Source organism: Candidatus Nitrospira nitrificans (assembly GCF_001458775.1).
In the GTDB taxonomy this organism is placed as follows: domain Bacteria; phylum Nitrospirota; class Nitrospiria; order Nitrospirales; family Nitrospiraceae; genus Nitrospira_D; species Nitrospira_D nitrificans.
On the sequence record NZ_CZPZ01000005.1, the window covers coordinates 57,672 to 112,610 of the forward strand.

64 protein-coding genes, 2 tRNA genes and 1 pseudogene (1 of these 67 cut by a window edge) are annotated in these 54,939 nt (G+C 55.8%); 31 read left to right on the forward strand and 36 right to left on the reverse strand.

Features of this window, described 5'->3' with window-relative positions:
• On the forward strand, positions 1-303 hold the 3' portion of the coding sequence (locus COMA2_RS04535; protein ID WP_175304390.1) for a tetratricopeptide repeat protein. It extends 234 nt beyond the left edge of the window; 303 of the gene's 537 nt are visible here — the last part of the coding sequence; its start codon lies off the left edge, out of view; it ends in the stop codon at positions 301-303.
• 48 nt (positions 304-351) lie between these two features.
• On the opposite strand, the gene COMA2_RS04540 is transcribed toward COMA2_RS04535, so the two are convergent.
• The 8 genes from COMA2_RS04540 to ald all read right to left on the reverse strand — a co-directional run bounded on the left by COMA2_RS04540 (position 352) and on the right by ald (position 5,575).
• A complete protein-coding gene (locus COMA2_RS04540) occupies positions 352-747 on the reverse strand; it encodes a c-type cytochrome (protein ID WP_175304391.1) in 396 nt (131 codons plus the stop codon).
• 35 nt (positions 748-782) lie between these two features.
• Positions 783-1,481: a 7-cyano-7-deazaguanine synthase QueC gene (gene queC / locus COMA2_RS04545; protein WP_090895072.1), complete on the reverse strand. Its 699-nt coding sequence runs from the start codon at positions 1,479-1,481 to the stop codon at positions 783-785.
• Positions 1,482-1,528: 47 nt separating this feature from the next.
• Positions 1,529-2,086 (reverse strand): TraR/DksA family transcriptional regulator, encoded by a 558-nt coding sequence (locus tag COMA2_RS04550; protein WP_090895074.1) that lies wholly within the window; start codon positions 2,084-2,086, stop codon positions 1,529-1,531.
• 111 nt (positions 2,087-2,197) lie between these two features.
• Positions 2,198-2,722: an adenine phosphoribosyltransferase gene (locus COMA2_RS04555; protein ID WP_090895076.1), complete on the reverse strand. Its 525-nt coding sequence runs from the start codon at positions 2,720-2,722 to the stop codon at positions 2,198-2,200.
• 4 nt (positions 2,723-2,726) lie between these two features.
• On the reverse strand, positions 2,727-3,680 hold the full coding sequence (locus COMA2_RS04560) for a sigma-70 family RNA polymerase sigma factor (RefSeq protein ID WP_175304392.1): 954 nt from the start codon (positions 3,678-3,680) through the stop codon (positions 2,727-2,729).
• Between the two features lie 13 nt (positions 3,681-3,693).
• Complete coding sequence (locus COMA2_RS04565) at positions 3,694-3,990, reverse strand: acylphosphatase (protein WP_090895080.1); 297 nt, start codon at positions 3,988-3,990, stop codon at positions 3,694-3,696.
• Positions 3,991-4,358: 368 nt separating this feature from the next.
• Positions 4,359-4,435 (reverse strand) — tRNA-Pro (locus tag COMA2_RS04570).
• Positions 4,436-4,471: 36 nt separating this feature from the next.
• Positions 4,472-5,575 carry an alanine dehydrogenase gene (gene ald / locus COMA2_RS04575; RefSeq protein ID WP_090895082.1) on the reverse strand — a complete coding sequence of 368 codons (1,104 nt, stop codon included), beginning with the start codon at positions 5,573-5,575 and terminating at the stop codon, positions 4,472-4,474.
• A gap of 77 nt (positions 5,576-5,652) precedes the next feature.
• Here ald and COMA2_RS04580 point away from each other — a divergent pair, with 77 nt between their 5' ends.
• The 4 genes from COMA2_RS04580 (at position 5,653) to COMA2_RS04595 (ending at position 7,236) form a co-directional block, all read left to right on the forward strand.
• Positions 5,653-6,129, forward strand: a complete 477-nt coding sequence (locus tag COMA2_RS04580; RefSeq protein ID WP_090895084.1) for a hypothetical protein — start codon at positions 5,653-5,655, stop codon at positions 6,127-6,129.
• A gap of 12 nt (positions 6,130-6,141) precedes the next feature.
• Complete coding sequence (locus COMA2_RS04585) at positions 6,142-6,495, forward strand: (2Fe-2S) ferredoxin domain-containing protein (protein WP_090895086.1); 354 nt, start codon at positions 6,142-6,144, stop codon at positions 6,493-6,495.
• A gap of 28 nt (positions 6,496-6,523) precedes the next feature.
• A complete protein-coding gene (locus COMA2_RS04590; protein ID WP_090895088.1) occupies positions 6,524-6,937 on the forward strand; it encodes a hypothetical protein in 414 nt (137 codons plus the stop codon).
• Positions 6,938-7,002: 65 nt separating this feature from the next.
• A complete protein-coding gene (locus tag COMA2_RS04595) occupies positions 7,003-7,236 on the forward strand; it encodes a hypothetical protein (protein ID WP_175304394.1) in 234 nt (77 codons plus the stop codon).
• Positions 7,237-7,255: 19 nt separating this feature from the next.
• Here COMA2_RS04595 and COMA2_RS04600 read toward each other — a convergent pair whose 3' ends face one another.
• Complete coding sequence (locus COMA2_RS04600) at positions 7,256-8,308, reverse strand: phytoene/squalene synthase family protein (protein ID WP_090895092.1); 1,053 nt, start codon at positions 8,306-8,308, stop codon at positions 7,256-7,258.
• A complete protein-coding gene (locus COMA2_RS04605; RefSeq protein WP_090895094.1) occupies positions 8,308-8,727 on the reverse strand; it encodes a cupredoxin domain-containing protein in 420 nt (139 codons plus the stop codon). Before COMA2_RS04605 ends, COMA2_RS04600 begins: the two co-directional genes overlap by 1 nt.
• A gap of 231 nt (positions 8,728-8,958) precedes the next feature.
• On the opposite strand from COMA2_RS04605, the gene htpX reads away from it, so the two are divergent.
• Positions 8,959-9,849 carry a protease HtpX gene (gene htpX / locus COMA2_RS04610; protein ID WP_245630875.1) on the forward strand — a complete coding sequence of 297 codons (891 nt, stop codon included), beginning with the start codon at positions 8,959-8,961 and terminating at the stop codon, positions 9,847-9,849.
• On the opposite strand, the gene COMA2_RS04615 is transcribed toward htpX, so the two are convergent.
• Together COMA2_RS04615 and COMA2_RS04620 are read right to left on the reverse strand one after the other, a co-directional pair.
• The gene (locus COMA2_RS04615; RefSeq protein WP_139077074.1) at positions 9,846-10,121 is read right to left on the reverse strand and encodes a hypothetical protein; all 276 of its coding nucleotides are present in this window, start codon (positions 10,119-10,121) and stop codon (positions 9,846-9,848) included. The two genes, htpX and COMA2_RS04615, sit on opposite strands and share 4 nt — an antisense overlap.
• A 34-nt stretch (positions 10,122-10,155) precedes the next feature.
• On the reverse strand, positions 10,156-10,830 hold the full coding sequence (locus COMA2_RS04620; protein ID WP_175304395.1) for a hypothetical protein: 675 nt from the start codon (positions 10,828-10,830) through the stop codon (positions 10,156-10,158).
• Between the two features lie 39 nt (positions 10,831-10,869).
• Between COMA2_RS04620 and COMA2_RS04625 the strand changes: the two genes are divergently transcribed.
• Positions 10,870-12,321, forward strand: coding sequence for an MFS transporter (locus COMA2_RS04625; RefSeq protein WP_090895100.1), 1,452 nt, complete (start codon positions 10,870-10,872; stop codon positions 12,319-12,321).
• Here the strand turns inward: COMA2_RS04625 and COMA2_RS04630 are convergent.
• Complete coding sequence (locus COMA2_RS04630; protein WP_090895102.1) at positions 12,315-12,536, reverse strand: hypothetical protein; 222 nt, start codon at positions 12,534-12,536, stop codon at positions 12,315-12,317. The two genes, COMA2_RS04625 and COMA2_RS04630, sit on opposite strands and share 7 nt — an antisense overlap.
• Before the next feature lie 157 nt (positions 12,537-12,693).
• Between COMA2_RS04630 and COMA2_RS04635 the strand changes: the two genes are divergently transcribed.
• The 8 genes from COMA2_RS04635 (at position 12,694) to COMA2_RS04670 (ending at position 19,411) form a co-directional block, all read left to right on the forward strand.
• Positions 12,694-13,140 (forward strand): GatB/YqeY domain-containing protein, encoded by a 447-nt coding sequence (locus tag COMA2_RS04635; RefSeq protein WP_090895104.1) that lies wholly within the window; start codon positions 12,694-12,696, stop codon positions 13,138-13,140.
• Between the two features lie 86 nt (positions 13,141-13,226).
• A complete protein-coding gene (locus tag COMA2_RS04640; protein ID WP_090895106.1) occupies positions 13,227-13,865 on the forward strand; it encodes a response regulator in 639 nt (212 codons plus the stop codon).
• 45 nt (positions 13,866-13,910) lie between these two features.
• Entirely contained in the window at positions 13,911-14,915 is a 1,005-nt protein-coding gene (locus COMA2_RS04645) for a GGDEF domain-containing response regulator (RefSeq protein WP_090895108.1), read from the forward strand.
• 84 nt (positions 14,916-14,999) lie between these two features.
• Positions 15,000-17,228 (forward strand): response regulator, encoded by a 2,229-nt coding sequence (locus tag COMA2_RS04650; protein WP_281176429.1) that lies wholly within the window; start codon positions 15,000-15,002, stop codon positions 17,226-17,228.
• Positions 17,229-17,230: 2 nt separating this feature from the next.
• Complete coding sequence (locus COMA2_RS04655) at positions 17,231-17,554, forward strand: Hpt domain-containing protein (RefSeq protein ID WP_090895112.1); 324 nt, start codon at positions 17,231-17,233, stop codon at positions 17,552-17,554.
• Positions 17,555-17,836: 282 nt separating this feature from the next.
• Positions 17,837-17,912: transfer RNA gene (locus COMA2_RS04660), tRNA-Ala, on the forward strand.
• 118 nt (positions 17,913-18,030) lie between these two features.
• The gene (smbP, locus tag COMA2_RS04665; RefSeq protein WP_090895114.1) at positions 18,031-18,369 is read left to right on the forward strand and encodes a small metal-binding protein SmbP; all 339 of its coding nucleotides are present in this window, start codon (positions 18,031-18,033) and stop codon (positions 18,367-18,369) included.
• A gap of 154 nt (positions 18,370-18,523) precedes the next feature.
• On the forward strand, positions 18,524-19,411 hold the full coding sequence (locus COMA2_RS04670; RefSeq protein WP_090895117.1) for a DUF72 domain-containing protein: 888 nt from the start codon (positions 18,524-18,526) through the stop codon (positions 19,409-19,411).
• Positions 19,412-19,755: 344 nt separating this feature from the next.
• On the opposite strand, the gene purN is transcribed toward COMA2_RS04670, so the two are convergent.
• A complete protein-coding gene (purN, locus tag COMA2_RS04680; protein WP_090895121.1) occupies positions 19,756-20,430 on the reverse strand; it encodes a phosphoribosylglycinamide formyltransferase in 675 nt (224 codons plus the stop codon).
• Positions 20,420-21,457 (reverse strand): phosphoribosylformylglycinamidine cyclo-ligase, encoded by a 1,038-nt coding sequence (gene purM / locus COMA2_RS04685; RefSeq protein WP_090895123.1) that lies wholly within the window; start codon positions 21,455-21,457, stop codon positions 20,420-20,422. The genes purN and purM overlap by 11 nt, the downstream gene beginning before the upstream one ends.
• A 240-nt stretch (positions 21,458-21,697) precedes the next feature.
• On the opposite strand from purM, the gene COMA2_RS04690 reads away from it, so the two are divergent.
• Positions 21,698-22,315 (forward strand): response regulator, encoded by a 618-nt coding sequence (locus COMA2_RS04690; protein WP_175304397.1) that lies wholly within the window; start codon positions 21,698-21,700, stop codon positions 22,313-22,315.
• 17 nt (positions 22,316-22,332) lie between these two features.
• Here the strand turns inward: COMA2_RS04690 and COMA2_RS04695 are convergent, their stop codons facing one another.
• The 3 genes from COMA2_RS04695 to COMA2_RS04705 form a co-directional block, all read right to left on the reverse strand.
• Entirely contained in the window at positions 22,333-23,724 is a 1,392-nt protein-coding gene (locus COMA2_RS04695; RefSeq protein WP_090895127.1) for a sigma-54-dependent transcriptional regulator, read from the reverse strand.
• Positions 23,725-23,763: 39 nt separating this feature from the next.
• Positions 23,764-26,094, reverse strand: a complete 2,331-nt coding sequence (locus COMA2_RS04700; RefSeq protein ID WP_090895129.1) for a sensor histidine kinase — start codon at positions 26,092-26,094, stop codon at positions 23,764-23,766.
• Between the two features lie 133 nt (positions 26,095-26,227).
• Positions 26,228-26,617, reverse strand: coding sequence for a DUF1844 domain-containing protein (locus tag COMA2_RS04705; protein ID WP_090895130.1), 390 nt, complete (start codon positions 26,615-26,617; stop codon positions 26,228-26,230).
• A gap of 146 nt (positions 26,618-26,763) precedes the next feature.
• Between COMA2_RS04705 and COMA2_RS04710 the strand changes: the two genes are divergently transcribed.
• Complete coding sequence (locus COMA2_RS04710) at positions 26,764-27,018, forward strand: hypothetical protein (protein WP_090895132.1); 255 nt, start codon at positions 26,764-26,766, stop codon at positions 27,016-27,018.
• A gap of 81 nt (positions 27,019-27,099) precedes the next feature.
• Here COMA2_RS04710 and COMA2_RS04715 read toward each other — a convergent pair whose 3' ends face one another.
• On the reverse strand, positions 27,100-27,351 hold the full coding sequence (locus tag COMA2_RS04715; RefSeq protein WP_139077075.1) for a hypothetical protein: 252 nt from the start codon (positions 27,349-27,351) through the stop codon (positions 27,100-27,102).
• Between the two features lie 148 nt (positions 27,352-27,499).
• Between COMA2_RS04715 and COMA2_RS04720 the strand changes: the two genes are divergently transcribed.
• The 4 genes from COMA2_RS04720 (at position 27,500) to COMA2_RS21245 (ending at position 29,916) form a co-directional block, all read left to right on the forward strand.
• A complete protein-coding gene (locus COMA2_RS04720) occupies positions 27,500-28,090 on the forward strand; it encodes a helix-turn-helix transcriptional regulator (RefSeq protein ID WP_139077077.1) in 591 nt (196 codons plus the stop codon).
• A 2-nt stretch (positions 28,091-28,092) separates the two neighbouring features.
• Entirely contained in the window at positions 28,093-28,362 is a 270-nt protein-coding gene (locus COMA2_RS04725; RefSeq protein ID WP_090895137.1) for a hypothetical protein, read from the forward strand.
• 81 nt (positions 28,363-28,443) lie between these two features.
• On the forward strand, positions 28,444-29,271 hold the full coding sequence (locus COMA2_RS04730; protein ID WP_090895139.1) for an IS1 family transposase: 828 nt from the start codon (positions 28,444-28,446) through the stop codon (positions 29,269-29,271).
• A gap of 405 nt (positions 29,272-29,676) precedes the next feature.
• Positions 29,677-29,916, forward strand: a complete 240-nt coding sequence (locus COMA2_RS21245; protein WP_175304398.1) for a type II toxin-antitoxin system HicA family toxin — start codon at positions 29,677-29,679, stop codon at positions 29,914-29,916.
• Positions 29,917-30,007: 91 nt separating this feature from the next.
• Here the strand turns inward: COMA2_RS21245 and COMA2_RS04745 are convergent, their stop codons facing one another.
• The gene (locus COMA2_RS04745; RefSeq protein WP_090895145.1) at positions 30,008-30,595 is read right to left on the reverse strand and encodes a hypothetical protein; all 588 of its coding nucleotides are present in this window, start codon (positions 30,593-30,595) and stop codon (positions 30,008-30,010) included.
• Positions 30,596-30,691: 96 nt separating this feature from the next.
• Here COMA2_RS04745 and mazG point away from each other — a divergent pair, with 96 nt between their 5' ends.
• Both mazG and COMA2_RS04755 read left to right on the forward strand, forming a co-directional pair.
• Positions 30,692-31,579, forward strand: coding sequence for a nucleoside triphosphate pyrophosphohydrolase (gene mazG, locus COMA2_RS04750; protein WP_090895217.1), 888 nt, complete (start codon positions 30,692-30,694; stop codon positions 31,577-31,579).
• Positions 31,576-32,193 (forward strand): hypothetical protein, encoded by a 618-nt coding sequence (locus COMA2_RS04755; protein WP_090895148.1) that lies wholly within the window; start codon positions 31,576-31,578, stop codon positions 32,191-32,193. The genes mazG and COMA2_RS04755 overlap by 4 nt, the downstream gene beginning before the upstream one ends.
• Before the next feature lie 21 nt (positions 32,194-32,214).
• Here the strand turns inward: COMA2_RS04755 and COMA2_RS04760 are convergent, their stop codons facing one another.
• Positions 32,215-32,631 (reverse strand): hypothetical protein, encoded by a 417-nt coding sequence (locus COMA2_RS04760; RefSeq protein WP_090895149.1) that lies wholly within the window; start codon positions 32,629-32,631, stop codon positions 32,215-32,217.
• A 414-nt stretch (positions 32,632-33,045) separates the two neighbouring features.
• Here COMA2_RS04760 and COMA2_RS04765 point away from each other — a divergent pair, with 414 nt between their 5' ends.
• Positions 33,046-33,885, forward strand: coding sequence for a tetratricopeptide repeat protein (locus COMA2_RS04765; protein ID WP_090895151.1), 840 nt, complete (start codon positions 33,046-33,048; stop codon positions 33,883-33,885).
• Positions 33,886-34,480: 595 nt separating this feature from the next.
• Here COMA2_RS04765 and COMA2_RS04770 read toward each other — a convergent pair.
• The 3 genes and pseudogenes from COMA2_RS04770 to COMA2_RS04785 all read right to left on the reverse strand — a co-directional run bounded on the left by COMA2_RS04770 (position 34,481) and on the right by COMA2_RS04785 (position 38,369).
• Positions 34,481-35,539 carry a PD40 domain-containing protein gene (locus COMA2_RS04770; RefSeq protein ID WP_090895218.1) on the reverse strand — a complete coding sequence of 353 codons (1,059 nt, stop codon included), beginning with the start codon at positions 35,537-35,539 and terminating at the stop codon, positions 34,481-34,483.
• Positions 35,540-35,593: 54 nt separating this feature from the next.
• A pseudogene (locus COMA2_RS04775) lies at positions 35,594-36,210 on the reverse strand (class I SAM-dependent methyltransferase).
• Between the two features lie 212 nt (positions 36,211-36,422).
• Positions 36,423-38,369, reverse strand: coding sequence for a sigma-54-dependent Fis family transcriptional regulator (locus COMA2_RS04785; protein ID WP_090895156.1), 1,947 nt, complete (start codon positions 38,367-38,369; stop codon positions 36,423-36,425).
• 107 nt (positions 38,370-38,476) lie between these two features.
• Between COMA2_RS04785 and COMA2_RS04790 the strand changes: the two genes are divergently transcribed.
• Together COMA2_RS04790 and COMA2_RS04795 are read left to right on the forward strand one after the other, a co-directional pair.
• Positions 38,477-39,205, forward strand: a complete 729-nt coding sequence (locus COMA2_RS04790) for a cytochrome b5 reductase family protein (RefSeq protein WP_175304399.1) — start codon at positions 38,477-38,479, stop codon at positions 39,203-39,205.
• Between the two features lie 324 nt (positions 39,206-39,529).
• On the forward strand, positions 39,530-40,681 hold the full coding sequence (locus COMA2_RS04795; protein ID WP_407919006.1) for a class I SAM-dependent methyltransferase: 1,152 nt from the start codon (positions 39,530-39,532) through the stop codon (positions 40,679-40,681).
• A 43-nt stretch (positions 40,682-40,724) separates the two neighbouring features.
• On the opposite strand, the gene hemG is transcribed toward COMA2_RS04795, so the two are convergent.
• From hemG to hemE, 3 genes are all read right to left on the reverse strand, one after another.
• Positions 40,725-42,236 (reverse strand): protoporphyrinogen oxidase, encoded by a 1,512-nt coding sequence (gene hemG / locus COMA2_RS04800; RefSeq protein ID WP_175304400.1) that lies wholly within the window; start codon positions 42,234-42,236, stop codon positions 40,725-40,727.
• Positions 42,233-43,183, reverse strand: a complete 951-nt coding sequence (hemH, locus tag COMA2_RS04805; RefSeq protein ID WP_090895163.1) for a ferrochelatase — start codon at positions 43,181-43,183, stop codon at positions 42,233-42,235. Before hemH ends, hemG begins: the two co-directional genes overlap by 4 nt.
• Positions 43,184-43,283: 100 nt before the next feature.
• Positions 43,284-44,309, reverse strand: coding sequence for a uroporphyrinogen decarboxylase (gene hemE, locus COMA2_RS04810; RefSeq protein ID WP_090895165.1), 1,026 nt, complete (start codon positions 44,307-44,309; stop codon positions 43,284-43,286).
• A 282-nt stretch (positions 44,310-44,591) separates the two neighbouring features.
• On the opposite strand from hemE, the gene COMA2_RS04815 reads away from it, so the two are divergent.
• Positions 44,592-45,647, forward strand: a complete 1,056-nt coding sequence (locus tag COMA2_RS04815) for an acyl-CoA desaturase (protein ID WP_090895167.1) — start codon at positions 44,592-44,594, stop codon at positions 45,645-45,647.
• Positions 45,648-45,839: 192 nt separating this feature from the next.
• On the opposite strand, the gene COMA2_RS04820 is transcribed toward COMA2_RS04815, so the two are convergent.
• The 4 genes from COMA2_RS04820 to COMA2_RS20065 form a co-directional block, all read right to left on the reverse strand.
• Positions 45,840-46,271, reverse strand: a complete 432-nt coding sequence (locus COMA2_RS04820; RefSeq protein ID WP_090895168.1) for a hypothetical protein — start codon at positions 46,269-46,271, stop codon at positions 45,840-45,842.
• A gap of 23 nt (positions 46,272-46,294) precedes the next feature.
• Complete coding sequence (locus COMA2_RS04825; RefSeq protein ID WP_090895170.1) at positions 46,295-47,119, reverse strand: DMT family transporter; 825 nt, start codon at positions 47,117-47,119, stop codon at positions 46,295-46,297.
• Between the two features lie 94 nt (positions 47,120-47,213).
• Positions 47,214-47,417 (reverse strand): hypothetical protein, encoded by a 204-nt coding sequence (locus COMA2_RS04830; RefSeq protein WP_090895172.1) that lies wholly within the window; start codon positions 47,415-47,417, stop codon positions 47,214-47,216.
• A gap of 81 nt (positions 47,418-47,498) precedes the next feature.
• Positions 47,499-47,675, reverse strand: coding sequence for a hypothetical protein (locus tag COMA2_RS20065; protein WP_175304401.1), 177 nt, complete (start codon positions 47,673-47,675; stop codon positions 47,499-47,501).
• A gap of 146 nt (positions 47,676-47,821) precedes the next feature.
• Here COMA2_RS20065 and COMA2_RS04835 point away from each other — a divergent pair, with 146 nt between their 5' ends.
• The 4 genes from COMA2_RS04835 (at position 47,822) to COMA2_RS04850 (ending at position 49,931) form a co-directional block, all read left to right on the forward strand.
• A complete protein-coding gene (locus COMA2_RS04835; protein ID WP_175304402.1) occupies positions 47,822-48,136 on the forward strand; it encodes an FmdB family zinc ribbon protein in 315 nt (104 codons plus the stop codon).
• 55 nt (positions 48,137-48,191) lie between these two features.
• Positions 48,192-49,010, forward strand: a complete 819-nt coding sequence (locus tag COMA2_RS04840; RefSeq protein ID WP_090895175.1) for a substrate-binding domain-containing protein — start codon at positions 48,192-48,194, stop codon at positions 49,008-49,010.
• A gap of 22 nt (positions 49,011-49,032) precedes the next feature.
• Positions 49,033-49,485, forward strand: coding sequence for an IPT/TIG domain-containing protein (locus tag COMA2_RS04845; RefSeq protein ID WP_175304403.1), 453 nt, complete (start codon positions 49,033-49,035; stop codon positions 49,483-49,485).
• 71 nt (positions 49,486-49,556) lie between these two features.
• Positions 49,557-49,931 carry a hypothetical protein gene (locus tag COMA2_RS04850; protein WP_090895179.1) on the forward strand — a complete coding sequence of 125 codons (375 nt, stop codon included), beginning with the start codon at positions 49,557-49,559 and terminating at the stop codon, positions 49,929-49,931.
• Between the two features lie 155 nt (positions 49,932-50,086).
• Here COMA2_RS04850 and COMA2_RS04855 read toward each other — a convergent pair whose 3' ends face one another.
• The 5 genes from COMA2_RS04855 to COMA2_RS04875 all read right to left on the reverse strand — a co-directional run bounded on the left by COMA2_RS04855 (position 50,087) and on the right by COMA2_RS04875 (position 54,902).
• Complete coding sequence (locus COMA2_RS04855) at positions 50,087-51,154, reverse strand: sulfate/molybdate ABC transporter ATP-binding protein (RefSeq protein WP_090895180.1); 1,068 nt, start codon at positions 51,152-51,154, stop codon at positions 50,087-50,089.
• Complete coding sequence (gene cysW / locus COMA2_RS04860; protein ID WP_090895182.1) at positions 51,151-52,059, reverse strand: sulfate ABC transporter permease subunit CysW; 909 nt, start codon at positions 52,057-52,059, stop codon at positions 51,151-51,153. The genes COMA2_RS04855 and cysW overlap by 4 nt, the downstream gene beginning before the upstream one ends.
• Before the next feature lie 6 nt (positions 52,060-52,065).
• Positions 52,066-52,902, reverse strand: a complete 837-nt coding sequence (cysT, locus tag COMA2_RS04865; RefSeq protein ID WP_090895220.1) for a sulfate ABC transporter permease subunit CysT — start codon at positions 52,900-52,902, stop codon at positions 52,066-52,068.
• A gap of 83 nt (positions 52,903-52,985) precedes the next feature.
• Entirely contained in the window at positions 52,986-53,789 is an 804-nt protein-coding gene (locus COMA2_RS04870) for an aspartate/glutamate racemase family protein (RefSeq protein WP_217490624.1), read from the reverse strand.
• Positions 53,790-53,888: 99 nt separating this feature from the next.
• The gene (locus COMA2_RS04875; RefSeq protein ID WP_090895184.1) at positions 53,889-54,902 is read right to left on the reverse strand and encodes a sulfate ABC transporter substrate-binding protein; all 1,014 of its coding nucleotides are present in this window, start codon (positions 54,900-54,902) and stop codon (positions 53,889-53,891) included.
• Positions 54,903-54,939 lie beyond the last annotated feature (37 nt).

A 54,939-nucleotide genomic window follows, 5' to 3' on the forward strand; every position in this document is an offset into this window, starting at 1 on the left:
CTTGGAACGCTGTATTCGCTCGGGCAAGGCGCACCGTACAGTGACCACATGGCGTTGTTCTGGTTTCAGAAAGCAGCTGAACAACGGAATGCGCTCGCATTTGCCAAACTCGGCATGATGTACGAACGAGGGCGTGGCGTGCCACAGAGCCTCGTTGATGCGCACATGTGGTATAGCCTTTCAACCGCCTATGGTGAGAAACGAGCCGCTGAATCACGCGACACTGTCGCCACGAAGATGACTCGCAGCCAGATTGCCGAATCCGAAGAACGGGCCAAGAAATGGACACCCAAACGACAATGACTAAGCCGGATCGTTCTGGATGATGATGAGGAGGACGAGGTCAAATCGTCAAAAAATACCGGCTTGTTTCTGAAGCCAGCGGATGTACTTCACGATGTGGTCCACATCGGCAGGTTTGACCGCATCGATCTTCGGCATGTCGCCGAACTGCCAATGATGAGCCTTGACTCCGTTGGCCGCCGCTCGCCGAAAGGCTTCATCGCCGTGATGATTCGGCTCATAGACCTTGTGAAGAAAGGGTGGGCCTTGAGTCGTTCCGATTCCCCCGATCCCGTGGCAGAGTGAGCAGTTGGCGTTGAATTTCTGCTCTCCTTCCCGTAATTCCACCGGCGCAGATGCTGCGGTGGCCGTTCCCTTTGGCTCCTCCTGGTGTTGGCTGCACGCCGGTGCGGCGCCAAGAATCAGGACAGTAAGACTCGCCCACAGTATCGGTGATGTTTTCATAGATCGTGACCGCTTATCCAAGTCGGACCATCGGCTCAACATACCGCATACTGAATCGGATCCACAACTCCCGCCTCCGCAAATCCTCGTTTCCGAATCAGACAGCTGTCGCATTGCCCGCAGGCCATCAATCCGATCGGGTCATAACAACTATGCGTAAGATGAAAGGGAACGTTCAGCGTGAGGCCAAGCCTGATGATTTCCGCCTTCGACATCCGAAGCAACGGCGTGCGAATCTCAATGCCCTTACCCTGCATCCCTGCCTTTGTCCCCGCTTGAATCGCCGCCTCCACCGTTTTGATGAATTCCGGTCGGCAGTCGGGATAGCCGGAGTAATCGATCACATTGGCGCCGAAGTAGATAATCGATGCCCCCAGCACTTCCGCGTGAGCCGCCGCCAAGGACAGAAAAATCAGGTTTCGGCCCGGCACGTAGGTCACAGGCACATCCCGGTTCCGTTCCGATACGGTCCGACGCTTTGGTACCGACTGATTGCCTGTTAGGGCCGATCCACCGATCGCCCGTAAATCGACGTCGATCACCACATGCTGGTGAGCTTCCAGAGCCGTCGCCACCTGTCTCGATCGCTCAATCTCGACCGCGTGACGTTGTTGATAGGCAATGGTCAGCAAGTACAGCGCGTATCCCTCGCGCCGTGCGAGAGCTGCCGTTACAGTGGAGTCCAGCCCGCCACTGGCGAGAACGACCGCTCGTTCTGAAATCTGCCCATTCATGAGTAGGGAGGGAACGACGCAGAGTGAAAGGAGAGGAAACTTATGAGCTAGTCGCGATCCTCTTCGCGTTCGATTTTCTCCAGCAATTCCGCTCGAGATTGGCACTCCACGCACAGTTTGGCAAAAGGGACCGCCTGGAGACGCTTCTCGCTGATCTCCACCCCACATTCGGCACAAATCCCGTACGTCCCTTCGTGCAGCCGGGTGATGGCTTCATCGATCGACTGCCGCCGCCGGTTACGCATCTCCATCAAGGAAATACCAAGTTCACGCTCAAGATCCATTAAGGCTTGATCGCCGACATCACGCGCTGACTCGAGACGCCGCTGCTGATCTTCAGTCAAAGACTGCCCCAGACTCTCTTCGATCTCCCTGATGATCTCTTGGCGTTTACTGAGGAGCATTTTATGAAGCACGTCTTGCCGTTGCTCCCGCATCTCTCGCTCTTTTGCCGTCTCCTTGGGCCGTACCGGCGCCGCGATCTCGACCTCGGACGTCGCTTTGGGCGCCGCCCCTGTGGTCGGCGGCTGAGATTTCTTGATCACCGCGTCGGCAGATTTCGTCTTGACCTCGCCCTTTTTCTTTGCCTGTATTTTTGTTGCCATAAGAGAGTACGCTCCAGAAGTAAGTTACGTAGTCAGAGAGCCCGAAAAATCGGGCTTCTATATCACGCCCTGTGCCCCTAGAACAAGAGGTCTTGACGGATGCGCGGACTTCTAGGGATAGGTAATGGTCGAATGGACATCGTGCCCAGCGAGTTTGTCGCGTCCCCTCAAGCTCTTCAGTTCAACCAGAAAGTCGAGCCCGACAATCGTGCCACCAAGCTGACGAACAAGATGGATCGTTGCCTCTGCCGTCCCTCCTGTCGCCAATAGGTCGTCGACGATCAGCACAGGCTCTCCGATTTCGATCGCGTCACGGTGCACGGCTAGGCTGTTCTGCCCATACTCAAGGCTGTATTTCACTTCGTAACAATCAGCCGGAAGTTTTCCAGGCTTTCGAACCGGGACAAATCCGGCCCCGAGACGGGCAGCAAGAATCCCGCCGAAAATAAATCCGCGAGACTCAATTCCGACCACCTTGGTAATCCCTCGATCCTGATACCGAGTCGTCAATTGGTCGGCAAGACTCTGAATCGCGGCAGGATTCTTCAGGAGCGTGGTGATGTCATAAAAGAGAATGCCGGGCTTCGGAAAGTCCGGCACTTCTCGAATGAGAGCCTGATAGTTGACGGTCGTCACGGGATTAGAGCAAGTCTGCCTGTGTCATGGCTTTTCTGCCGATGGTGTTGCGAAGCCGAACCAACGCCGTCATCTCGATCTGTCGGACACGCTCACGAGTCAGTCCCATGGTACGGCCGATTTCTTCGAGCGTCTTCGCCTCCTCTCCGTCGAGCCCGAACCGTGACACAATAACAGTTTGCTCTTTCTCAGGCAACTCCCTTACCCATGCCATCAGTTCCGCCCTCCGCCGAACCCCGTCGGCGGTCTCATCGGGCAAGAGCCCGACCGGATCCTCGATCACATCGCGCAGAAAGGTGTCGGAGCTGTCATTGAGCGGGCTATCGAGCGAGCAGGTCGTGCGCACCAGCTGCTTGAGATCCAACACATCCTCTTCCGATGTCTTCATCTTCGCCGCCACTTCAGCCGCCCTTGGCTCCCGTCCAAGCTCCTGCACCAACTGTTCGACCCGATTCAGATACCGATTGAGGCGCTCCACCACGTGCACAGGAAGGCGCACCAGTTTTCCTTGATTGATGATCGCCCGTTCGATGTACTGCCGAATCCACCAGGATGCATAGGTGCTGAATCGGAATCCCCGTTTGTAATTGAATTTCTCGACTGCTTTGATCAGGCCTAAATTGCCTTCTTCTACGATGTCGGAAAACGGAAACCCCCGGTGCATGTAACGCTTCCCGATACTGATGACCAGCCGCAGATTCGATTCAATCATCAGTTGTCGAGCTTGCTCATCGCCGGCCATGACCCGTTTACCAAGCTGCTGCTCTTGCTTGAAGGTCAGCAGGGTGGATCGGCGGACCTCCCGCAAATAGCTCTTGAGCGTGTCCAGTCCTTCCGATCGACCCGTTTCTCGTTCGCCCCGATCAGCTGCGTTCGCAGGTTCTGAGGCGTCCATGTCATCGGCAGTGTGCCGTCGAGCTTCGCTCAATCCGGACTCCTCGTCATCCTGTCGACTCATGGTTCCTCGTTCTCTAATACCAAATATCGAAGCGTGAATATCGACCGGTCGCGACGCTCCACTCCACATCAATCCTTCCGACATGCGAAGCCGGAGAACCGATTTTCAATTCCCGCAGGAGTGCTTCTATCACCGTTCTTCCACCCTCAACCTCCAGCTCAACCCGACCATCGTCGAGATTGCGAACACCCCCCGACAGACCAAGTTGGACGGCGCTCCGTGCCGCGAACGCGCGAAATCCTACTCCCTGCACACGACCGACCACGAGAATGTGCGCTCGAACCGGCGCTTCATCGGCCGATTGAGTCATGTGGCTCTACCCAATCAGTATGCATCAGTTACATGCACGGCTTTACTCAGCGGATACTCTCACACCTCTTTAGGGGCGTCACGTATTTTACATTTCTCCGCTAGAAAACCAAGCCCGTGATAGAGAGTTCGTAATTTATCGATAGAAGCAATCTATTGGCATACCTGAATGGACGGCCGGTTCAGCGAACGATGCGGCTGGGCGTGGAAGAAACATACCGGTAGGTTCTATCATCCAGCGCCGACCACGATGACGAATTAGCCGTCGAACCGAGCCTGCGCGGCAAGAACGGATTGGGACGATAGGAAGCTTTTATTCCGTCGCTCTCGATTTGGAAAGAGTAGGCATCGAGTGGAGGAAGCTTGGTTTGGTCGGGGCGAGAGGATTTGAACCTCCGACCCCTGCGTCCCGAACGCAGTGCGCTACCGGGCTGCGCTACGCCCCGACAAGACCGAGCAGTGAAACTCAATGCGTGATTGTCTTACAAGAGAGGGGTAAAAGGCAACCCATGGGTAGCAGCCACACCCTGGTGAACAACTTTTCCATCTTTGAGATTGACACCCTTGGCCAACCCAGGATCAGCGCGAATCGCTCGGTCCACCCCGTCGGACGCGAGTCGAAGCAGATACGGCAGCGTCGCATTGGTCAGAGCGTAGGTGGATGTGCGAGGAACAATGCCCGGCATGTTGGCGACGCAATAATGCACGACGCCATCAACGATATAGACAGGCTCCGAGTGCGTCGTCGGTCTCGTCGTCTCGACACAGCCCCCCTGATCGACAGAAACATCCACGATCACCGACCCGGATTTCATCCGCGAGACCAGTGATCGCGACACCAGTTTCGGCGCCAAGGCGCCGGGAACCAACACGGCGCCGATGACAAGATCGGCTGAGCACACAGCCTCCTCGATGGAAGCGGAGCTCACGGCGCGCGTGACGATTCGGCCTTGATACTGATCGTCGAGATACCTCAGCCGTTCAACATCCAAATTGATCACCGTAACCTGGGCTCCCATCCCGACCGCAATGCGAGTCGCCGAGCTCCCCACGACCCCAGCGCCTAGCACCACGACCTTGCCCGGTTCGGTCCCCGGAACCCCTCCCAACAATACACCCCGTCCCCCGTGGATTTTTTCCAGATATTGGGCTCCGATCTGCACCGACATCCGCCCGGCGATTTCACTCATGGGCTTGAGCATCGGAAGACTACCGTCCTTCAACTCAGTCGTTTCATACGCAACCGCCGTGACCTTCCTACGCAGGAGCTCTTTGGTCACATCCACCAGTGAGGCGAGATGCAAATAGGTGAACAGGACCTGGCCCGGACGGAACAGATGGCACTCGGAAAGCAACGGCTCTTTAACCTTCACAATCAAATCCGCTCTCTTGAATACCTCATCTTTCGAGCCGGCAACCGAGGCGCCGGCCTTACGGTACTCGTCATCGCTAAATCCACTGCCCTGCCCGGCGAATGGTTCGAGCCAGACCTCATGCCCGCTCTGCCGGAGGATGGCTGCACCCTCCGGCGTCAGACTGACACGATACTCATGATCTTTGATTTCCCTCGGGACACCGACCACCATAAAAGATTCCCCCCTTCCGACGATGGGTGCTGTATGCCTACTCCTGCATTATACCTCGATAGACCATGATACCCAGAATGATCGGGTTGATCGCCACACCATCTGCCCGTGGACAGTCTGGAAAAGCCTGTTGTAAGATGAGCCGTTCTGTATCGACGATTGAGGTGATGATGGAGTCCTGGAACGAATCCTGTCAGGCCTGCGGAGCCGGCAACGGCCCGCTGACGAAGCTTTCACTGGGAAAAGATTTTTTCGGCCGCCCCTATGATCGTCTGTCGCCGTCGTCGGATCAAAGTCCGAAATGGTATTGCGCTCCCTGTTCGATGCACAAAAACTTACAACGGGATTTTCGGGATATCTGCGCTGAGTTCGATAAGTTACGCGCTGGCCACATATCGGAACTCGCGAAGGGCGGTGAGTTTCGACGCGCGTCGTTGCGGCTCCAGGAAATCCTGACCCTGTTGAGCGCGACCCAGCGACAATCTCCGTTCTTAAGCGGTTATGACGTGACGCTATTGATGGAACGGCTCAATACCCTGACGATGCCGGTATAGCTGCCTAACCCCATGCCACCATTTCAACGACACATCTTTGTCTGTACGAATCAGCGCCCGAAAGACGATCCTCGCGGCTGTTGTGCGAACTTGGGTTCGGAAAAACTTCATGCGCACTTCAAGAATGAAACGAAGCGGTTGAATCTCAAAGGTCTTGTTCGCGCCAATAAAGCCGGCTGCCTCGACCATTGCGAGCTGGGCCCCAGTGTGGTGGTCTATCCTGAAGGAGTGTGGTACTGGGTCGGAACCGAGGCCGACGTGACGGAGATTATGGAGCGGCACATCCTGCAAGGAGAGGTTGTCACCCGATTGCTCATGCCCGACCAGCCGGTTCCCGAACAGCTGATGCCGCTCAAGAGACCGTAAGGCTTCCCTTCGATACCGCGATACATCCATGCCAACCGAAGACAAATGGAAGGCCAACATGGAAAAGGTGGCCTTCACCAAACAATTTCCTGGGCTCACACTCGACTGGAAATCCTGCGAACATAAAACGATTGAAGCCGTGGTCCCCGTGACCGGCAAGCCTGGTGCCTCGGTGATCGTGTTTACCGATGGTTCGTTTACGGTTGCTCCCCTCCCGGCACCGGAGCCGTGGGAGTTGGGCCAAGCCCTGCTCGATGCCCGGAAACATCTGGAGGCCAAACACCACGCAGCGTATGAAGAGTATGACCGCCTGGCGAAGAAGGATAAGGAAACGCTTCGCTCGGCTCGACTGGAAAAAATCATCGGCGCGATTCAGAACAATCTCGAACAGATTCCCGAGCTCAAAAGTCGGCTCAAAGAACTCGTGAAGGAATGGAAGTGAGCAGCCTACCGAAGAAAAATATGTTCGAGATCTTCTCTCAAGGCCTCTTTGAAGGAGTCAAACCTATGTTGGTCATTCGTGATCACCTCGTCCGCCACCCTGACCGCTGTACGCATCAGGCCGTCTGTGTGCCGATTTGTCCCACCAGCGCCTGGCTCTCCACGCCTCCCTATAAGTTCGACCCATCGCGCTGCCTTGAAAGCTGCCGGCTCTGTCTGGATGCCTGCCCGTCACAGGCGATTTACGCGGTCTTCAAGAAAGGTGACAAGCTCTTGGAGCCGCAGAAGAAAACAGGGTAGGAGAAAGACCTGCTGATCGTCATACGATCTGCTTGCGTAAATGCCCCCAATAGGCAGTTCCCGCATATCCGCACGCAGCGGTGCCCGTCGTCATTCCCACGATCTGATACACCTTGCTGCGCGGGATTTTGACTTTCACGGCGGGGTTCAACAGATCGGGGGAATTCAGGACGAGCTTGAGTGATTCTCCGGCAGAGAGAATCGGCCACATACACGCCAGCCGTAACCGAGTTTCGTAACGCGGGATTGCCATCGTATAGAGCCAGCCCTGATCCAGGTGCTCGACCGCCGAACGAACGAGCGTGCGGAGCACCGGTTTGAAGCGAGGAAGATTGGTCGGCTGCAACAAATCCTGCGGCTTCAGCCCGGCTTCATCAAGCATCATTTCCGGAATATAACAACGCCCCTTCCGCAGATCGTGGGCAATGTCCTTGACAATATTCGTCAGTTGTAGCCCCTTGCCGAATCGCACTCCGACTTCCGACATCCGCTGAATATCCCAGTCGGCCAGCGCCTTGCGATGCGCACACATCAGACCGGTCCAGAACTCACCGACACATCCAGCCACATAGTAGGTGTAACGGTCCAGCTCATCAAAGGTCTTGAGCGCGGTGAGATCCGCCACGGAGGTCCCGGGAAACGTGCTCAGGTCCATCTCCATTCCTTGCGTCAAGGTCGTCATCACCCGCTGAATCCTACGTCGATCATCCGGCGAACAGGTGAGCGAAAGTCGGAAACACTCGTCCAACCGTTCGAGCAGGGTTCGTTCAGCCGACACTTGTTGGAGCGGTCCCACCGCCTGCTGAATCGTACGGATCTGAGCCCAGTCTGGCTGCTCACCAAGAAATTGCGCTCTGAAGCGGTTAAGAAAACCTAGACGACACGATCGGTCAATCAGTTCCGTATCGGCGATCGTATCGGCGGCCCGGGCAAAGAGATAGGCCAATCCTACCTGATCACGAACATTCGCCGGCACGACGACCAACGTGGTGTAAAACAGGCGGGAAACTTGCTTGAGCAGGTCACCAAGCAGCTCGTGCTTGGAGGATACGGTTGTCGTAGAGAGATCCATTACCTGACTTCCAATCGCCCTTCCATTCCCTTATCTCGATGACCGGCCATGGGCCACAGCCGCTTGTCACAATAGAAGGGAAAGAGCCCAGGCTGAGTCGGAAGGAGTTTCGCTATGACAGTTTTCCCTGCGCCAACGTCCTGTTCGATCGAAAGGTCGGCCGACAACTCTTGCATGACGAAATTATGGGGTATGATTGTCGTACGACTCGTCAAGGTCAACTCAACCGGCTTCCCGCTCTCCACGACCAGATGGTTCGGTGAGTAGGAATACCTGTCGAGAATGATGGTAGCCCGTTGGACTCCATCAGGGGAAATGGAGACCACGATCGGCGGGCCTGGCACGAATGTCTCCGCAGCTAGTCCACCCAACGGAAGTACGAGGGTCAACCAACTCACGATCACTAGTGTCCGGAGCATCTTGCACACACGCTCATGATAGTGGCTTTCTAACAGGAACGTCGGGAGACGGTCAACGTTCTCCTCGCGCTTCCAGAGACTTCACACACCTTGACTTTGAACAATGAGGTCTTACTCATAGCCCTATGCCCCATATGACGGGCACTGTGTCGCCGGCAATGGATTTGTGTATAATCATGCAATTCAGCTCGTTGCCTTACATGAGGCAACCGTTTGTTTCCAAGGAGGCTCATGATGAAGTGGCTTAAAGGCATAGGTCTGCTGCTGATCGCAAATATTCTCATCATGGTGACGCTGTCGATCACCGTCCCCATCGTCATCAACGTGATCTTACCGATGTTCGGAATCGATGTCCGCGGTTCCGTCGATCTGACATCGTTGGTATGGGCTGCCATGTTTGGGTTCGGCGGGGCATTCATCAGTTTGGCATTCTCCAAGCAAATGGCGCGCGCCATGCTCGACTGCCAGCAGATCACCCAACCTCGCTCTCATGCCGAACAGGTCGTGTATGGTTCCGTGCGGGAAATCGCTCAACGTTTGAATATCACCATGCCCGAGGTATGGGTCTATGATTCTCCCGATCCCAATGCCTTCGCGACGGGACCCAGCAAGAACAATTCAATGGTGGCGGTATCAACCGGATTACTGGAGAACCTCAAGGAAGATGAGGTGAAGGCTGTGTTGGCTCATGAAATGGGCCACGTCTACAACGGCGACATGTTCGCTACGACCGTCCTAGCCGGGCTGATGAATACCTTTGTGTATTACATCGCCATGTGGGTACGGCGTTTCTTCGCGGAGCGGGACCAGGCAGCTTTAGGTTTTGGCCTGTCATTGGTCCTCCAGATCGTCGTCAGCATCCTGGCCTCCGTCGTCATCAGTTGGTTTTCGCGTCGGCGAGAATTCGGAGCCGATGCCTTTGCCGCCAAGGTGTACGGGAAAGACTCAATGATCGGCGCGCTCCGATCGATTGATCGATGGGTGAATCGTGCTCAATTCCAATACTCCACGCAAGACGCCCTCGCAACGATGAAGATCTCAGGCAACAGCGGTGGATTCATGAGCTTATTCTCGACGCACCCGCCGCTTGAGGTACGGATCGCGGCGCTGGAGCGGCTTTAATCCTGTTTCTTAAAAAACACAATGTGGGCGCGGTACTCCTCAATGGCCGCGCCCAACATCGCACTCCCCCGACTGATGTTGGCCTCAATGGCACGTTCAATGTCGGGATCGTTAATCTCGACGTCATACCGAACCTGAATGTTCGTTCTGACCGGCCCCCCGGTCACCTCCCGTGGCATGAAGATTTCTTTCCACACTTCTTTTTCAACCAAACAAACATCACGAAACCGTTCATAGAGCAAGGCTAGTTTTTCCGGATCTGTGATCTTCACACGCTCTCCCATGAGTATCCTTTCTCTAAAAACTCTACTTGATCGACTTCTGTTCAGGAGACCGGGCAGGAACACTGTCTGCAATGGTAAAACGCATCACGCCGACGTGGTTTCCAGCGTGAAACGGTTGTTGGCCCAACGGCGTAATATAGATCTTCGCCACATAATTGCCCACAATCCATCGCGCGCCTGGTCGTTTCAACTCAAGATACCCATATCGTTCATGCCCTGGCACCTCCAATACGTCTTTCCCTAACGGTTTCTCACTCAATCGGCCGCCCGGTTCCTCCAAATACCATTGCACCGCAAATTGTGCCGGATCCTCCAAGGGCGCTACTTCAAAAACAATATAGATCGCTGGAATCTCCGGCGCGAATATCGAATCCCATCCTGTCGGTTTCAGCCGCGGATCCTGTGTATACCACCCTTTCCGTCCGAACGTATCCCATTCTACTTCAAACCCTTTCGTCATCTTGATCCAAGTAAAAAGCGACTGCGGAACGCCTTTTTCTTGATCGTCGAAGGAGGGGCTTTGGATAGATTCAATCTCCGTGGATTCTTGCGCTTTCGGAGGCAGCAGGTCCTTGGCGGTCCCTGCCTGCTCTTGAAACAGGGCGACGCATACCACACCAACGGCGAACCAACCTCGAGACCATTTTGTGACCGGCGCGTCCTGCACCATGAAATTTATCGTACTGAGGCACGCCATGGGGGTCAATGACTGCCGGCCATCATCCGATGAATCCTTGTGCCGGATCGGTTCTATGGTAGAGTGCTCTTGCTTCCTATTATTATGACCGCTCAACCAGCGTCATCACATTCGGCAGGACACACCTCTCACAACGATCCCGCTCCAAGAGGACCGCACGAATCCGGTCGGCGTTTCGGTATTCGAGATGGACTCTTCCAGGCCATCGCCCAAGGCGGAGGAGAGCAGTATCTCTCGGCCTTTGCCCTCCTGCTCCACGCGACACCGTTTCAGTTGAGCATTCTTTCGGCCATTCCTCAACTCTTAGGCACATGGGCTCAGTTGGTTTCCGTCAAAGTCGCCCACTGGTTCCCCAGCCTGGCCTCTCAAGTCGTGTGGGGCATCATCGGACAATCCCTCTCTTGGATCCCTATTCTTGCGCTACCCTTGCTCTGGCCCGACCAGGGGCCATGGCTGCTCATCGCAGCCGTCGCCGTGTATTTCACCTTCACGCATTTCACCGCCCCCGCATGGAACAGCCTCATCATCGATTTGCTTGAGCCCAACGAACGGGGTGCCTACTTCGCCAGACGATCACGGACAATTGCACTGACCAGTTTTCTCGCACTCTGTCTGGCCGGAGCCCTGTTGAGCTTCTTCGAACAACGGCAACTCCTTTGGGTCGGCTTTGCTGTCATGTTTCTCATAGCCGGGCTCTGCCGTAGCGCGTCGGCGCGCCTCCTGATGAAGGTGAGCGATTTACCTGCTCATGAGCCGAGCGGCAATCCGACGGGCTTTCTGGTCTTTCTCCGTACCGGCACGTCTGAAAACTTTCGCCACTTCCTCCTGTTTTCTGGCCTCATGCATTCGGCTGTGCTGGTTGCCGGTCCCTTCTTCGTCATTTATTTGCTTCAGGACCTGCATCTCGCGCACTGGCAATATGGAACCTGGCTGGCCGCCGGCATCATCGGCCAGTTTCTGACCTTGCCGGCCTGGGGGCAATTCGGCGATCGCTTCGGGAATAAGGCGTTGCTCACCTTCACGGGGCTACTCGTGGCATTCCTGCCGATGTTGTACCTGTTCGGGACTGCGTGGCCGTTTCTTGTCATCGTCAATTTCTTCGGCGGCGTGGTCTGGGCGGGACTTGGGCTTGGACTGAATAACTACGTCTTCGACGCGGTGCAGCCTACGGATCGCGGGAAGGCTGTCGCCGTTGCGAGCATCGTGAACGGCATTGGGTGGGCCATGGGAACCGTGGTCGGAAGCGTATTAATCGACACGTTGCCAAACAGGCTGCAGGCTGGGACCTTGACGCTGGAGCCCGTCTCCAATCTCCCGTTTATCTTCTTTCTCTCCGGTGTCTTGCGCTTGATCGTCTCGACGATGCTTCTTCGCACGTTTCACGAGCCTCGTCATGTGGAGCGCCAAGCCCACCACCGTTTACTCTGGGAATTGCCGCTGTTGAAACCTCTGCGACGACTCTCACGCCGAGCGACCAACGCCCATCAATAAGGCTCCTCTTCAAAACCTCCTGTGCGATGCTTCTGCTCCTGTCTCAGATTTTTAAATGCTTTATCGGCATTGCTTCGAACCTGGTCCGGCGTCACCGTGGGCGTAGGCTTTGGCGCTTCGCCGGCGCAACCTCCCATCGCGAACAGCAGGACCCCTATGCCCGCAACACTCACCCCCTTCTTAAGCCCCGTCATCCATATCGCCTTTTCCGGCATACATACCCCCGCCCCTTCGTTATGATCGTCATACGATTCAGATCCATATCATACCATCCCTTCGTCCGACCACCATTCCCGGCCATCTCGTTGACTCACTGAAACCAAGAGGGTATGCTTCGCAATCCAGCTCAATCACCCATCCATGAGGCCGCCCATGTCGCTGTCGGATCGCTTAACTGAAGACCTCAAACTTGCGATGAAATCACGCGATCAACTTCGCATGGATGTCATCCGTATGATCAAAGCCGCCGTCCTGAACAAAGAAGTGGAGCTGAAGCGGGACCTGGATGATGCTGAAATGAGCCGCGTGATGACGACGCTCGTCAAACAACGTCGGGAATCCGTCGAACAATTTGAAAAAGCTCAACGGATTGAACTGGCGGCCAAAGAACGGAAGGAAATCGAAATCATCGAGGCCTACCTCCCCAAACCGCTTTCACCCCAAGAGCTCGAAGCCATTGTCGCATCAGCTGTCGCGGAGACCGGATCACACACCCTCAAAGATATGGGAACAGTCATGAAGGCTGTGATGGCCCGCCTCGCCGGGCAGTCCGTCGACGGCAAACAAGTCAGTGATCTGGTGAAAAGCAAGCTCTCCTGATCACTTCTATTGGTAGTGGTTTGCCGTACCGAATCCTATTCCAGGGGTGCTTTAGTTTCGTCTACTCTTAGCCGTTAAGGAGTGGTATGGCGATCCTCATCGTCGATGACTCTCCCGACCAGCATCTCTTACTGCGGTCTATTCTGACAAAGGCCGGTCATGATGAGATCGTCACGGTTGATTCGGCCCGAGCGGCGTTTACGGCTTTAAACCTTGACGGTCCACCGACATCAGTCAAGATCGACTTGATTCTGATGGATGTCCTCATGCCCGACATCGATGGCGTGGGCGCGTGCCGACATATCAAACAGCAGCAGCATCTTCGAGACATTCCGATCATCATGGTGACCGCGAAGAATGACCTCAATAGCCTCAAGGAAGCCTTCACTGCCGGCGCGATGGATTACATCAATAAACCCGTGAGCGGGGTGGAGTTGCTTGCCCGCGTGTCCTCGGCGCTCACATTGAAGCACGAGATGGATTGCCGCAAGGAACGGGAAATGGAGCTTCGCCGCGCCAACGAGGAACTCCAACGCGCGCTCAGCGAAGTCAAGGTGCTTCGCGGATTGATTCCGATCTGCGCCTCCTGCAAGAAAATCCGCAATGACGGTGGATTCTGGCAACAACTCGAAGAGTATCTCGGCGAACATTCCGAAGCAGAGTTTAGCCACGGCCTCTGCCAACCCTGCCTCAAAAAGCTTTATCCTAGTGTTTATCAAGACTAGCTGTTACGATTTCAAAAGTTTCCATCCTGAAGACCGTGTGAATTTATGAGCATTCTCATCGTTGATGATTCCGCAGACGATCGGCTCCTGTTGCAGGCCATTCTGTCGGCGGCCGGTTATGAAAACATCCTGACGGCGGATTCCGCCGCCGCCGCATTTAAACATCTCGGCTTGGACGGAGGGAAGCAAAGCGGTGGGCGAGTCGATCTGATCCTCATGGACATATTGATGCCGCAGATGAACGGCATCGAAGCCTGTCGCCAGATCAAAGCCGCCGACCGGTTCCGCGATACCCCGATTATCATGGTGACCGTCAAGACCGATCCGGTGGATCTTCAGCTCGCGTTTGCCGCCGGAGCCATGGATTACGTCGCCAAACCAGTCAACAAGGTTGAGCTCCTCACCAGAGTACGGTCGGTGCTCAGGTTGGTCCACGAAATCGACCGCCGCCGCGCGCGTGAGCAGGAACTCCTCGAAGTCATGCGTCAACTCCAAGAAGCCAATCAGATGTTGCTCCGTCTCTCCTGCTTGGACGGATTGACGGGTATCACCAATCGACGCCAGTTCGATGACTTTCTGGATCAGGAATGGAGGAGAGCGGTGCGCGAATCGACGCCGGTGTCGCTGATCATGTTCGATATAGACCGATTTAAGACGTATAACGACGCCAAGGGCCACACCGCCGGCGATGAATGTCTCAAACAGGTCGCTTCGGCGATTTCCAGCTCCGTGAATCGGCCCGGCGATTTGGTTGCGCGCTATGGCGGGGATGAATTTGTCACGGTCCTGCCCGGCACCGGCATCGACGGCACGGCACAGGTCGCGGAAAGCCTGCGTCGCCGGATTGAATCCCTCGGCATGAAACACACAGACGGGGAACTCGTGACGATCAGCGTCGGGTATGCCTGCATGGTCCCGAGCAGAAACTCGTCTCCTACCGATCTCATCAGGGCCGCAGATCAGGCCCTCTATCAAGCGAAACAAGAGGGGCGCAATCGGACCAAGTCGGCCAGTATTCTGTCGCTGGTCCAAGACTCACAGGATGACTAGAGACCGCCCGACTATTCGCTGGACGTTCACACCCCCATGCCACGCCACACAGGTGGAGAATATCAAGAACCAGTCGCGGCAGCCATGAACTCCGCTCGGCGTCCTCCTTCCACAATCAAACGAACCTCCAGTTCCCGTGAACGGAAACCCTCCACACGAATACCCCCCTCACGCGAGCGGCGTGCGACCACACTGGTCAAACAGTACCATGATGCACTCCGCAAGCTAGCACAGAGTGACGCGTTGAACAGCGGCGACAGTTCCCGTGTCTTTCACGCCATTTCAGAGGCGTGCTGCAGGTTGTTGCACGTGAAACGCGCCAGCGTCTGGCTGCTTACCAAAGAACGCGCTGCCATTGAACTGATCGACGTGTGCGCATCCGGACGGCACCATTCCGGCCCAACCCTCCCGCTTCAATTCTCACACTGTCCTGCCTATCTCCGGTCGCTGGCGCGCTCACATCGCGCCATTGCGGTTCGCGATGTGTCCCACGATCCACGGTTCAAGAAACCGGCGCCGGTGTACCTGTCCCGCTTCCGTGTCGAGGCCATGCTGAGCGCACCGATCAGACACAATGGGAAACTCGTAGGCGCACTCTGCGCCGAGTCCATCGGCGCACCTCGGCGGTGGAGTCGACATGAGGAACATCTCGTCACCCTCCTCTCAACCATGGCGTCTCTTGCGTTGGAAGCAGCTGAACGGCGGGAAGTCGAACAAGCCCTCCGGGTCGCCAAGGAAGCCGCCGAAGTGGCCAATCGCGCCAAGAGTGACTTCCTCGCCGGCATGAGTCATGAGATCCGCACTCCCATGAATGCCATCGTCGGCATGGCTGATCTCCTCTGGGATACCCCGCTCACACCGGACCAACGGAAGTACCTACGGATCTTCCGACGCGCCGGTGGCACACTCTTGAATCTGATCAACGATATTTTAGATCTCTCGAAAGTCGAAGCCGGCCGTCTGGAGTTGGAGTCCATTCGATTCGACCTACACGACGTGATCGACAAGGCCATCGATATATTGGCGATGCGAGCCAACGAGAAGGGGTTGGAGCTTGCCTGTCATGTGGATCGGAATGTGCCGTGTCATTTAGTCGGTGACCCGACGCGGCTGACGCAGATATTGATCAATCTTATCGGTAACGCCCTTAAATTTACCGAGAGCGGCTCCGTTGTCGTTCATGTCACCAACGATTCCGCTCGGAACACGACGGGTGCTGTTCGGTTTTCCATAACCGACACCGGAATCGGAATCCCATCCGACAAACTTGTCTCGATCTTCGACAATTTCACGCAAGCCCATGCGTCAACGACCAGGCAGTACGGAGGGACGGGCCTCGGCCTCGCAATCACCAAACGCCTTGCCGAACATATGAACGGACGGATCTGGGCCGACAGTATTGTGGGAGCGGGAAGCACCTTCCACTGTTCCGTCCTCTTTCAGACTCAGACAGAACCACCCCATCAGCAATCGGCACCGCCGATTCATCTTGCGGGAATCAGAGTTCTGGTCGCGGACGACCATCCCACCAACCGGCTCATCCTCCGTGAACTCCTGAATGGCTGGGGAGCTCAGGTTACGGAAGCGAGCGACGGGATGACCGCGTTGGACGAGATCCGCAGTGCATTCGAACGAGGACAGGCATACGAGCTCTTGCTCCTCGACTGCCGCATGCCTGAGATGAGCGGCTTTCATGTTGTGGAACAGCTGAAGTCCCAACCCAACGGACCTTGCCCGACCGTCATCATGCTGACTTCTCATCATTGGGCGGACGATATCGCACGGACGTATGATCTCGGGCTCGGTGGGTATCTGATTAAACCCATCCGACGGTCCGACCTCTCCCAAACAATCGGGATCGCCCTCGGCCGAACAAAAGGAATGCCGCCGACGGGTGAAGTCACAGCGCCACCGTCGACGGCTTCGACACGGCCCTTGCGCGTATTGTTGGTTGAAGATTCCCCGGACAACCAACTGCTCGTCCGAGCATACTTAACGCCGACCGACTATTTCCTCGACGTGGCTGAACATGGCGCCATCGCGCTGGATAAATTCAAATCCGCTCATTACGACGTCATCCTGATGGATGTGCAAATGCCCGTGATGGATGGCTATGCCGCGACAAAGGCCATCCGCTCATGGGAACGGGATCATGACCTCCCTCCCACGCCGATCATCGCCCTCACCGCATTGGCTCTCAAGGAAGAAGGGGCCCGCATCTTTGACGCAGGCTGCAACGCGCATCTCACAAAGCCTGTAAAGAAATCCACGTTACTGGAAGTGCTTCGAGCCTACAAGGAGCACATCGTCTAGCGATGCACGGCTCACAGCCCGAACCAACAGGCCAACTCGCGGTGGAAATTAGTCGTGACTTGGAAAATATTGTCCCGACCTTCTTGGAAAACCGGATGAAGGATGTCCGGACCCTTCGAAACGCGCTGAGCACGCAAGACTTCAGGACCGTTCAGACTCTAGGCCATCGGATGAAAGGCGATGGAGGCGGATTCGGGTTCGATCGAATTACTGAAATCGGAGACGCGATGGAACGCGCGGCAAAACTAGAGGATGGCTCAACGATCGAACAGCAGATCGCACAGCTGGAACACTTCCTCAAACGTGTGGTCGTTATCTATCGCTGAAGAATAGCGCAAGCGACCTCAGCAACCAACCCAGATCCCATATCTCCATAACCATGTTCAAGAAATCGGAGGCGTACCGAAATGCCCCTCTATGGGGATGTCATTATTCGTTCTTGCGCGATCAAGTACTGGTGGAGACTCAGTAACGGGTTGTGTATAATGCACCACGGGAAACGCGACTCTATATTCCTCCCCGTTCTTCGACCGCAGCAACAGGACTGCACGCTCATGTGCAGCAAACCCTGCGGGATTCAGAGGTCGCGGTCCCGATGTTCCACGGGTGGGGGGCTAGCTCAGTTGGGAGAGCACTACGTTCGCAACGTAGGGGTCGGGGGTTCAACTCCCCTGCCCTCCACCAAACACCATCCTCACTCACAGTCTCGCTCCAGTGACCACAAAGAAGTGAACCACGACGAGGCGCGTTTAATTAGTGTGTTTCTGTCAGACAGTCAATTCTAACCACAAGGGAGGCAAAGATGACCAGTACACTCTACCGCGGTATCGTTATAGTTGCGCTCGCAACGTTCGCTGGTGTGCCTATGTTGAACGCTCAGCCATCCCCAGCCGGTAACGTGAAGGACGCCGTCGCGCACGCGAAGGAAGCAGTGGATCATGGCAAGCAGGGTCATGCCGATGCGCTTGTGACCCATGCGGAAAAGTCGCGGAACTATGCCGAGAGGGGAGGCAAAAACCCCCATTTGAACGAAGCGATTACGCACCTGAACGAAGCCATTGAACATGGCAAGGCGGGCCACGCCGACGTCGCCACGCAGCATGCCGAAACTGCCCTCACCCACCTGACTGAAGTCAAATAGGGTACACATATCTACGTTCATGGACTGTACGACGGGCAAGGAATGATCACCCTGCCCGTTTACGTTCAAAGAGTGGTGAGAGCATAGGTTCAGTTGGACCTCAGATAGGAGAACGCTGGTTTCATCAGGTCCTTCTCCAGTACAATCGCGACCCATGCCTCTCTCGCCCTTGATTCGATTCGGCACATCCACATGGACCTATGAGGGCTGGCAAGGTCAGATTTATCAGCGGCAGTACGCCAAGACGACTTTTGCGAGGGAATGTCTAGGAGAGTATTGTCAATATCTCTACAACGGCGAACCGCTCTTTCGCACGGTCGGCAACGATTCCGCCTTCTACCGCCCTCCCACGACGAACCAACTGAGCCACTATCTCAAGCAGATTCCCGAAGACTTCGAGATGTGTTTCAAGGTCTGGGAGGAAATCACCATTCCTGGTTTTGCGAGTCACGTTCGCTACGGCATCAAGGCCGGACAGCCAAATCTCCGTTTTCTCGACGCCAAGCTATTCACCGATCTGGTTCTGGCACCATACCGTGAAGCCAAATTCGAGCCGCACCTGGGGCCGTTCATCTTTGAGTTTCAAAGGCACAGCCTGACCACCGACGAGTTCTGCTCACGGTTGGATCGGTTCTTCGGTCAGCTGCCGAATGATTTTCGATATGCGGTCGAAATCCGCCATGCAGGCTTGCTCGGGCCGGGCTACCGGAAGGTCTTAGAGAGTCACGGCGTGGGACATGTCTACAATCACTGGTCCTACATGCCACCGTTGCAGCAACAGCACATGCGGATGGAAGAACGTTTCACAGCACCGTTCACCGTAATCCGTCTACTCACGCCGCTCAACATAAGTCACGAAGCAGCAGTAAAACGAGCGGCACCCTACAATAAGATCGTGGAAGTATTGCCTCGGATGCGGAATGAGACTGTGCATCTCATCAAGCAGGCAGTTCGTGAGAATCGACGAATCTATGTGTTGGTGAACAATCGAACAGAGGGCAATGCGCCATTGACGGTGCAGGCCATCGCTGCTCAGTGTTGAAGGAGTATACAATGCCGGGCTTTCTTCCTATTTCTGATCCCTCCTCGCTCCTTCCTCTTATTATCTCTGCGGACAAAGCCTTAGCCGAAGGGGCAGACCAGATTCCTGTTCCCCAGTTGATCCTGACTCAATCTTTTTGTTGCACCATGCAGGGGTACGGCAGGCCGTATATCAAGGCACCCTTTTGCTGGATCGCCTCTGTGATAAGCTCATTCACCCAAGCTGAGCACTTCCCTACCACACTGCTTTACCAGCAAAAGATATATTCGAACATAGATTTTTAGAGGCCTTGGGGAAGTCTTGAAACCAAACGAGAGCGCCACCCTATAAAAAACAGCGTTGTTCTATGTTGCGCTGATGATCGCCTCGCCGTCCGGCTTTGCAGCGTCAATCAACACACGACGGCCGTCGACACGAAGTCGTCGTTCCGCAAACAGTTGTACAGCGCGGGGATAGATTTTGTGTTCTTGCATAAGGATTCTGGCGGCGAGTGTTTCGGGTGTGTCATCGTCCAGAACCGGCACAGCTGCTTGGATGATGATCGGCCCTTCATCCACGCCTTCTGTCACAAAATGCACCGTACATCCGGCCAACTTGCAGCCCCAATCAATGGCCTTCTTCTGCACGTCCAATCCAGGAAAGGACGGCAGCAGGGAGGGATGAATGTTCATCATGCGGTTGGCATAGGCATTGACCAGCACTGCCGTGACGATTTTCATGTAACCGGCGAGCAAGACGAGTTCGACATCATGTTGTTGAAGTATTTCCAATAGTGACCGATCGTACGCTTCACGACTATCCGGTCGTCCGGCAAAGGGTTTCGGATCGACGAAAATATCGGCCAGCCTGTGCTTCCGCGCCCGTTCCAATGCAACCGCGTCTTTCTTATTGCTGATGACGGCGACAATCCGCGCTTGCACCTGCCCTGCTTCGATCGCATCGATGACGGACTGTAGATTTGAGCCTCGTCCGGACGCCAATACCGCCACCCGCAACGGAGTCGTTCGGCTAGTCGACATACTCGACCTCCGGCTCCTCCCCCGTGGAGGAAACGATTTCGCCGATCGGCCAGCCTCGGTCTCCCAGCGCCGCGGCGCGAGCCAATACTCCTGAGACTGCATCGGGCGGGACCACGAGAATCAACCCAACGCCCATGTTGAACACCCGATACATCTCTTCACGCTCGATCCGTCCTAACCGGCTCATGACGTCGAAGATCGGCGGTGCCGACCAGGCCGTCCGAGCGATCTTCGCCCGCACGCCCTTTGGAAACACGCGCGGTAAATTTTCCGTAATCCCCCCTCCGGTAATGTGGGCGATGCCTTTGATCGGAAATTGTTCGACGAGCGCCAAAATCTGCTTCGCATAAATTCTGGTGGGTGTCAGGAGAACCTCGCCGACGGACCCCTCAAGCTCAGAAAGACGGCTGGCAACCGTCAGCTTGGCTTGCTCGAACAGCACCCGCCTGGCCAGTGAGTAGCCGTTGCTATGAAGCCCCGATGCAGCCATGCCGATGACTACATCCCCCGGCACGATGTGCCGACCATCGATCATCTTTGGGCGATCGACCGCGCCGACGGCGAAACCAGCCAGATCGTACTCCCCCTCAGGATAGAATGACGGCATTTCAGCGGTTTCACCCCCGATCAGCGCGCAGCCGGCTTGACGGCAGCCTTCGGCAATACCGGCCACCACTTCTTGAGCCTTCGAGACGGATAACTTTCCGGTGGCGAAATAGTCGAGGAAAAACAGCGGTTCCGCCCCGCTCACGGCGATATCATTCACACACATCGCCACCAGATCGATCCCGACGGTGTCGTGTTTGTCCATCATGAACGCGATCTTTAATTTGGTCCCCACCCCGTCGGTTCCGGATACGAGCACCGGTTCCTTATATTTGCCGGCGTGAAAACCAAAGAGGCCGCCAAAGCCTCCTAAGTCGGTCAGAACCTCGGGGCGAAAGGTCGATCGAACAAGCGGCTTGATGCGATCGACGAACTCATCGCCTGCATCGATATCCACACCGGCATCACGATAGGTCGTCATGAATGGATGTCCAGAAAGGCTACGGTTGAGGTTAGACTGAAACTCAGCCTTGCATAGGCTCGGGCGCATCTTAGCGGAGGGTCCGACAGAGGTCAACGCGGCAGGCTGAGGCCACTCGACAAGACTCCCATTGCCCCCCCGACCTTCTGCTTTTTCCTTGCCGCGCTGGTAATACACCCTATACTAGACTTGTCACATCTCCGCAATCTTCCGGCAACCGAACCGACTAAGGAGTGGTTGGTGGCGATCTTAATAGTCGATGACTCTCCCGATGAACGGCTGTTGCTCTTTCACATGTTGAAGACTGCGGGGTATCGGGACTTGATCACCGTCTCCTCCGCTCGCGATGTCTTCACCCATTTGGACCTTGATCATGCAGGCAAAACCGGCGTCAAGACGGATCTCGTTTTAATGGATATCAAGATGCCGGACATGGACGGGGTCGAAGCCTGTCGTCGCATCAAAGCCATCGATGCATTTGCGGGGATTCCGATCATCATCGTGACGGCGAAGGACCAAAGGGACTTCTTGCAAGCCGCCTTCGACGCCGGGGCAACCGACTATATTAGAAAACCGGTGGAACGGGTGGAACTCCTGGCGAGAGTCAAGGCGACGCTCAAGCTCAAACGGGAAACGGAGGAACGCAATCACTGGGAACAAGAACTGACACAAGTCATCAGCGAACTCGATCGTACTTTGCGCGACATGGCGACGCTACAGCAATTGATCCCTGTCTGCCCGTCGTGCAAGAAATCCCATCCCGCGCATATGTCCGACGCCGCGCTCGACGAGTATGTACGGAGCCATCCCCGGACGAAGTTTCAGGATTTCGTCTGCCCCACATGCGCCGCGCGTTGATCCTGTCGCTGCGATCCTCAACTTTCTGGACGCATCTCCACATCAAGCAATTTAATCTTCCGGTGGAGGTGACTTCGTTCGATTTTGAGATCTTCCGCAGTCCGTGAAATATTCCAATGATGCTCCCGAAGTTTACGACTGATGTATTCCTTCTCGAAAGCGTTCCGGGCATCTCGAAGCGAGTCGTAGGGTTTTGTGAGCAATGGGTTGGCCGCCTGATTACCGGCCGGCACCGCGCCGACGGTTCGGCCCTGCAGCGACATGGCGGCCTGCGAGGCGTCGATCACAAATCCCGGCACCATGATCATGAGCCGCTCGATCAAGTTCCTCAACTCCCGGATGTTCCCCGGCCATTCGTATTGCTGAAATACGGCCATCGCCTCCGGCGAGACCTCCTTCATCCGCAACCCTTGCTCCTCGACATGCGTCTTCATGAAATGCCGCACAAGCGCCGGAATATCTTCTCTCCGCTCCCGCAAGGGAGGCACAACAATCGGGACCACATTGAGACGGTAGTACAGATCTTCTCGAAAATGTCCCTTGCCGATTTCCGTTTCCAGATCTTTGTTGGAGGCCGCCAGCACCCGCACATCGACCTTCATCAATTTAGTCCCGCCGACCCGCGTGAACTGCTGTTCTTGTAACGCCCGCAACACTTTCGCCTGCGTACTGAGGCTCATGTCGCCGATTTCGTCCAGAAACAGCGTGCCTCCGTCGGCCTGCTCGAACTGACCGCGCTTCATGGATGTGGCTCCGGTGAAGGAACCTTTTTCGTGACCGAACAATTCGCTCTCGATCAATGTCTCAGGGATGGCGGCGCAATTGACGGCCACGAACGGATGGTCCGATCTGGTGCTGTGCATATGAATGGCCCGAGCGACCAACTCCTTCCCCGTTCCGTTCTCGCCCCCGATCAACACCCGACTGTTCGTAGGGCCGGCCGTTTCGATGAGCTCCCGTAGCCGCTGCATGGCCGGAGACTGCCCGACCAATTCGAACTTTTGCTGAACCTTGGTCCGCAACGACCGGTTCTCTTGCGCCAACCGGAACTGCTCCAACGCCTGCTTGACACGGAACGTGACGTTCTCCAGCGACAACGGCTTCTCGATGTAGTCATACGCGCCCAGCTTGATGGCTTTCACGGCCGTTTCGATGGACCCATGCCCGGAGATCATCATGACCTGTGTCGTAGGCACAAATTCTTTCACCCGGCGCAGCGTCTCCAGTCCGTCCATTTCCGGCATCCAAATGTCCAGAATCATGAGATCCGGCGGATCGGTCCCATAGATTTTCAACGCCTCCACTCCATTGGCGGCTACCGACACCTCATACCCTTCGTCTTCCAGGATGCTTCGCAGGGACGTGCGAATCGCCTCTTCGTCGTCCACCACCAGAATCGATGCCGACATACCCCCCCTCTCTTACCGCATGCTCCTCACCGGTCTACGCTACACCGGCAAATCGAACGTAAATACGGCGCCCTTCGGATGATTGTTTCCGACTTGGATCTGCCCCTCATGGTCCGTGATGATCCGGCGAACGATGGCCAATCCCAATCCGGTGCCCGTCTTCTTACGGGTAAAATACGGCACAAACAGTCGCTCCTGATCCTCCGGCGTAATGCCGGGCCCCTCATCCGCCACGGCGACGACCGCGCGACGGCGTTTCGTATCATACTTCGTTCCGACCCACAGTCGACCTTTTTGATTCATCGCTTGAACCGCGTTGTCGAACAGATTGACGAACACACGCCTCAGTTGTTCCCGATCGAAATTGATGGCCGGCAGATCCTCATCCAGCTCCACGATAAGCTCAATATCCTTCTGCGCCTCGCGATAGAGCGTGATCACTTCTCGCACCACGTCGTGCAGGGATTGCCGTGTCATTTGCGGGACAGGCAGGCGGGCGAATTTGGAAAATTCCTCCAGCATCTGCTTCAGGCTCCCGACTTCGTTGATGATGACATTCGTGGCGTCGTCGAACACCCGGTCCAAGTCGGGAGATTTCTCGAAGAACTTCTTGCGCAGTCGCTGAGCCGACAGTTGAATCGGCGTGAGCGGATTCTTGATTTCATGCGCGACGCGCTTCGCGACTTCCTGCCACGCGGCCACTTTCTGCGCCTTGATCAACTCCGTCAGATCTTCAAAGACCAACACAAACCCCAAGTCCTTGTTCGCCTCATCGCGCATGCGGGAACCTTTCAACCCAATCGTGATCAGCTTCCCTTGGATATCCAACTGTCCTTCCAAATCCAGCGCGTCGCGATCATCGGCCAGCATCCGGTCATAGGCGGTCTGGAACGAATCGAGGCCGAACTCCTTGAATACCTCATTGGCCGGGCGGCCTCTGAACCGGTCGGCGGCCAACCCAAGAATGCGCTCGGCCGATGGGTTGAAGGTCGTGATCGTTCCGCTCCGATCGATCGAAACCAGGCCGGCGGCGATCGTGTCGACGACTGTTTCGATATAGGCACGTCGGCGATCCAACTCGACATTGGTGTTCCGCAGAGTCAAGTTGGCTTCCTCAAGCTTCGATTTGCTCCCCTGCAGATCCTGCGTCATCCGGTTGAACGACTCGATCAATGTCCCGATTTCGTCGGTTGCCTTGGCATCGATCTGCACCGACAGATCACCCTGCGCGACGGCTTCGGTCGCTTCCGCCAATCGTTGAATCGGCACGGTGATGCCGCGCGCCACATAGAACCCGAACCACGTCGCGCTGAAGAGAATCAACACCGCCACGACGGCCACAAACAGGTACGCCCCGGCTTTGATCGGATTTTTCATCGCCTTGATCTGTTTATACGCCGTGTATTGCCGACCGATCCCCTCCATCTTGGTCAACAGGGATTCAGGGACGTAGGTTTCCACGACCACCACCCCCTCGATCTCCCCGCGCCGGCTTCCTGAGGCCACCGGAATGGCGGCGCGCACTAACCGTCCCGTCTGGGCCTCCTGGACGGAGGTAAACTCCTGCTTGCCGTTGATCACTTGTAGGACCAGCTGACTGATCGGCAGATTCAACACCCCGATCGGAATGTCGCCATCAAGCGCCTTGGTGAGGGTCTCCATCTTGCTCGAAAACACTTCGATCCCGGCCACGCCGTATTCGATACGTTTCCGAGCCATTGCGGCGATCAACAGATCCCGCTGGACGGGAGTCAACAGGTCTTCGCGGAACAGTTCTTGAGAAATCGCCCGCGCGCTGTTCACCGCGAGCGCGACATGCCCCGCATGCTGCATGCGAGCTACCTCATACGAATCTTTCATCACCTTTTCGATATGCTCACTGAACCAGACATCGACCGCCTTGTTGACCAGCCCGCTCGCGACGAATGCCAGGAGCAGCGTCGGGATCAACGAGAACCCGATAAAGGCCGCGATGAGCTTGGTGCGGAATCCTGATCCAACAAGACGGTGCCGGCGTTCAAAATAGGCCTTGATCAGATTCCTGGACAACAACAGCACCAACACCACGAAGCCGATCAGGTCCAAATTGACCAGGAGGAGCACGAGTGCGTAGCTCGTCGTCGGCAAGAAGGAGCCGTTCTCTTCGGAACCCGGCGCCACGACTTGTGAGTAATACAGCGTGAGGACGACGCAGGGGACCAGGAGGATCAGCACGATCCAGACTGGGCGAAGATGGGGTGGTTTTCGCTCGTGTTGCTTCGGATGGTCGGCAGATGCCGGACGGCGACGATCGATCACCACGGGCTGCACCTCAAGAAGTCCTCCGGAGACCGGTTCGAACGCGCCCGTGGGATGATTACGTTCTGGCATTCATTCGCCCTTTGGAACACAGGGGAACAGGAGCCTGTCTCACTATAGCCGACTTACAAGACAGTCTCAAAGCTTGCCGCACAACTCGCCGTGTCCGGAGACCCGGCGGCACGCAGAACCGAAAGATGGGATACTACTTCGGTGATGCCAGCGTGACATACTTCATGCGAAGGGCATAGAGCATGTCGCGCAGGACCGTCTGCTCATCAGGAGTCAGATTGCCTTTCGTCTTGTCTTCCAAGACAGACAACAGATCGATGATTTCCTTGGCTTGGGGCAGGTTGACGGGTATCGGTGCCTGATTCAGGTCCAGTTGCTCGCCCATGAGCATGAGCGACGACGAGCCTAATGAAATGACAAACGACGAAAACGTGACCGGAGGTGCCGGAGGCGCTTGCGCCGGCTCCGTCGAGGCAGCGGCGGAAGTCGACTGTTTTGAAGGCGACGATGCGGCCGGAGCAGACTCGGCTCCTCCGCTTGCCCGCCGATCACGAACGACAAACCCTTGCTCCTCCTCTGCCATTGTTCCTTTCTCCCCTCAGATTCCAAGATCTTGTCGGTACCCTACCATAGGGTCTATTTGGTCGCAAGCCGTGACGCCCCTGGGTAGTGGGTCAGTTTGAATTTCCTTGATCTTGTCTCTGCTTAAGCGGTCATGTATGATGAGGCATGAAGAAAAAGAAACCATCTACAGATCTAAACGTTATCGCTCACGACATTCTGCAAGCGATCACCGGCCAGCCTGCCGGGACAACCTCCGTCAAGAGGGAGCCTGTCGATGTTCACACCAAGAACCCTGCCGCTGTCGCGCTAGGACGCCTGGGAGGATTGAAGGGAGGGAAGGCGAGGGCCGAGAAACTTTCGGCTAAGAAGAGGGCTGAAATAGCAAGGAAAGCGGCTGTTTCTCGCTGGAAACGGTCATAGTTTCTCTTGACATATAGTTTAGCTGTGGCTAAACTGACAAATGCACCGACCATAACTATGGCCATTAAGGTCGAATGCTCATTAGAATTTCATCGCAATCCTAAGCCTGACTGTCGGCGAGGTTTGGCGTTCCTCATATTTCCAGATAATGAAGAAGTAACGGCTAGAATTGAATTTGATGGATTTAAGGACAATGACAAGCGATGGTTCCAGTCCATCTTTGATTTGTGGCTTGATGGGAGCGAAAATCGCAAAGCGTATTTCCATAGATGGGACAAGAGCGAGTTTAATGGCAAGTATACGAATATTTTCGTGTTCAAACATCGTGGCCATAAACATAGACTCTATGGGTTTTTATGCCATCCAAATCCAATGAATAGTCGTTATCACCAATGTGTTCTGGTAAATTATGCCTCGAAAGGGAAATGGGAAACCGATGAATATTCACTGAAAGTATGTGAAAGCAAAAGGTGTGACGTAAGTGTTCAAAGAGATATTAAAAGATATTTCCATGCTGGAGGGCCTCTCAGTGAAAAACACTAATGCCCATTGGACCGAAAAAAGCCTTTCGGACTTCATTTATCGTGTGGGAGCTGATTTTGTTTTCCAATTGGACAACAAGATTGATTCGCAAAAGGCTTTAGCCGAGACTCTGAGCGTAACAAAGAGCGCGGTATCGCAGAAATTGAATAACCCTGGGAATTTGAAACTTGAGACAATGGTTAAATACGCTCGGGCATTAGGGCTTAAGGTCAGCGTTGTTCTTTACGATGATGGAGATCGTGACAATGAGAGAGGTCCGATCAATTCCGACATCTTTAGGATTTGCTGGGAAAATGCTGGCAAGCCAAAAGATTTCTGGCAGGCAACTTCTGATTGGGTTGAAGGTGTTTCGGTTAATTATGAGGTAATTCTTGAAACCAATCTTAAGTACCCTGCCTGTCCGACTCGGGCTTGGGAGTCACTGGTGTATAAACCGGGTAATTTGGCTGAAACTGTAACCATTACTCACAGACGGATGGCAGACACTGATCCTCAGCGGCTTCCCTTTGCTCTTCATGGAGGGACATAACAATGGCCGAACCGACAGTATTCACTTTCAACTATAAGGAACTCGTTACACTTCTATTAAAGGAGCAGAACATTCATGAGGGTATTTGGAGCATTTACTTTAAGTTTGGCATTCAGGGCGCAAACGCCGGTCCTGATGACTCTACCTTACTGCCTAGCGTTATTGTGCCTATTACAGAGGTAGGCATTCAGAAGACAAATAAAATGACTAATTTAGCCGTGGATGCCGGGGAAGTGAACCCTCGTAAGGCAGTGAAAAAGCCAGGAAAATAGACGATTGCATGTCTTCATTATTTTTTTGTTGCATTATGCTTGAGCGCTCAAGTATTATACCTCCATAGCTTGGAGGGAGCCATGAACAAACTGACGCAAGCCAAACGAGTTCAAATAATCGCCGCACTAGTCGAAGGCAATAGCGTTCGTGCGACGTGCCGCATGACTGATGTTGCGAAAGGCACTGTTCTTAAGCTCCTCGTTGACCTTGGTAGGGCTTGTGCTCGGTATCAGGATGAGAAGTTGCGAAACCTTCCATGCAAGCGCATTCAATGCGATGAGATTTGGTCATTCTGCTACGCCAAAGAGAAGAACGTCCCTGAGGAGTACAAGGGCAGACTAGGATTTGGGGATACCTGGACCTGGGTAGGTATCGATGCCGACACAAAGCTGATTGTTTCGTATCTCGTTGGGGGACGAAGCGCGGAATACGCACAGAAGTTTATTGCGGATCTGGCTTCGCGCTTGGCCCATCGGGTCCAGCTCACCACGGACGGGCACAAGGCGTATCTCCAAGCTGTGGAAGGCGCATTTGGGGCAGACGTGGACTACGCCATGCTTGAAAAGATTTATGCGGCTCCTCCACGTGAAGGACAGGCTCGCTACAGTCCGGCGGAATGCTGTGGGACTCGGAAACTGAAGATTGCAGGCAACCCCGAGATAACCCATGTCTCAACCAGCTATGTCGAACGGCAAAACCTGACCATGCGAATGAGCATGCGCCGGATGACTCGCCTAACCAATGCCTTCAGCAAGAAGCTGGAGAATCAGGCCCATGCCGTGGCCCTGCATTTCATGCACTATAACTTCTGTCGCATTCATCAGAGCTTGCGGGTAACACCAGCCATGCAGTCAGGCATTGCCGATCATGTGTGGGGTTTACAGGAATTAGCTAGCTTAATCATATAGATCGAACTAACATTAGAAGGCTTTCAATTGGAATTTACGTCCAGCTATAATTTATTATATGGCGAGGGGGAAATTGCCTTCTATGAAAATAGACGATCTCATCCTTCGTTGCTATGCAGAGCAGGACACGGACGGAACTTGGTTCGCCATTTGTCTAGATCTGAATCTCTATGCTCGTGGCGATAGCTTCGAAGAAGTTAGGGTCAAACTTAACAAACTGACTACATGCTATTTAAAGGAAGCGTATGAGAGAGATTCGGTTTATTTTTCCGATCTTATTCCTCGTCGAGCCCCGGCATACTTCTGGGCTCGTTATTATCTTGCTAAGTGTTTTAAAATGATTCATCGCAGCCTTGCCTCAAAACAAGACTTTAATATGCCACTCCCATTTGTCCCTGCCTTCTAGTGCCTTTTAAACCGCTCCCGTGTCGGGTCGTCCGCAGCATCCTTACTGAACTTGGATTTGTAGAACAGCCCTGTCGTTCTGGTACTTCCCATGAACAATGGGAAAAAGTTGTCAATGGTCATATGTACAAGGTGACTGTGGATTGTCATCGAGGAGAAGTTAAAGCTCAAGACATCAAGAGCATAATCGGCCAAGCGGGAATATCAAAGGAACAGTTTTGGAATTTAGCAGGTCAATAAACAAATCAAACTGACCCACTACCCGCCCCTGATGTTCTAGGTCGACAAGCATTTCAATGCAGTCAGATGATCGGGTTAGGCGGCACGCGCATTACGGTAGCCTTCCGAGGCCTGATGCTACCAGCTTGCGAAGTGCCTCGCGCAGGTCTTCCGGTCTCTTCAGTTCGCCCGCAAGCATTACAGCGAGAACCGTCCGCCCTGTACGCACGATCCACATGGCGCCTTCTTCAGACGAAGATCCCCACATGGCTTGCCCGCCAGGTCCGGGCACCGCGGACAGCTGAATACCATCCGGGAAACTCTTAAGAATCTGCGACGTGCTCGTCATGGCCCGAGTTGCATCGGCGGCGGAACGGAAACGAAGCACACGCGCCGCAAAATAACGCTTCCCTACCAGCCATCCACATGTCCACGCCGTGGCCCCCCGAGATTCGTCCACATCGGGACCAGGCTGGCCACCTGCCGGCGCCACGCCGGTAATCGATGTGATCTCCGGAGCCGAGAAGAGATCACAGAGTCGAGGATCGGCTGCGGTTGCCGCAATGGGCGCAGCACCAAGAGCGATTGCTACAGCGCAGAAAAAAGTCTTGTAGGTTCGCCACACCCGCCCTGCTTCTACTGACGAACGCACGAACAAACGCGGGCGCATTTTCTGCCGATTCACCGTAAAGTCCATCATAAAGAGTCGCCGCCATTGAAGCAGCAGCCGTTCTCGGTATACAGTGGCGACCAGCAGCTAAACTTCACCAATTTTTTGAATTTCTCGACGACACCGATGTCGGAACAATTTACCAAAGTCGTTGAGATCATGGCGGCGCTCCGCGCCCAGAACGGTTGTCCGTGGGATCGGAAGCAGACTCACGAGTCACTGAAACCGTACCTTCTCGAAGAAGCGTACGAAGTCCTCGAGACCATCGATCAACGGGACAAAGAAAAGCTTCGTGAAGAACTCGGAGATGTGCTTCTCCAAGTCCTCTTCCATAGCCAGATCGCCGCTGAGGCCGGCTCCTTTACGGTCGAAGACGTGATCGAAACACTCGCCACGAAACTGATCCGCAGGCATCCTCACGTATTCCATGCCGACAACCCGACAGGAGAGGTGTCGAATAGTGAACAGGTCTTGGCCCAATGGGAAGATATCAAACGCGCGGAGCGAGAAGCCGCCGGCAACCTACAATCGGCCCTCGACGGAGTGCCGAAGATCTTGCCGGCATTGTTGCGCGCGTATCAGATACAGGCCAGGGCAGCCCGAGTCGGCTTCGATTGGCCGCAGAGCAAGGCGGGCTTGGAACAGATCCTCGCAAAGGTGGCTGAAGAAATCGGTGAACTGCGCGAGGCGCTGGCGTCAAATCCGACGGGGACGGAATCGAACGCCGATCGGCCCCATCTCAACGAGGAGATCGAAAACGAGTTGGGTGATCTTCTGTTTTCACTGGTCAACCTCGCTCGCTTTCTCAAAACGAATCCCGAAGATGCGCTGCGCCGAGCCACGAACCGTTTCATCGATCGTTTTCACCTGGTCGAGGCACAAGCCACTGAGAAAGGCCGGTCGTTGAGAGACATGACGCTCGCCGAAATGGACGAGCTGTGGGATGAAGCCAAGCGACGGTTACAAAAACCTCGGCCGGACACCACATCGTGCGCCGGAGATCGGGTCCCATGACGAAGGACCAAGGGCCTTACGAAGAGGGAAAACGTGCCGGCGCCCATCCGCTGCTCGTCGTATTCGGCATCCTCGTCGGGCTCTGGTTGTTCGTCGCCCTCCTCGTTCCCAGTTCACGGAACAAACAGGCGACCGGCACGGAGGGCCCCAATGTCTCAGCCATCGAGGATCCGGAAGCCGCCTCTGTCATGTTCAAAGTCCAAACTACCATCTTGGAAATGAACACCCTCGGCCTGGTCGTGCCTTCTCAAGCGACGGATAGTCAAATCGTCGCCCTTTTGAAACGCCTCAAACAAGCGCGCCTGGACGGCACCCTCGGCGAACAGCTCCCGTCGACCACACCCGGCCACAAACTCGGTGATCACGCCATCGCCGACATCTTCATCTTTTCAGACAAGCAACTCGCGGAAGCGGGTACGATCCAGACGCTGTCGCGAGGAGCCCATGCCCCCGGCACCCTCTACCCGAACTCCGTTCCGTTCGAGGCGGCCATGGAGCACGTTCGTGGCCACTATCGTATCGACTTGAATGATACCGGCAGCCCGGACAAGGGATCGCTTGGTTTCGCGGACGAATCAGGTGTCCATTCGAAACACTACAGAAGAATCTTTTGACGGATCGGCCGGCACAGAGCGTCAGATTCCGACACGTTTCCTCACTTCTTCCCTGATCGCCGATTGATCCGCTTCAAACAACGCCTCCAACTTTGGAAACAGATGGGCCAGCGGCCCGATAAACGGCGCCAGCAGCATGTCACGCCGTTCCATCAACATGCCCTCCCCTTCAGCCACCCGCATCTTCCAACCCGCAATCGTTTTGGAGAGAATGTTGCTCATCATCAATTGCTGGCCCGGCGAGCCTACAGCCATGCCTACGAGACGACGCTTCAGCACCTCGAGTTCATCCGGTATTGAGACCTTCACGCGCACGCCATGTGGCGTGGCCCAGGTGGACCGCTGAATCGAATAGTCGTAGGAAAACACCTGCTCTCTCGGCTCACGAAATGGACCGTTGATCTCCATAATTGCAAAGGCGTGATCAGGTGACGGCATGGTTCACTCGCTTTCCTTGTAACAAACACCCCTCGATCCCCCGTACTATAAGAGCTTGAAGTTAGGGAGGACAAGGGGCTATCTATAGGGTGGCGGCGAATTGATATACACGCGTCAGGCAGGATGCTCAAAAAGGCAGGTCCGGGAAGGCCGCAGCGAACGAAGAAGCGAGACATAACCTTATCCTATCCACCCCGCCCGAGCTGCGCTTGCAGCTCTTGCCCGGTGGTATGCTGAGCCTCGGAAATTCACGCCGCGCTGAATAAAGCGCGGCGCGTTTGTGAACGCCTCCGAGATGGTGAGGCGGTGTCCCGCGAGAACGAAGCCGACGGACTTTTTCAGTATCCTATAGAGCGGGAGACAGCGTTTCGACACACTGATATACTCCGACCAAGGATTCCTTCGGGAGAAGGTATGGCCAAGAAAGGCTATCCTGGACTCGTCCTGGTGCCTCCCAGCGATCGAACAATCTTGAGGCGCCGGCTGCTTTATGTGGCGTTGTTCATCATCGCCCTGGTCTGGGGTGCGTCGATACTACCCGTATGGCCACCCTCCGACGACAAGGCGACCTGTCAACCCGCCGTCGGACAGAACCCCTCGAACAGCTCCACCGAAAACTGCGGCCAACCGCAATCAGTACCGCTGCCACATCAGAACGAATTCAGTCTCACGCCGATCTCACAGGCTGAAGCCCTGGGCGAGCCCAAGAATTCCCAGCCGGCACCAACTCCTGAACCTGATCGGCCCGTCATCCAGGAGGATCAGAAGCAAGACTCAACGCCTCCCTCCTCCGGTCCAACCACCGAGCGCCCTGATCACAGCCTGGCGCTTCCGGATCACGAAAAACCAGCAGCAAGTCCTCCGGCATCGACACCTCCCCCCTCCCAGGGCATCGACGCTCGCCTCGCCGAACAGGGCGATGCCTTTGCCCAGTATCGCCTCGGACGCTACTACGCACAGCGTGATGGGCGACAAGCCCCGGAGGCCGTCGGTTGGTACAAGAAAGCTTCCCACGGCCTCCACCGTCTGGCTGAAACCGGTAATGGCCAAGCGATGTATGTGCTCGGGGTCATGTACGCCTATGGACGCGGAGTCACAAGAAATACGGAGCAGGCTCGCCGGTGGCTGACCCGGGCGGTCGAACACAAGATTACGGCCGCTCAGCCGGTTCTCACGAGTTTAGGTGGAAACCATGCTGCCGATCCAAATCTGAAAACAGCCGAACAGGCAAAGAACATCAAGCAGCAAAACTAAGGCAATCTGGCTACCCCATGGTCGTCGGCCACATCATCATTCACCTCGCCGGGAAATAGATCGCCAGATCCAATGGGTCATTCGCGATCTATTCCATGCTCAACTTGACGCTCAAGGTCAGTCGAGTCGAAGCTGCCGAGAGATTCGGCGATCAGGACATCATTATCAATCCGCCACCCTCGATTCCACTGATGCGCACGCGTTTTCCAGTTCTACCCAGTTCTATGGGTGCCTTCCAGCGTCCACTGGTAGATAATTTTTTTCGCGTCTCTCGACGAGATCATTCATAGAGACTTTGAGATCCGGGAAGGCAGTCATGACCCCTGTGCAGCTTGGGTAATCGCGCTTCGGCCTACCGATGAAGTGCCTCCATTGATTGGAGATTGGAAGCGAGCCACCCGCAGCAAAGAATTGAGCGACACTGGCCGCATTCCGGCTGCACCAAGCGCCTGTATATCGAGCAGCAAAGTCGCGAAGCTGTGTCATTACGCGCTTGCGCCATAATTAATTTTCTCCTACAGTTGAGGAGCATTGATCAAGCCGTGGAGGGATGTCTCATGTGCCTCCCTTCTGTTAAACACCCGTAAACACCCGCTCATTTTGTATCGTTCGGTTTTCCTTTTTTGGTCAGGAGCAAATTGGGCGGCGGCCCGATCGGCTCAAAATTCCTGAGCAACGGAACATCATCTTTGTGAACCCACATCATATCGTGATTGTACGAATCCCGCGGTCCTGAACTACCCGTGAAGGTCTTGCCGTCCGGAGTAAAGGTCCAACACATATCTTCGCCGGCCGTATTGATCGTATCCCCGAGGTTCAGCGGCTCTTGCCATTCGCCTTTAGGATTCTGATAGGAAATCCACATATCGTGTCCGCCCCGCGAGCCCATGTCCGGGCGCGTACTGGTGATAATGAGGCTCTTCCCGTCCTTTGACAGTCCGGTCCAGTGCATATGGTCACGGTAAGGTGAATTGACACGTGGTCCCAGACTCTCAGGCTTCTGCCAGACGCCGTCCTTTTTTTCGACTTTCCAGACGTCGCTGTCTTGAGTGACCCCCGGCTGCTGATAGTTGAAGTAAATCAAACTGTCGGAGGCAATGATCGGGCAGTGCTCCTCGCCGGTCGGCGTATTGAGGTGCGGCAGTTCGGGGACCTCGTTCCAATTCTTGGCCGGTTGCCAGACCCCATTGACTTTCTGGGTCACATAGAGGTCGCCGGTGGACAGATTGCCCGGCTCGTATTGCGTGAAATAGATGACATTGCCGTCATCCGAGAGGCTCGGCTCCAGCTCCCATGCGGACGTATTAATGTTGGGTCCAACCGTCGGATCAATGCCAGGCCCCAGATGAATCGGAGCTTGCCACGTGCCGTTCTCAAAATGAGCCATCCAGATGTCGAAATTGTAGGGAACTCCTGGTGATGGAACGCTCCCTTGGCGTCCTGAGACGAAGATAGCGGTCTTTCCATCGGCGCTGTAGGTCATCTCGATCTCTGATTCCGATGAGTTGATCGGCTCGCCCATATTTTTTGAGAGTGAGGTCGTCCCGCCGTGTCCGCCGTGCGGCAGATCCATGCCAGACATCGCGTACGTTAAGGCGGGAGTGAGGAAAAGTGTGAGCATTGCCAAGTAATAATGAGGACGCAACTTTTGCATTTTCATACAACCTCCATATTTCGATTCTGAACATTCAAGGTGAGTAGGTTCCTCTCATTCCTTCGCCCGTGCCATGACCACGATCGCTTGCATCGTGGAACGATATGGGTTTTCACCACCGGTCTTGGCTAAGGCTGTCGTCACTGCATCAACGATTGGTCGAGACGAACCGCCGCGTTCTTGAATTTCGGCGAGTATCGGCGCGCCTTCGATCAGCCCAATCGCCAACGATTTGGCCGTTTGACTGTAGCACTCCTTCCGGACGGCTTGAATAGTGACTGTATCGAATCCGCTCGCGGTCAGCAAACCCCGCAAGACGTCGATATCGGAAAAGCCGCACGGCGCTTTGAAAAACTGCGGTGGGTTTTCCGGAAAGAATTCTCCAACGGTCTCGTGCGCAATGATGCCCCAGGGATTGGCATTCATGCGATCCCATACGTTAAATGCCAGCACGCCGCCATTGACCAAGACTCGGCGCATTTCTCGAAAGGCGCGGTCTTTATCCGGCACGAACATGAGTCCGAACTGACAGACCACGCCTCGAACGATGCGCCGGGAAACGGTAGATGTGCAATATCGGCCTGACGCCAGTCGACTCCCTTCAGATCTTTCAATTTCCTTTGTGCGTAGTCGAGCATGCCGGGATTGATATCGGTGGCCGTAAGCGTCACCGTTGCAGTACTGCGACGGCAGTATTGATGCCACGCCTCTAAAACCTAGGCATGTGATGCGTTCTCAATGGGTTAGAGATCAAGAAAACCAGAAAGGCGGTCCATGAGATTTCAAGACTTGTGAAATCTCATGAGCGCATTTGCGAAATTTTGAAAAAGGAAGATGTCCCGGAGGAAAAAGGATGGCTAGTGAGCCTACGAGAAAACTCGCATTACGTGGCAGGTTTTTGAATCTTGAGAACTTTCATGCGGGATGACAGGGTAGAGGCATTGATGCCCAGTAGTTTCGCCGCACCATATTCGCCCGAGACTTTCCACTTCGTGGCCTCCAGCGCGCGGAGAATATTGCTGCGCTCCAGTTCTTCCAGCTCTTTCGCGGTACGAATCGTCCCTTGCCCTGGCTCGCCGGCCCGGTCGGCTGGAGACGGTTGCGCCATTGGTTCAGGTAAGGCGCGCTCCAGGTTCAGCCGGCCATCGGTGGCCGTGATCACGGCCCGCTCCATGACATTCTGCAGCTCCCGCACATTCCCCGGCCAATGATAGGTTTGAAGCCGACAAGCATCACCGTCAGTCAGCGGCGAAAGCGTCCGTCCCATCTTCGCGGCGAACCGTTGAGCAAAGACGGAAGCGAGACGTACCACATCGTTTCCTCGCTCACGTAGCGGCGGCAGCCGGATCGGAAACACATTCAGCCGGTAGTAGAGGTCCTCGCGAAACGCGCCCTGCTTGACCGCGGCGGCAAGATCGCGATTGGTCGCGGCCAGCACCCGCACGTTCACTTTCCTGGTTTTCGAACCGCCGACTGGATCGAACTCGCCTTCTTGCAGCACGCGAAGCAATTTGGCCTGTAACTCAAGCGGTAATTCGCCGATTTCATCGAGAAAAATGGTTCCCTTGTCGGCCAAGGAAAATCGACCTTCGCGCTTCTTGGTTGCCCCCGTGAATGCGCCGAGTTCGTGGCCGAAGAATTCACTCTCAATCAATGTGGCCGGAATGGCGGCACAATTGACAGTGACCAACGGCCGTTCCCGGCGTGTGCCGGCCGCATGGACGGCGCGGGCCACGAGCTCTTTGCCGGTTCCGGTCTCTCCCATGATGAGCACGGTCGCATCGGTCCCGGCAACTTGTGCAATGTCCTGGAGCACCTGCCGCAATGCCGGACTTTCACCGAGCAAGGAACCGTCCTGATGGTGCGCCTGCAATTCCTCCCGTAGAAGTTCCGTTTCGGCCTTCAGCGATTGAATTTTCTCCTCCGCCTTCACCCGGTCATGGATATTGCGAAGAATCAGGGTCGTGAATTTGCGGCGATGCAGTTCAGAGCGGGACAGTGTCGCCTCCGCGGGGAATGACTCGCCGTCGGCACGGCACGCGGTGAGTCCTCCTGGAATCCATCGCGATTGCTCTCCCTCCGGACGCCGATCGAGCTCGGCAATCAGTCTCTCCAGCCGAGCGAAATCCTCCGGACTTAGAAAGCGCGAAAAATGTTGATGCATCATCGAATCCGCCGGGCAGGAAAATGTTTTCTCCGCAGCAGGATTGACATGGGTAATCCGGAGCCGGTCATCCAATTCGATGATCGCGTCCATAGCGCTGCTCAAGAGTCGACCGACTTTTTCTTCCCGCTCTCGGACCTCGGCTTCCGCTCGCATCCGTTGCAGTTCCACTGCCGCGCGCGCGGCGAAGATCTGAAAGATTGCATGGACTCGTGGCTCTTCCGGTATCGGTCGCCGGTCGATCACCGCCATATGGCCGAGGATCCGCCCGTCTACGTCCTGAAGCGGCACGCCCATGTAGCTCACCGCACCGGCGGCCCGCAGTTCCTCCTCGTGAGGGAAAATCTCCAGGATGCGATCGGGGAAATGCACCAGTTTGGCTGTATCGATCACACGCTCACAAGGAGTTCCGGCAATGTCCACTTCATAGTCCTTGACCCATCGGCCTTCTATCCAAAATGCGAGCGCGCGCAGACGACGTGTTTCAGGAAGATACTCCGTCACCCACGCGCCGTGTGTCCCGAGAACCCTGGCAAGATTCTGAACAAGAGCGGCAAAAAAGCCCTGTCCCGTCTCGGTCGCGGTCCCCCGGAGAATCGCATGGAGAGCCGCGTCGGTTTCCAGGTTCTGAAAAGGGACAGAGGGACTTTCCGGATGAGATGCCATGGTCAAAAGTATGAGGCGGGATGAGAGATAGATGCAAGTGCACAAGGCGATGTATCGGAAAGAGTTCTATTGCATCGTTCCATGTGGGCCCGTATCATGCATTCATCATGAAAGCCGTCACCCGCATCAAGACGAAAATGCCGAGCCCCTACAAACTGATCCACATCGAACCAGACACCCATGACACGAAGACCTTCCGGTTCGAGCTGCCGGCCGACGCCACGCTGGATATGCTGCCCGGCGACTTTCTATATGTCCATGCGACGATCAACGGCAAACAGGTCAAGCGGCCCTACACGCCATCGTCGCTGCCAGGCACGACAGAATATTTCGACCTGACGGTCAAGCGCTATGAGGCCGGCTCCGTCTCTAAGTATCTCCATGATCGGCAGATCGGCGAGACGGTGTCGATGAGCGGGCCGAACAGCGGCGGTCATTGGGTGGATGGCATGGCCAAACGCGTGGGATTCGTGGCGGGAGGCACGGGGATTACGCCGATGATCTCCATCATTCGCTGGATTCTGACCAACAAGCTCGATGCGGAGTTATTCCTGATCTTTGCCAACAAAACCGAATCGGACATCATCTTCCGACAGGAGTGGGAACGCGATGCCCGAGATTATCCGAATTTTCATTGTCACTATGTCCTGGAACAGCCGCCTGCCGAATGGGAAGGTGGCATAGGTCGCGTCACTCCTGAAATTCTTCGGCGATATCTTCCCGCTCCGGATTCCAACACCTGCGTGTTTCTCTGCGGCCCACCACCGATGGTCGACTCATTGGAAGCCCTGCTGAAAGAACTCGGCTATCCCCAGCAAGCCATTGTTCTCCCCTGAGGATCCTCCTAGTTCCTCATTGTCTCCAGATGCGTTAAATTTCTATTCGTGCTCAATCGGTGGCGTGTTCTGGGCCGTGCTTGCGGAAAGCTCTTCGTTTATCATCATGTGCCTGAATCACTTGACAATGACCAGGTAAAAGGACTAAGCGGAAAAGAATACTCCGCACCTCTTTGGCCAAGAATCTCAGGCCACGTCCCGAAGGAGGTCATCATGTCTCACGGCAGTCTCGTTTTGCAGGCGACCCGAAAGGTCGCAGAAAAGGTGCTGAACCACGGCATTCAACAGCTGGCGGAAAAGGTTCGAGCAACCGGCGGCCAACCGATGGACCTCGTCCTCCCGGACGGTTCGCGTCTCAACTTCGGCCAGGAACCTCGCGTCGTGCTCGCCATTCGAGACCCGAACTTGCTGCCGGCATTAACCCATCCCACGCTCGGATCGCTCGGTGAGGCGTTCGTCGATGGGCGCATCGATATCGACGGCGACATCATCTCCGTGATCGCCGGCGCCGAGCGCCTCGTGGCGGCCGGCGGCTCGCCGGCGACGGCCCGAATTCCCGCTTCGTCGGCCTGTCACACTCCCAAACAGGATCTCGACGACGTCAAACATCACTACGACGTGAGCAACGATTTTTACCGGCTCTGGCTGGATGACCGCATGGTGTATTCGTGCGCGTATTTTCAGACCGGGGAGGAAACGATCGACGCCGCGCAAGAGGCGAAGCTCGATCATATCTGCCGCAAACTACGCCTTCAGCCGGGCGAGCGAGTCCTCGATATCGGTTGCGGGTGGGGCGGTTTGATTCTGCACGCCGCACAACATTATGGCGTGCGGGCGGTCGGCATCACGCTGTCGGAAAACCAATTGGTCATTGCTCAACAACGCATCAAAGAGGCGCGGCTGGAAGGAGACGTTGACGCCATGCTGCTCGACTACCGGGACGCGCCTGAACGGTTCGGCGAAGGCGTGTTCGACAAGATTTCAAGCATCGGCATGTTCGAGCATGTCGGCCAAAATAACTTCCCCGTCTATTTCGGCGTGGTGCGTCGCCTGCTGCGCGATCGGGGGCTGTTCATGAACCACGGGATCACCTCACCCGATGCCGATGGACGCACGGTCGGCTCCGGCGTGAGCGAGTTCATGGACAAGTATGTGTTCCCGCATACCGAACTTCCCCATCTCCACTCGGTCATCCGGGAGATGGCAAGACAAAACTTTGAGGTATACGACGTCGAAAGTCTACGGCCGCACTACGCCAGGACGCTCGCGCATTGGTCACGCAACCTGGAAGGGCAACTCAACGCCGCTCGTCAGGTGGTCGGCGAGCGGACCTTGCGTGTCTGGCGCGCGTATTTGGCAGGCTCGTCGTTGGCCTTTTCGCAGGGTTGGCTGAATGTCTACCAAATGCTTGCCAGCCGTCAAGAAGCCGAGGGACAGACCGAATTTCCGCTGACCCGCGCATGGATGTATCACTAAGGAGGTTTTAGGCAGAAGGTTGAGGTTGAGCAAGAGGCATGTCTTATGCTCGGCCTGCATCCATAACCTTCGCCTTAGGCTCAAGCTCGTCCCCGAGGGGTCGTCGTGTCACACTGGTTCCACCGATGAGATCCTGCACCACCCGTTCGGCCGCGGCAGCGCTGTCACGGATGCAGTCGGGGATGCCGACCCCATGATAGCCCGCCCCCGTGAGGATCAACCCAGGATACCGGCTGAGTGCCGCCTCGAGTTGCGCTAATCGATCGAGATGGCCGATCGTGTACTGCGGCATCGCCTTCCACCATCGATTCACTTCCGTGTAACTGGGCGCTACATCGATGCCGCATACCGCAGCGAGCTCCTCTCTGACTTTGGCCACCAGCGTCCCGTCATCCGACTGAAGAATGTCTTCCCGGCCTACGCCACCGATATAGCATCGCGCCAACAGCTGATCCGCCGGAGCGCGATGCGGCCACTTCAGCGACGTCCAGGTTGCGGCGATCAAATCACGCTGCTCTGTTCGCGGGATGATAAATCCGAATCCTTCGATGGCGCTCGTCAGCGTCCGTGGAAACACCATCGCAATGGTGGCAGTCGAGGCATAGGGAATCATGTCCAATAGTCCACCGGCGAGCGGTGTCAATGGACGCACCAGTTCCGCTGCCACATACGCCGGTGTGGCAAGAACCACGCTATCCGCAGAAAGCGCCGATCCATCCTCAAGGATCAGGTCGTACATCCACCGGCCCAACTCATGTGATCTCACTCTCAGCGCATCGACCCGGCAACCTAATCGAAGCTCCACACCCTGCCGTGTCAATCGACTCGTCAGAGCCGTGACCAAATCGCTGAGACCATTCTTTAAGCTGACGAACATCGTACGCCCTGGTCGGCCATTGGAAACCGACGAGGCGGCTTTCTTGGCGGCCATCATGCCGCGAACGACGCTGCCGTACTGCTGTTCGAGCTCGAAGAACCGTGGAAACGTAGCCCTCAGACTCATGTGCTCGGCGTCCCCCGCGTAGATCCCGGCCATGAGTGGCTCCAGTATCCGCTCGAATGCCTGAACGCCGAACCGGCGGCGAAGAAACGCCGCCAACGGCTCATCTTCCCGGGAGGAACCAGGCGGAACGGCGAATTCGAGTCCCATCCGGGCCAGCCCTGACCAGCTCAATAGTCCGCTGTGAAGGAACGACCCCAATTGTTTCGGGACGAATGAAAGCAGTCCCTCTGGTAAGTCGTGCAGTCGTCCCCTATACAGAACACAGGCTTTCTTGTCCGTCTGATTGGTATTGATGAGTTGATCGGTAAGGCCGAGCTTCGCGCAAAGATCCAGGCCGGCCTGTTTTTGGGACAGGAATGAGTCCGGTCCGGCTTCCGTCACTATCTCGCCGACCCGATGCGTGACGATTTTTCCTCCCCAGGACGATCCTGATTCAAGGATCGCGCAGCGGAGAGTCAGACCGGCTTTCGTCGCCTGCTCTTGGAGTGAAAATGCGGTGGCCAGGCCGGAAATGCCCCCACCGACGATCACGACTGTCCGTGGTCGAGTCACGACTGAATAGGGAGCGAGGATTCGTGTGCCGCCAAGACGTCACGTAACGTCTCGATGAGCGGGAGAGAGTCGTTCAGCATGGCCATGCGCTCGAGGTGTATGCCTCGGTTCATCGCCAGCTGCTTGAGTTCGATGTCGATATCGAAGAGCGTTTCCACATGGTCGCAGATAAAGCCGATAGGCGCCACCAGCACATACCGGTGCCCCGCCAGCTGGATGGTTTCCAACATCGATTCCACGGTGGGTCCAAGCCAGGGCTCGCTCGATCGCCCCTGACTTTGATAGGCAAAGTACGTCGGTCGGTTCCCCAAATGTTGCGTGACTGCCTCGACCGTGCCTGTGACCTCGTCAGGATAGGGATCCTTCATGGCCACGATCCGTTCAGGCAAGCTATGCGCCGTAAACAGCACGGGCACCGATGCCCGCGCGTCGGCAGGAAACTTCAGAAGCCCCTGCCGGATGCTCTCAACAAGAGCCGCAATCAGTTTAGGATGGCGGTTCCAACTCCCGAGATACGTGACGGGGGTACCGTCCCCCAATCCAGCACGGGCTTCTTCGACCTTTTTCCGATAGGCGCCGGTACTCAGTGAGGACTGTTGCGGGGCCATGCAAATCCCGATGATCTGTTCCGGCGAGGACTTCAGCAGCTCGGCGTACGTTTCCTTAATGAACGGATGCCAATGCCGCAACCCAACATAGACCCGGTATCGGCCATTCCTCGAGCTATTCAACTGTTGCTCTAGTTTCTTCGCCACTTCGTGGGTAATACCGACAGCCGGCGATTTCCCGCCGGTCACGCGATACCGTTCACGAATTTCCTCTATGAGCTCGGGCGATGTCGGTCGGCCACCGCGAACATCGAGCAAAAATGGCTCGACGTTCTCCAGGCAATCCGGCCCACCCATGGCCATCAAAAGAATGGCGGTGTGACGGTGCGTAGCAGGCATCGTTCCTCGTTGTTCGTGAAGCGAGAGAAGCGGGAAGGTTTCAGGTTTAACGTTTCATGTTCCGAGTTTAAAAGCGAGACGCGACTGTCGCCCCTCTTATTCACCGCTGGCTGAGCTTATGGACCATGTCAATCGTCGCGGCAACATGGTCGACCGGTGTGGTCGGCAAAATACCGTGACCCAGGTTAAAGATATGCCCGGAACGCCCACCGGCTCGCCGCAAGATGTCCTCCACACGGCGTTCGATTTCATGGAGCGGCGCAAACAGCACCAGCGGATCCAAATTGCCTTGCACGGCGCGATCATGTCCGACCATCGACCAGGCCTCGTCCAAGTGAACCCGCCAGTCGATCCCGATGACATCGCCGCCTGCCTCGCGCATCTGCCGCAAAATGGCCGTCGTGCCGGTGCCGAAATGAATCATCGGCACACCTTCCCGCGTAAGCCCATCGAAAATTCGCTGGACATGCGGCTTCACATATTCGGCATAGTCACCGGCCGAGAGACAGCCGACCCAACTATCGAAGAGCTGAATCGCCTGAGCCCCCGCCTTGATCTGTCGCCGGAGATACCCGGTGAGCACGGACGCAAATTTGTCCATGAGGCGATGCCAGGCTGTGGGATCGCCGTACATCATCTGTTTGGTGTGCAAATAGTTGCGGGACCCTCCTCCCTCGATGGCATAGCTGGCCAACGTGAATGGCGCGCCGGCAAATCCGATCAACGGCACTCGCCCATCGAGCGCCCGTCTCGTTTGGCGAATCGCTTCGGCCACATAATCGAGTTCATCCCCGTCGATCACTTTGAGTCGATCCACCGCCGCTCGATCACGGACCGGATTATGGATCACCGGCCCTTCCCCCGCCGCAAACTCCAGGGTGAGCCCCATCGGCTCCAACGGGAGCAGAATGTCGGCGAAGATAATGGCGGCATCCAAGGGGAACCGATCAATCGGCTGAAGCGTGACTTGGGCTGCAAGCTCAGGCGTTTTGCACATCTCGAGAATCGAATGTTTCGCGCGCAACGTTCGATATTCGGACATGTAGCGTCCGGCTTGGCGCATGAACCACACCGGCGTGCAATCGACGGGTTCGCGGCGGCAAGCTCTGAGGAATCGGTCGTTCATCGTAGCGGCATTTTAGAGACGCGCAAGGAGCCCTGTCAAACAGGCCGGGGCACGTCCACTTTTTTCTGGCGACTTGTCCAAATGAGTAGACAGCGATCGCCAGTCCGGTACAATCAATCCGGCGAAGACCCCACAAAAATCCGGTTTCATTTTTATGACGCTTTTATGTATAATCATTTCCTACACCTGATTCGGGACGATCAATCAGCTTAATTGGGACCCCGGCTCCCTGTCTCCCACCACAGTGACTTTGCCGATCCCCCGACCTACGAGGAGAATTGTATGTCCGACGCGCAATCGCTTCACTCGACGAAGTCCCCGGATGCCTGGTATTCCGTTCTCCGATGGTTTGACTCATGGGCGGGCCTTGAGCACACGAAAGTAGAGGGGCCACCCAAGGTAGACTGGATTCGCAGTATTCCCTTCATTGCCGTACATCTGATGTGCGCGGGAGTCATTTGGGTAGGCTGGAGTTGGACCGCTGTGGGCGTCGCGGTCGCCTTCTATTACCTCCGCATGTTTGCCATCACCGGATGGTACCACCGCTACTTCTCGCATCGTACGTTCAAGACCTCTCGTACGGTACAGTTTTTATTTGCCCTGCTCGGAGGAAGTTGCGCCCAACGCGGTCCCTTGTGGTGGGCCGGCCATCACCGCCATCACCACATCGCGTCAGACACGCCGGAGGATGTGCATTCCCCGCGCCAGGGTGGATTTCTCTGGTCGCACATGGGCTGGATCATGTCGCAGACATTTTATGCGCCACGACTCAAAAGCATCACGGATTTCGCGAAGTTTCCGGAACTGCGGTTTCTCGACCGGTTTGATGTTCTGATGCCCACCATTGCGGGATTTGGGATGTTCGGTCTCGGTCGATTGCTGGAAACCTACGCGCCCGGACTCGGCACGAATGGGCCTCAGATGCTGATTTGGGGATTTTTCATCTCGACCGTCGCACTGGTTCATGGGACCTGCACGATCAATTCCCTGTCCCATGTGTATGGGTCACAACGATACATCACCGGCGACGACAGCCGAAACAACTTCTTTCTGGCCATGATTACGATGGGGGAAGGCTGGCACAACAACCATCACTACTATCCGGCTTCGACCAGACAAGGCTTTTACTGGTGGGAAATCGACATGACCTACTACTGCCTCAAGGGACTTGAGTGGATGGGATTGGTCTGGGATATCCGCGGTGTCCCGGAATATGTACGGGAAGGAAAAACCAAACAGGATTCAGACCGCAGTGTGCTCAAAAAGAAGATTGAAGCAGCCGTGAAAGCCACGGAACTTCCGGCGCCGCAACCGCAACTTGAGCTGACCCCTCCTTAGCAGGATGTTGAAAAAGTCCGCCGGCGGCGTTCCCCGCCTTGCCGAAGCGGCTTCGCGAGGCAGGTCGCATCGCTTAGAAGCTCCACGTACGGCCCTAAGCACGCTTCGCCTCTTCGCTCGCTGCGGCCTTGCTGGACGGCCTTTTTGACCATCCTGCCAGACCCGCTCTAAATCACGTTGGACCTTGGCTGATCAGACGTGATCGGCCAGGGTCTCTCTGATTCGTCGGCTTTCTCCATCGATCGACTTCCGCTCCTCATCGGATAGCACCCATGCGTCACCAGCACTCAGCTCGAAACGATAGTGGTCCTTTCCGAGCGTAAACCACTCGACGTAGGGATGCGGCTCCAAATTCGGATGGGGATCCAGCGAAATGAGATTCACCGTTCCGACCTGAGGGTTCGCCATATCGCCGATGACTTGTCCGGCCATATCCTCATCTTCAAACCGTCTGTTGCGGAATCGAATCACTTCTCCTGCGATATCCGGCTTGAAATTGCCGCGCAAATAAAAATCCACCGGCCCGATCACGGCAAAGACAACCTGGCCCACGACCGTCCCATCGACGCGGTTATCCAAAAATCCTTCAGACACCCACCGTCCATTCCCGAATTTCTGCGCCATGCAACTCCTCCTGATGAAATTGTTCAGCCGCCCCATGCTCCGATCAGCACCGCCAACAAGATCAGCGCGCTCCCGATCCACCCGTGAACATCCAACGTTTCTCCCAGAAAGTACCAGGACAACCAGGCCGCGTAGGCCGGTTCAGACGCAAATAATAACGCCACCTGTTGCGCCGGCACTTGCTGCTGCGCCCATATCTGGACGGCGAACGCCAGCGTGGCCAGAACCCCCGTGACGCCAAGGCCGATCAGCAAGACGGTCGTCGGCAAAAAATCGTTCTGCGTCGTCCCTTCCCACCATGGAGCCGGAAGAAACAACACCGTCATCGCCACCATCTGCCACACAAGGAGCGACGGAGCATCGACTTGCCGGGTGAACCGCTCGAGACAGATGATATGACCCGCAAACGCAACGGCGCACCCAAGCGTCATGAGATTGCCCAGGTTCATGGAGGTGTCGGGTTTGACCAATAGCCAGAGCCCGACCACCGCAATCGCCGTCGCCGACACCACCCGCCCGTCGATCCGCATCAGCATCAGCGGCACAAAGATCACGTACAAGGCCGTCAGAAAGGCTGAATTGGAAGCGCTTGTATGGCCGAGCCCGACTGTTTGCAACAGATACCCGAAAAAGAGGAAGACGGTCGTAAGCGCGCTCGCCCTCAATACGGCACGATCATGGTGGAGTCGACGGCGGCAGATGACAAACCACAGCACTACGAGCAGAGTCCCGAGAAGGAACCGGAGCAACAAGAAAGAAAGCGGAGAAATCTGCTCAAGCGCGGCTTTGGTAGCGGGAAAGGTGGCGCCCCAAATGACGGTGGTCAGGAGAAGGGCAAGTCGCGGCATATGTGAAGGCAGTCATGAGTCACTGGTCATTAAGCAAATCGGCGTTACACTCCTCACCAGTGACCAATGACAGCTGACTATTGACCTTCTTCGTTTAGGGTTTGCAGAGCGGGCACAGCCGGTCTCGGTTGACGCCGGCCTGTTCCATGGCGCGGAGCGCCCGCTCTTTATCGGGATAGTCGAACCATCCCCCTTCCCAGAAATCGCTGGACGTTGAGACGGACGGCACTTCCGAGCACCGGTCTCGGTGGAGCGTCACACGATCGATCGAGCGGGCAATGTGAATCCAATAGGTCATGCTAACCGGTGGGGGGGTAAGGGATGAGTGGTAAGGAACTGTTGCAACTCGATCACGTCTTACTCCTGACCCCTGACCGGTTCACGGGAGGAGTTGCCATTCATCCTTCTCGATGAAGCACTTCACGCCGGTCTGCAACTTCTTGACGTCGTCCTTTTCGAAGAGCCTCATGTAGCGCTCGATTCGATCCTCGTCGTCGATTCGTTCTTCCTGCATCATGCCGTTATTGCCTTTGTACCGTCGAATCAGCACTGACATTGAAACCCTCCTCATGAAGCTGGCAGTTTGGTAGCCTATGTTGCTAGAATAAACGTATCGTTGTGAGCTGGTCAAGATCGCTTGCGAGAGGTCACCTTGTCAAGTCCTGGATCTCGGCCATAGAGACAGAGAAAGGATCCAATTCCGTGCCCCTCTACGAGTACCGTTGTGGACAGTGCGAAAAACAATTCGAGGCGAATCAATCCGTGTATGCCAGGGTCGAAGACACGGAATGCCCATTTTGTCGGGCCCGCCAGGCGACTCGGCTCATGTCTTCGTTTTCATCCAATATCGTGGGTGATCGCAAACCCGGCTTCACTGAGCTGAAAGCCAAGGCCATGAACGAGGAACGGATGGAGCGTTTCGCCAAGCTACCGCCGCTGAATGCCAAACGTACCATGCCGCCGCCGAACATTACCTCCGAGTCAGATCCTATGCCACCGGAAGGATCAACCTCTTGAATACCCATTCCCTCTACCAGATTGGTCATGACCTCCTGCGGGGACCGGCAATCCCATGACCGTGGGACGATTCGTAACCGGACTGCTCGTCGGCCTGATCCTCTGTGCGCCCCATGGCACTTTTGCTCAAACAGCCGGAAGCCTGGTCATTGCCGGCAACGGGCCCGAGCAAACGACCATTGAGGCCCTGGCTCGCGCTTTTGAAAAAGCCAATCCCCGTGTCTATATCGACATCCTGTGGGACGAGGATTCCAACCCGTTGCAATTGCTCACAGGAGGCCAGGCCCACATTGCCGTCACAGGGACCGAAGATCCGGCTTTCGCGGCGACTCAGATCGGTTGGGATGGAATCGGCATTTTGGTCCACTTATCCAACTTCACCAAGGAGGTGACGACGCAGCAAGTCGCCGACATTTTTTCCGGAAAGATCAAGGAATGGTCGGAACTGGGTGGACCGGAGACCAAGATTCTCCTGATCGACAGGCCACCCAACCAGAATGTTCGAGAACCCTTCGAAACCCACCTCGGGATTAGAGGAAAAATTTTCGAATCCGCCAAAGTACTCGGCGGAGATGAGGTCGTCGTGAAGACCGTCGTCGGCACCCTCCCCCCCCTCTCCGCAGCTGCCTATATTTCGCTGAGTACCGGCCTCTCGGCTGTCTCAGGCGGCGTCGCCGTCCGCTTGCTGCCGGTGGATAAGGTGGAGCCGGAAGTGCCGACCGTGAAAGACGGCCGCTACAGCCTCCGTCGCCCTCTGCTGCTGCTTTCGAAAAAAGAATCGAATACCCTGGTTGAGGCCTTTTCAACGTTTGCGCTCTCCCCTCCCGGTCAAACGATTATCGGAGACATGTATGTTCCGATGCCGAAGAAATAGTTTCCCATCGAAGGAGGTCACGATGGCTCCGCACTTCCTGATGCCCTTTTTGATGGTCTCGTTGTTTGGGTTCGTCTGTTTCCCTCTACACTCCCTTGCCGAAGAGGGAGTGATCGTCGACGGAGCGGGCTACACGCTGCACGACACAGAATCGATCAAAGGGCACGACGAACAGAAAATTGCGAAAGACCCCGTCTGCGACAGCAGCAGAAAACCAAAGATCCTAAGCGTGGAACCAGACGAGGCCAAGCCGGGACAAACGATCACCATCAAGGGCGAGCATTTTGGAACAAGCGATTGTTTCCGTGGCGTGGCATTCAGTGCGGCCGGCCCCGCGAAGATCGACTACACATTCGTGAACGACACGACTATTACAGTGACCGTTCCTGATATGCAGCCCGGCATGTCATTCATTGATATCGTGGCCGGCGGCGGCAACGCCCGTTCAAAAGCCTTCTTGGTGCAGGCCCGATAGCGACTCGACAACCGCCCTTGCATCGTGTATTTTGTGACCGTTGTCAGGCATCATATTTGGGAGTTCATTTCATGCAACGGCATTGGCCTCACCGAGCGGTCCCGGCCGCGCTTCTGATCGCAAGCCTTTCCATTTCCCTGCCGGCGGCGGCGACCCCTCCCACCAAAGAACGACTTCCCCTGACGCTCACCGGACCAGGCTGCGACAGCAAAGAAACTCAGATGACGACCGTCTTGCAGGCCATTCCGGGCGTCACCGGCATCTACTTCAACCGTGTCCCGAACCATGTCCTCGTCGACATTACCACCGGCACCACGAACGCAGCGGATGTCATCAAACACGTCAACGCCGCAGCCGCCTCGTGGCAATGCAAGGTTGAGTTTATAGAGGGATGTATTTCAGCCTCTATGCCCACAGCATCGGCCGCCCCGCATCATAGTGAGTAGCGGCACATACCCCATCCAGCAATGTTCTACATGATCGGTTCCGCAAAGACCGTAGGCCTCCTGCCGCATAGCCGAATGTTCCCTTGGGAACGGCAACTCGGTTCGATAGGATCAAAGCGCTGTTCAGATATTTCCTGATGCGCAATGCCGGCTGGTTATGGCTGGGGTATTTTAAAAACCTGTCGATGCTTCGGATGGACAAACACAAACTCACCTTCTCGAAGGTCAAGCTCGCGATATCGCTCCTTGGTCAGTTCGACTTCGATGGTTTGCGCTGAGCCCTGGACAATCAATTCAAGCCGTACTCGCGATCCAGCCGTGAGAACAGACCGCACTGTGGCCTCAAACTGATCAGGACTTGTTCGAGATCGGTTGAGTTCCAAGTCATGAGGGCGAACGAATGTGACTTCGTGTTCCTCAACCGTATCCGACAGCCCGACTGATGGTCCTTCAGATCTCTCCCGTACGGCCTGCTCTTCGGAGGCACGGCCATGAAACACGTTGACGTCGCCCAGGAATCGATAGACAAAGGGGTTTGCGGGATGTTCATAGACTTCATCCGGGGTACCGACCTGCTCAATAGTGCCTTGATGCATCACCACGACACGATCGGCGACTTCTAGAGCCTCTTCCTGGTCGTGCGTGACGAGAATGCCGGTAATATGTAACTCATCATGGAGTCGGCGCAGCCAACGGCGCAGCTCTTTGCGGACCTTCGCATCCAGCGCTCCAAAAGGCTCATCCAACAAGAGAAGCTTCGGTTCCACGGCCAGCGCTCGGGCCAACGCCACGCGCTGTCGCTGCCCTCCCGACAATTGGCCGGGATAACGGTCTGCCATCGCCTGCAACTGGACGAGTCCGAGCAGCTCACCGACTTTTTCCTGGATGCGGGCCACCGAAGGCCGTTGCGCCCGAGGCAGGACATTCAGCCCAAATGCGACATTGTCCGCGACAGTCATATGGCGAAACAACGCATAGTGCTGGAAGACAAATCCTACCCGGCGTTCGCTGATCCGCTGATCCGTGACCTCCGCGCCCTGCAAAAAGATCCGTCCTTGATCGGGGCGTTCCAATCCGGCGAGAATTCTCAGCAGGGTCGTCTTGCCGCAACCGGACGGACCAAGGAGAGCCACCAACTCACCCTCCCGCACATGAAGACTGACATCATTCAACACCGCAAATGTTCCGAAGCGCTTCGTGACATGGTCCACCTGAATACTCATTGAATCCTCCCTGCCCGAACAGCCGCGCTCGGATCGGCAACGACAGTTGGAGCATGTAACTTCCGCTCGACAATTGCCTTCGCCGCGAGAGTAACGATGGCCAGGAAGGTCAAAAGCGATGCGACTGCAAAGGCCGAGACGGCATTGTACTCGTTGTAGAGAATTTCTACGTGCAACGGCATTGTGTTGGTCGATCCTCGAATATGGCCGGAGACGACCGACACCGCGCCGAACTCTCCCATCGCGCGCGCATTGCACAGGATGACCCCATAGAGGAGGCTCCACTTGATGTTCGGCAATGTGACACGCCTAAAGGTCTGCCAGCCCGAGGCTCCCAGCGTGATCGCCGCTTCCTCTTCCTCTCGCCCTTGTGATTGCATAAGCGGAATCAGTTCGCGCGCAACAAACGGGACCGTGACAAAGATCGTGGCCAGCACGATTCCAGGCAAGGCAAAAATGATCGTGATGTCATGCTCCAATAACCACGGGCCCAGCCAACCTTGCGCGCCGAAGAGGAGCACGTAAATTAAGCCGGAGATGACCGGCGAGACGGCCAAGGGCATATCAATGAGAGTGATCAAGATCTGTTTGCCGATGAAATCGAATTTCGCAATGGCCCAGGCCGCGGCCACTCCGAACACGGCATTCAGCGGCACTGCCACAACCGCCACCAAGAGTGTCAAGCGAATGGCCGCTAGAGCGTCTTCATGGAGAAAGGATCCGGCATAGGCAGAGAGACCGCCTTTCAACGCTTCGGCAAAGACGGCGACGAGCGGAACGAATAAGAACAGCGTCAAGTAGAACAATGCGGCCGTCATGAGCAGCCCACGGACAAGCGGGCTTTCGGTGGCGGGTGAATCGTTCCACTGCAACTCTTTTGAACCGGTGCTCCTGAAAGATTTCATGAGGCTTTATTGATTCCCATGGCGAGCGCTGTTCCACCATTGCAGAAGGTTGATCATCAACGCCAGCACGAACGAGATCACCAGCATCACGACGCCCAGTGCCGTGGCGCCCGCATAGTCGTACTGTTCCAATTTGGTCATGATGAGGAGCGGCGTGATTTCAGATTTCAGCGGCATGTTGCCCGCGATGAAGATCACGGACCCATATTCCCCGACGGCGCGGGCGAATGCCATCGCGATCCCGGTGAGGAGAGCCGGCCACAATTCAGGCACGATCACCGCCCGAAAGGTTTGCCATCGGTTGGCTCCCAACGTCGTGGCCGCCTCTTCAACTTCCCGATCCAGGTCCTGTAACACCGGTTGCACGGTCCTCACGACGAACGGCAACCCAATGAAGGTCAACGCGACCAGCACGCCCAGCGGGGTGAAGGCCACCTTCATTCCTAACGGTTCGAGGTACCGTCCGATCCATCCATTCGGCGAATAGATCGCGGCCAACGTAATGCCGGCGACCGCCGTCGGCAAGGCGAAGGGCAGGTCGACGAGCGCATCGACAAGAGAACGGCCTGGAAAATGGTACCGAATCAATGCCCACGCAATAATCGATCCGAACAAGCCGTTGATGACTGCGCCGGCCATTGAGACGCCGAATGTCAGCTGGTAGGAAGCGATCGCTCGCGGGGTCGTGATGATTCCCAAAAACTGTTCCCACGACAGGGTACTGGTTTTCACAAAGAGGCCGCTGAGAGGAATCAACACGATCAGGCCGAGATAAAAGAGAGAAAACCCCAAAGTCAGGCCGAATCCCGGGAGGACACTGGGTTGTTTCAAGCTGAGGTTCATGAGATTCATGTCCTTGTGAGGTTCAGGATGTCTTCCGCTTGTATCAAACCGCTCTTCCGGTCGCGCCCTTCTCCATCGAACGATCAGAAGCGAACGCTCAGCTTTGGTCGGAACATGTTTTCCTGAGCCGGCATCACGCTTCGACGATCGCTCATGTACTTCCCCTCCGCAGGTCGTTCCTCCCGCACTCTGTAACGCAATGCGGCTTGAGCCAGCAGACGCGTTGAGTCCAACAACGGAACAGTCGCCTGATGCCCCGCCATGAGCAGCGGTAGTTCCGTGCAGGCAAGGATCACGGCCTCCGCTCCATTAATCGCCATGTCCGCAATGACCTTCCGAACAAATAGCGCTGATTCGGGGGCACTGACTCCTGCGATCAATTCATCTCGAATAATATGCTGAATCCGAGATCGATCATCCTGCTCTGGAGCGATGATGCCGATGTTGGACTGATATAGTTGCTCCGAATAGACCGATCCTTCCATAACCGTCTGCGTGCCGAGAATTCCCACTCGACGCCACCGGTTGGCCTCGATCTCTCTCGCCACAGGCTTCGCAATATGAACCCATGGAACCGGCGACTCTACCAACCGAAAGGCTTTGTGCAATGTGTTGTTCGGGCAAATAATCACGTCGGCGCCGACGCGGGCCAGTTTAGCCGCCGATTGGGAAAGCAGCGCGGCCACTCCCGACCAATCGTCCTGATCAATCGCGTCCAGGTACCGGTGAAGTGAGCATGAATGGAGCGTCACTTCGGGATGGGCGTAGCGACGCCCCATCACGCTCTCAGCTTCCAGACACAAGGTCCGGTAACAGAGCGCAGCGCCTTCCGCCGTTCCGGCAACGATGCCGATGTGCGGTATTCTTTCGAGGAAGTTACCCATCATTGGCTCCGGAGTGTCAGCAAAAATCGCATCCATCTGAATCCGGGAAAGTTGTCACTTCACACGTCGTTCATAAGCCGACTGGAACAGGCGCTTCCCGGTTTATCTATTCGGCTTGTAGATTTCATCGAACATCCCGCCGTCCGCAAAATGGGTCTGTTGCGCCTTTTGCCATCCTCCGAAGACCTCATCGATCGTAAACAAACTCACCTTGGCGAATTGACCGGCGTACTTAGCCGACACAGTCTCGGAACGAGGACGGTAGAAATGCCTGGCTGCGATCTCTTGGCCTTCATCTGAATAGAGGTACTGCAGGTAGGCCTGTGCGACGACTTCGCTGCCCTTCCTCTTTACCACCTTGTCGACCAGCGACACGGTCGGCTCAGCGAGGATACTGATCGACGGGGTGACGATCTCGAATTTCCCCGCGCCAAGTTCCTTGAGCGCAAGATAGGCCTCGTTCTCCCATCCCACCAGCACATCCCCGATCCCCCGTTCAACGAATGTCGTGGTGGCCCCCCGCGCGCCGGAATCGAACACCGGCACATTGGCGTAAAACCTCGAGATAAAGTCCTTGGCCTTTGCTTCATCGTTCCCATATTTCTTTAAGGCATAGCCCCAGGCCGACAGGTAGGCCCATCGCGCAGCTCCTGATGTTTTCGGATTCGCCGGAATGATGGATATCCCGGGCTTCACGAGATCGTCCCAATCATGAATGGCTTTGGGATTTCCTTTTCTGACCAAGAACACGATCGTTGACGTGTAGGGCGAACTATTATGCGGCAATCGCTTCTGCCAATCCGTCGGTAACAGCCGAACTTTGGCGATGGCGTCCACGTCATAGGCCAACGCCAGCGTCACGACGTCGGCATCCAACCCATCGATCACGGCCCGCGCTTGCTTGCTGGAACCTGCATGCGATTGTTTCACGACGACGGTTTGACCCTTTTCTTTGTGCCAATACTTCCCAAACGCCGCATTGAATTCCTGGTACAGCTCTCGCGTCGGATCGTATGAGACGTTTAAGAGGGTGACATCCTGGGCCTGTACAGCAAGTGCGCCTAGTACGAGGAATGCAGCATTCAGCGCAATGACTATCTTCCGAAGAGTTTTCATATGTTGTTCCTTTCCATCGTGTTCTGATTCAGCGACT

Excerpts from the sequence above, each read along its gene's own strand:
- htpX (WP_245630875.1), top strand. The coding sequence starts at position 8,959 with ATGATGAAGTGGCTTAAAGGCATAGGTCTGCTGCTGATCGCAAATATT.
- purN (WP_090895121.1), bottom strand. The coding sequence starts at position 20,430 with ATGTCGACTAGCCGAACGACTCCGTTGCGGGTGGCGGTATTGGCGTCC.
- COMA2_RS04630 (WP_090895102.1), bottom strand. The coding sequence starts at position 12,536 with ATGCCGGAAAAGGCGATATGGATGACGGGGCTTAAGAAGGGGGTGAGT.
- COMA2_RS04815 (WP_090895167.1), top strand. The coding sequence starts at position 44,592 with ATGTCCGACGCGCAATCGCTTCACTCGACGAAGTCCCCGGATGCCTGG.
- COMA2_RS04700 (WP_090895129.1), bottom strand. The coding sequence starts at position 26,094 with ATGCCAGAACGTAATCATCCCACGGGCGCGTTCGAACCGGTCTCCGGA.
- COMA2_RS04830 (WP_090895172.1), bottom strand. The coding sequence starts at position 47,417 with ATGACCTATTGGATTCACATTGCCCGCTCGATCGATCGTGTGACGCTC.
- cysT (WP_090895220.1), bottom strand. The coding sequence starts at position 52,902 with ATGAACCTCAGCTTGAAACAACCCAGTGTCCTCCCGGGATTCGGCCTG.
- COMA2_RS04620 (WP_175304395.1), bottom strand. The coding sequence starts at position 10,830 with ATGGCGTGCCTCAGTACGATAAATTTCATGGTGCAGGACGCGCCGGTC.
- COMA2_RS04640 (WP_090895106.1), top strand. The coding sequence starts at position 13,227 with ATGGCGATCCTCATCGTCGATGACTCTCCCGACCAGCATCTCTTACTG.
- COMA2_RS04785 (WP_090895156.1), bottom strand. The coding sequence starts at position 38,369 with ATGGCATCTCATCCGGAAAGTCCCTCTGTCCCTTTTCAGAACCTGGAA.
- COMA2_RS04540 (WP_175304391.1), bottom strand. The coding sequence starts at position 747 with ATGAAAACATCACCGATACTGTGGGCGAGTCTTACTGTCCTGATTCTT.
- COMA2_RS04845 (WP_175304403.1), top strand. The coding sequence starts at position 49,033 with ATGGCTCCGCACTTCCTGATGCCCTTTTTGATGGTCTCGTTGTTTGGG.
- COMA2_RS04745 (WP_090895145.1), bottom strand. The coding sequence starts at position 30,595 with ATGATGGACTTTACGGTGAATCGGCAGAAAATGCGCCCGCGTTTGTTC.
- COMA2_RS04795 (WP_407919006.1), top strand. The coding sequence starts at position 39,530 with ATGGACCTCGTCCTCCCGGACGGTTCGCGTCTCAACTTCGGCCAGGAA.
- COMA2_RS04710 (WP_090895132.1), top strand. The coding sequence starts at position 26,764 with ATGAAGAAAAAGAAACCATCTACAGATCTAAACGTTATCGCTCACGAC.
- COMA2_RS04550 (WP_090895074.1), bottom strand. The coding sequence starts at position 2,086 with ATGGCAACAAAAATACAGGCAAAGAAAAAGGGCGAGGTCAAGACGAAA.
- COMA2_RS04605 (WP_090895094.1), bottom strand. The coding sequence starts at position 8,727 with ATGCTCCGGACACTAGTGATCGTGAGTTGGTTGACCCTCGTACTTCCG.
- hemE (WP_090895165.1), bottom strand. The coding sequence starts at position 44,309 with ATGAACGACCGATTCCTCAGAGCTTGCCGCCGCGAACCCGTCGATTGC.
- COMA2_RS04850 (WP_090895179.1), top strand. The coding sequence starts at position 49,557 with ATGCAACGGCATTGGCCTCACCGAGCGGTCCCGGCCGCGCTTCTGATC.
- COMA2_RS20065 (WP_175304401.1), bottom strand. The coding sequence starts at position 47,675 with ATGTCAGTGCTGATTCGACGGTACAAAGGCAATAACGGCATGATGCAG.
- COMA2_RS04670 (WP_090895117.1), top strand. The coding sequence starts at position 18,524 with ATGCCTCTCTCGCCCTTGATTCGATTCGGCACATCCACATGGACCTAT.
- COMA2_RS04645 (WP_090895108.1), top strand. The coding sequence starts at position 13,911 with ATGAGCATTCTCATCGTTGATGATTCCGCAGACGATCGGCTCCTGTTG.
- COMA2_RS04715 (WP_139077075.1), bottom strand. The coding sequence starts at position 27,351 with ATGGCCACGATGTTTGAACACGAAAATATTCGTATACTTGCCATTAAA.
- mazG (WP_090895217.1), top strand. The coding sequence starts at position 30,692 with ATGTCGGAACAATTTACCAAAGTCGTTGAGATCATGGCGGCGCTCCGC.
- queC (WP_090895072.1), bottom strand. The coding sequence starts at position 1,481 with ATGAATGGGCAGATTTCAGAACGAGCGGTCGTTCTCGCCAGTGGCGGG.
- COMA2_RS04875 (WP_090895184.1), bottom strand. The coding sequence starts at position 54,902 with ATGAAAACTCTTCGGAAGATAGTCATTGCGCTGAATGCTGCATTCCTC.
- COMA2_RS04790 (WP_175304399.1), top strand. The coding sequence starts at position 38,477 with ATGAAAGCCGTCACCCGCATCAAGACGAAAATGCCGAGCCCCTACAAA.
- COMA2_RS04725 (WP_090895137.1), top strand. The coding sequence starts at position 28,093 with ATGGCCGAACCGACAGTATTCACTTTCAACTATAAGGAACTCGTTACA.
- COMA2_RS04870 (WP_217490624.1), bottom strand. The coding sequence starts at position 53,789 with ATGATGGGTAACTTCCTCGAAAGAATACCGCACATCGGCATCGTTGCC.
- purM (WP_090895123.1), bottom strand. The coding sequence starts at position 21,457 with ATGACGACCTATCGTGATGCCGGTGTGGATATCGATGCAGGCGATGAG.
- COMA2_RS04650 (WP_281176429.1), top strand. The coding sequence starts at position 15,000 with ATGAACTCCGCTCGGCGTCCTCCTTCCACAATCAAACGAACCTCCAGT.
- COMA2_RS04600 (WP_090895092.1), bottom strand. The coding sequence starts at position 8,308 with ATGGATCTCTCTACGACAACCGTATCCTCCAAGCACGAGCTGCTTGGT.
- ald (WP_090895082.1), bottom strand. The coding sequence starts at position 5,575 with ATGGTGGTCGGTGTCCCGAGGGAAATCAAAGATCATGAGTATCGTGTC.
- COMA2_RS04560 (WP_175304392.1), bottom strand. The coding sequence starts at position 3,680 with ATGAGTCGACAGGATGACGAGGAGTCCGGATTGAGCGAAGCTCGACGG.
- COMA2_RS04695 (WP_090895127.1), bottom strand. The coding sequence starts at position 23,724 with ATGTCGGCATCGATTCTGGTGGTGGACGACGAAGAGGCGATTCGCACG.
- COMA2_RS04855 (WP_090895180.1), bottom strand. The coding sequence starts at position 51,154 with ATGAGTATTCAGGTGGACCATGTCACGAAGCGCTTCGGAACATTTGCG.
- COMA2_RS04765 (WP_090895151.1), top strand. The coding sequence starts at position 33,046 with ATGGCCAAGAAAGGCTATCCTGGACTCGTCCTGGTGCCTCCCAGCGAT.
- COMA2_RS04760 (WP_090895149.1), bottom strand. The coding sequence starts at position 32,631 with ATGCCGTCACCTGATCACGCCTTTGCAATTATGGAGATCAACGGTCCA.
- COMA2_RS04590 (WP_090895088.1), top strand. The coding sequence starts at position 6,524 with ATGCCAACCGAAGACAAATGGAAGGCCAACATGGAAAAGGTGGCCTTC.
- COMA2_RS04770 (WP_090895218.1), bottom strand. The coding sequence starts at position 35,539 with ATGCAAAAGTTGCGTCCTCATTATTACTTGGCAATGCTCACACTTTTC.
- hemH (WP_090895163.1), bottom strand. The coding sequence starts at position 43,183 with ATGCCTGCTACGCACCGTCACACCGCCATTCTTTTGATGGCCATGGGT.
- COMA2_RS04820 (WP_090895168.1), bottom strand. The coding sequence starts at position 46,271 with ATGGCGCAGAAATTCGGGAATGGACGGTGGGTGTCTGAAGGATTTTTG.
- COMA2_RS04585 (WP_090895086.1), top strand. The coding sequence starts at position 6,142 with ATGCCACCATTTCAACGACACATCTTTGTCTGTACGAATCAGCGCCCG.
- COMA2_RS04705 (WP_090895130.1), bottom strand. The coding sequence starts at position 26,617 with ATGGCAGAGGAGGAGCAAGGGTTTGTCGTTCGTGATCGGCGGGCAAGC.
- cysW (WP_090895182.1), bottom strand. The coding sequence starts at position 52,059 with ATGAAATCTTTCAGGAGCACCGGTTCAAAAGAGTTGCAGTGGAACGAT.
- COMA2_RS04565 (WP_090895080.1), bottom strand. The coding sequence starts at position 3,990 with ATGACTCAATCGGCCGATGAAGCGCCGGTTCGAGCGCACATTCTCGTG.
- COMA2_RS04595 (WP_175304394.1), top strand. The coding sequence starts at position 7,003 with ATGTTGGTCATTCGTGATCACCTCGTCCGCCACCCTGACCGCTGTACG.
- COMA2_RS04755 (WP_090895148.1), top strand. The coding sequence starts at position 31,576 with ATGACGAAGGACCAAGGGCCTTACGAAGAGGGAAAACGTGCCGGCGCC.
- COMA2_RS04825 (WP_090895170.1), bottom strand. The coding sequence starts at position 47,119 with ATGCCGCGACTTGCCCTTCTCCTGACCACCGTCATTTGGGGCGCCACC.
- COMA2_RS04655 (WP_090895112.1), top strand. The coding sequence starts at position 17,231 with ATGCACGGCTCACAGCCCGAACCAACAGGCCAACTCGCGGTGGAAATT.
- smbP (WP_090895114.1), top strand. The coding sequence starts at position 18,031 with ATGACCAGTACACTCTACCGCGGTATCGTTATAGTTGCGCTCGCAACG.
- COMA2_RS04840 (WP_090895175.1), top strand. The coding sequence starts at position 48,192 with ATGACCGTGGGACGATTCGTAACCGGACTGCTCGTCGGCCTGATCCTC.
- COMA2_RS04580 (WP_090895084.1), top strand. The coding sequence starts at position 5,653 with ATGATCGGGTTGATCGCCACACCATCTGCCCGTGGACAGTCTGGAAAA.
- COMA2_RS04730 (WP_090895139.1), top strand. The coding sequence starts at position 28,444 with ATGAACAAACTGACGCAAGCCAAACGAGTTCAAATAATCGCCGCACTA.
- COMA2_RS04635 (WP_090895104.1), top strand. The coding sequence starts at position 12,694 with ATGTCGCTGTCGGATCGCTTAACTGAAGACCTCAAACTTGCGATGAAA.